The organism is Methylotuvimicrobium sp. (genome assembly GCF_050611805.1).
GTDB lineage: Bacteria > Pseudomonadota > Gammaproteobacteria > Methylococcales > Methylomonadaceae > Methylotuvimicrobium.
In genome coordinates, this window is the sequence record NZ_JBNGHF010000026.1 from 1 (window position 1) to 57,671 (window position 57,671).

At 47.6% G+C, this 57,671-nt stretch carries 38 protein-coding genes (1 of these 38 running past the window's edge); 17 read left to right on the forward strand and 21 right to left on the reverse strand.

What is annotated here, in order from left to right; genetic code table 11:
* Window positions 1-93 precede the first annotated feature (93 nt).
* From ACRJJO_RS13365 to ACRJJO_RS13385, 5 genes are all read right to left on the reverse strand, one after another.
* Window positions 94-2,712: a TonB-dependent receptor domain-containing protein gene (locus ACRJJO_RS13365; RefSeq protein ID WP_431066202.1), complete on the reverse strand. Its 2,619-nt coding sequence runs from the start codon at window positions 2,710-2,712 to the stop codon at window positions 94-96.
* A 453-nt stretch (window positions 2,713-3,165) separates the two neighbouring features.
* Window positions 3,166-4,443 carry an LLM class flavin-dependent oxidoreductase gene (locus tag ACRJJO_RS13370; RefSeq protein ID WP_431066203.1) on the reverse strand — a complete coding sequence of 426 codons (1,278 nt, stop codon included), beginning with the start codon at window positions 4,441-4,443 and terminating at the stop codon, window positions 3,166-3,168.
* Window positions 4,444-5,229: 786 nt separating this feature from the next.
* Window positions 5,230-6,129 carry a divergent polysaccharide deacetylase family protein gene (locus ACRJJO_RS13375; protein WP_431066204.1) on the reverse strand — a complete coding sequence of 300 codons (900 nt, stop codon included), beginning with the start codon at window positions 6,127-6,129 and terminating at the stop codon, window positions 5,230-5,232.
* Window positions 6,130-6,183: 54 nt separating this feature from the next.
* A complete protein-coding gene (locus tag ACRJJO_RS13380; protein WP_431066205.1) occupies window positions 6,184-7,500 on the reverse strand; it encodes a S41 family peptidase in 1,317 nt (438 codons plus the stop codon).
* A 61-nt stretch (window positions 7,501-7,561) separates the two neighbouring features.
* Window positions 7,562-8,740 (reverse strand): murein hydrolase activator EnvC family protein, encoded by a 1,179-nt coding sequence (locus ACRJJO_RS13385; protein WP_431066206.1) that lies wholly within the window; start codon window positions 8,738-8,740, stop codon window positions 7,562-7,564.
* Window positions 8,741-9,499: 759 nt separating this feature from the next.
* Between ACRJJO_RS13385 and ACRJJO_RS13390 the strand changes: the two genes are divergently transcribed.
* The 4 genes from ACRJJO_RS13390 (at window position 9,500) to ACRJJO_RS13405 (ending at window position 11,847) form a co-directional block, all read left to right on the forward strand.
* On the forward strand, window positions 9,500-9,814 hold the full coding sequence (locus ACRJJO_RS13390; protein ID WP_014146945.1) for an ArsR/SmtB family transcription factor: 315 nt from the start codon (window positions 9,500-9,502) through the stop codon (window positions 9,812-9,814).
* A gap of 51 nt (window positions 9,815-9,865) precedes the next feature.
* Window positions 9,866-10,306, forward strand: a complete 441-nt coding sequence (locus ACRJJO_RS13395) for a rhodanese-like domain-containing protein (RefSeq protein WP_431066207.1) — start codon at window positions 9,866-9,868, stop codon at window positions 10,304-10,306.
* Window positions 10,307-10,371: 65 nt separating this feature from the next.
* Window positions 10,372-10,842 (forward strand): protein-export chaperone SecB, encoded by a 471-nt coding sequence (gene secB / locus ACRJJO_RS13400; RefSeq protein WP_431066208.1) that lies wholly within the window; start codon window positions 10,372-10,374, stop codon window positions 10,840-10,842.
* A 6-nt stretch (window positions 10,843-10,848) separates the two neighbouring features.
* A complete protein-coding gene (locus ACRJJO_RS13405; RefSeq protein WP_431066209.1) occupies window positions 10,849-11,847 on the forward strand; it encodes an NAD(P)H-dependent glycerol-3-phosphate dehydrogenase in 999 nt (332 codons plus the stop codon).
* Window positions 11,848-12,153: 306 nt separating this feature from the next.
* Here ACRJJO_RS13405 and trmL read toward each other — a convergent pair whose 3' ends face one another.
* From trmL to gmd, 5 genes are all read right to left on the reverse strand, one after another.
* Window positions 12,154-12,624 (reverse strand): tRNA (uridine(34)/cytosine(34)/5-carboxymethylaminomethyluridine(34)-2'-O)-methyltransferase TrmL, encoded by a 471-nt coding sequence (gene trmL, locus ACRJJO_RS13410; protein ID WP_431066210.1) that lies wholly within the window; start codon window positions 12,622-12,624, stop codon window positions 12,154-12,156.
* Window positions 12,625-13,079: 455 nt separating this feature from the next.
* The gene (locus tag ACRJJO_RS13415; RefSeq protein ID WP_431066237.1) at window positions 13,080-15,584 is read right to left on the reverse strand and encodes a glycogen/starch/alpha-glucan phosphorylase; all 2,505 of its coding nucleotides are present in this window, start codon (window positions 15,582-15,584) and stop codon (window positions 13,080-13,082) included.
* Between the two features lie 420 nt (window positions 15,585-16,004).
* Window positions 16,005-18,725, reverse strand: coding sequence for a preprotein translocase subunit SecA (gene secA / locus ACRJJO_RS13420; RefSeq protein WP_404359688.1), 2,721 nt, complete (start codon window positions 18,723-18,725; stop codon window positions 16,005-16,007).
* Between the two features lie 174 nt (window positions 18,726-18,899).
* Complete coding sequence (gene fcl, locus ACRJJO_RS13425; RefSeq protein ID WP_431066211.1) at window positions 18,900-19,874, reverse strand: GDP-L-fucose synthase; 975 nt, start codon at window positions 19,872-19,874, stop codon at window positions 18,900-18,902.
* A gap of 2 nt (window positions 19,875-19,876) precedes the next feature.
* Window positions 19,877-20,998: a GDP-mannose 4,6-dehydratase gene (gmd, locus tag ACRJJO_RS13430; RefSeq protein WP_431066212.1), complete on the reverse strand. Its 1,122-nt coding sequence runs from the start codon at window positions 20,996-20,998 to the stop codon at window positions 19,877-19,879.
* Between the two features lie 282 nt (window positions 20,999-21,280).
* On the opposite strand from gmd, the gene ACRJJO_RS13435 reads away from it, so the two are divergent.
* From ACRJJO_RS13435 to ACRJJO_RS13485, 11 genes are all read left to right on the forward strand, one after another.
* Entirely contained in the window at window positions 21,281-23,494 is a 2,214-nt protein-coding gene (locus ACRJJO_RS13435; protein WP_431066213.1) for a bifunctional SulP family inorganic anion transporter/carbonic anhydrase, read from the forward strand.
* 251 nt (window positions 23,495-23,745) lie between these two features.
* Window positions 23,746-24,327 carry an electron transport complex subunit RsxA gene (gene rsxA / locus ACRJJO_RS13440; RefSeq protein WP_404359680.1) on the forward strand — a complete coding sequence of 194 codons (582 nt, stop codon included), beginning with the start codon at window positions 23,746-23,748 and terminating at the stop codon, window positions 24,325-24,327.
* Window positions 24,328-24,508: 181 nt separating this feature from the next.
* A complete protein-coding gene (gene rsxB, locus ACRJJO_RS13445; RefSeq protein WP_341327370.1) occupies window positions 24,509-25,042 on the forward strand; it encodes an electron transport complex subunit RsxB in 534 nt (177 codons plus the stop codon).
* Complete coding sequence (gene rsxC / locus ACRJJO_RS13450; RefSeq protein ID WP_431066214.1) at window positions 25,035-26,519, forward strand: electron transport complex subunit RsxC; 1,485 nt, start codon at window positions 25,035-25,037, stop codon at window positions 26,517-26,519. Before rsxB ends, rsxC begins: the two co-directional genes overlap by 8 nt.
* Complete coding sequence (gene rsxD, locus ACRJJO_RS13455; protein WP_431066215.1) at window positions 26,520-27,551, forward strand: electron transport complex subunit RsxD; 1,032 nt, start codon at window positions 26,520-26,522, stop codon at window positions 27,549-27,551.
* A complete protein-coding gene (rsxG, locus tag ACRJJO_RS13460; RefSeq protein WP_431066216.1) occupies window positions 27,548-28,192 on the forward strand; it encodes an electron transport complex subunit RsxG in 645 nt (214 codons plus the stop codon). Before rsxD ends, rsxG begins: the two co-directional genes overlap by 4 nt.
* Window positions 28,192-28,881, forward strand: coding sequence for an electron transport complex subunit E (locus ACRJJO_RS13465; RefSeq protein WP_431066217.1), 690 nt, complete (start codon window positions 28,192-28,194; stop codon window positions 28,879-28,881). The genes rsxG and ACRJJO_RS13465 overlap by 1 nt, the downstream gene beginning before the upstream one ends.
* Window positions 28,878-29,510, forward strand: a complete 633-nt coding sequence (gene nth / locus ACRJJO_RS13470; protein ID WP_431066218.1) for an endonuclease III — start codon at window positions 28,878-28,880, stop codon at window positions 29,508-29,510. Before ACRJJO_RS13465 ends, nth begins: the two co-directional genes overlap by 4 nt.
* Before the next feature lie 632 nt (window positions 29,511-30,142).
* Window positions 30,143-30,475 (forward strand): hypothetical protein, encoded by a 333-nt coding sequence (locus ACRJJO_RS13475; protein WP_431066219.1) that lies wholly within the window; start codon window positions 30,143-30,145, stop codon window positions 30,473-30,475.
* A 113-nt stretch (window positions 30,476-30,588) separates the two neighbouring features.
* A complete protein-coding gene (locus ACRJJO_RS13480; protein WP_431066220.1) occupies window positions 30,589-31,440 on the forward strand; it encodes an HvfB family MNIO-type RiPP peptide maturase in 852 nt (283 codons plus the stop codon).
* Window positions 31,421-32,188, forward strand: a complete 768-nt coding sequence (locus tag ACRJJO_RS13485; RefSeq protein ID WP_431066221.1) for an HvfC family RiPP maturation protein — start codon at window positions 31,421-31,423, stop codon at window positions 32,186-32,188. Before ACRJJO_RS13480 ends, ACRJJO_RS13485 begins: the two co-directional genes overlap by 20 nt.
* Window positions 32,189-32,444: 256 nt before the next feature.
* Here the strand turns inward: ACRJJO_RS13485 and ACRJJO_RS13490 are convergent, their stop codons facing one another.
* The 10 genes from ACRJJO_RS13490 to ACRJJO_RS13535 form a co-directional block, all read right to left on the reverse strand.
* A complete protein-coding gene (locus ACRJJO_RS13490; protein ID WP_431066222.1) occupies window positions 32,445-38,669 on the reverse strand; it encodes a DEAD/DEAH box helicase in 6,225 nt (2,074 codons plus the stop codon).
* Window positions 38,662-42,120 carry an STY4851/ECs_5259 family protein gene (locus ACRJJO_RS13495; RefSeq protein ID WP_431066223.1) on the reverse strand — a complete coding sequence of 1,153 codons (3,459 nt, stop codon included), beginning with the start codon at window positions 42,118-42,120 and terminating at the stop codon, window positions 38,662-38,664. The genes ACRJJO_RS13490 and ACRJJO_RS13495 overlap by 8 nt, the downstream gene beginning before the upstream one ends.
* A 35-nt stretch (window positions 42,121-42,155) precedes the next feature.
* Window positions 42,156-44,231 (reverse strand): 3'-5' exonuclease, encoded by a 2,076-nt coding sequence (locus tag ACRJJO_RS13500; protein WP_431066224.1) that lies wholly within the window; start codon window positions 44,229-44,231, stop codon window positions 42,156-42,158.
* Between the two features lie 27 nt (window positions 44,232-44,258).
* Window positions 44,259-45,212, reverse strand: coding sequence for a hypothetical protein (locus ACRJJO_RS13505; RefSeq protein ID WP_431066225.1), 954 nt, complete (start codon window positions 45,210-45,212; stop codon window positions 44,259-44,261).
* Window position 45,213: 1 nt separating this feature from the next.
* Window positions 45,214-46,386 carry an AAA family ATPase gene (locus tag ACRJJO_RS13510; protein WP_431066226.1) on the reverse strand — a complete coding sequence of 391 codons (1,173 nt, stop codon included), beginning with the start codon at window positions 46,384-46,386 and terminating at the stop codon, window positions 45,214-45,216.
* Entirely contained in the window at window positions 46,334-47,446 is a 1,113-nt protein-coding gene (locus ACRJJO_RS13515; protein WP_431066227.1) for a DUF262 domain-containing protein, read from the reverse strand. The genes ACRJJO_RS13510 and ACRJJO_RS13515 overlap by 53 nt, the downstream gene beginning before the upstream one ends.
* 88 nt (window positions 47,447-47,534) lie before the next feature.
* Window positions 47,535-50,387: a site-specific DNA-methyltransferase gene (locus ACRJJO_RS13520; protein WP_431066228.1), complete on the reverse strand. Its 2,853-nt coding sequence runs from the start codon at window positions 50,385-50,387 to the stop codon at window positions 47,535-47,537.
* A 15-nt stretch (window positions 50,388-50,402) separates the two neighbouring features.
* Window positions 50,403-51,245 (reverse strand): DNA damage-inducible protein D, encoded by an 843-nt coding sequence (gene dinD, locus ACRJJO_RS13525; RefSeq protein WP_431066229.1) that lies wholly within the window; start codon window positions 51,243-51,245, stop codon window positions 50,403-50,405.
* A 111-nt stretch (window positions 51,246-51,356) separates the two neighbouring features.
* Entirely contained in the window at window positions 51,357-54,416 is a 3,060-nt protein-coding gene (locus ACRJJO_RS13530) for a BPTD_3080 family restriction endonuclease (RefSeq protein ID WP_431066230.1), read from the reverse strand.
* Window positions 54,417-54,818: 402 nt separating this feature from the next.
* The gene (locus ACRJJO_RS13535) at window positions 54,819-55,640 is read right to left on the reverse strand and encodes a thermonuclease family protein (RefSeq protein WP_431066231.1); all 822 of its coding nucleotides are present in this window, start codon (window positions 55,638-55,640) and stop codon (window positions 54,819-54,821) included.
* A 495-nt stretch (window positions 55,641-56,135) separates the two neighbouring features.
* Between ACRJJO_RS13535 and dtd the strand changes: the two genes are divergently transcribed.
* Window positions 56,136-56,582 (forward strand): D-aminoacyl-tRNA deacylase, encoded by a 447-nt coding sequence (gene dtd / locus ACRJJO_RS13540; protein ID WP_431066232.1) that lies wholly within the window; start codon window positions 56,136-56,138, stop codon window positions 56,580-56,582.
* A 25-nt stretch (window positions 56,583-56,607) separates the two neighbouring features.
* Here the strand turns inward: dtd and ACRJJO_RS13545 are convergent, their stop codons facing one another.
* A complete protein-coding gene (locus ACRJJO_RS13545) occupies window positions 56,608-56,748 on the reverse strand; it encodes a hypothetical protein (protein WP_431066233.1) in 141 nt (46 codons plus the stop codon).
* Window positions 56,749-57,078: 330 nt separating this feature from the next.
* Here ACRJJO_RS13545 and yegQ point away from each other — a divergent pair, with 330 nt between their 5' ends.
* Window positions 57,079-57,671, forward strand: partial view of a tRNA 5-hydroxyuridine modification protein YegQ gene (yegQ, locus tag ACRJJO_RS13550; RefSeq protein WP_431066234.1) — the 5' end (the start) only. 748 nt of this gene lie beyond the right edge of the window; the window shows 593 of its 1,341 coding nt (coding positions 1-593); its start codon is at window positions 57,079-57,081; its stop codon lies beyond the right edge, outside the window.

A 57,671-nucleotide genomic window follows, 5' to 3' on the forward strand; every position in this document is an offset into this window, starting at 1 on the left:
TCAATTTTTGAAAACTTGGCTTGCAATAAACGAGGAGTCCATATATGAGTATAAGTAGCCAGTTTTCTCTTTGTTAGCGCTTTCGAATCCGAGTCAAAAATTCGCGGTTACGCTCATTCTGAAACTGACCGGTTCGACGGGATGAAAATGAATGTCCTCGACTGGATCGGCTTCACCTCGCAGTTGCGACTCGTAGTAATAGTCGATTGCGCTGTCTTTGCGGTCTAGGATATTAAACACTTCGGCCTGCACGGTCCAGGTCTGGTCGAAACGATAACCGAGCATCGCCGATAACAAAATCGTCGAATCCGAACGGACACTGTTGTCTTCGATCAACGGTCTCGGTCCGAAATAACGCAACCTTGGGCCGCCGAAGAAACCTCCGAAAATATCGTGAACCGTGGCACCGGTTGCCATCACGCTTTCAATCGCACCAGGAATACGATTACCGGCCGGATCGTTACCGCGAAAACGCGCTTTCGAAAAGCTGAAATCGGCATCGAAGGTCAGCCAACCGATCGGCGAATAATAATTTGCCCATTCGACGCCGAAACGACGGCTAGGACGGCTGGCTTCAGTCGTTCCCGCATCGCCGACGAATAACAATTCGGAATCGATACCCAGCCACCAAACCGATAACGTGCTCTGCAGCCCTTTAAGCCAGGTCGTGCGCAAACCAGCTTCGGCCCCGTAAGTACGAACTAACGGCACGGCGCGGTTAACCTGATTACCGTCTCCATCTATCGTATCCCCACTTGCAGGATCGACGCGCTGGTTGACGCCGCGCGCATCGTTACTATGAAAACCGAGACCGCCGTTCAGGTAAAACTCGGTATCGGCCCACGGCCCGAATACGATACCGGCTTTCGGACTAACGATACCGTCGGTACGCGTATCGTTGTTTTCGGCCCGGTTGCTGTCGGAAACGTCGAATTGAAAGCCGTCGAAACGAACGCCCACTTGCGTTCTAAGCCAGGACGTCCAACGGGTCTTATTTTCGAAATACGGGCTGACGTTGGTCACGCGCACATCGTCGCTACGAACGGTATCCCACCTCTGCCGCGCCTCGGTCAACAGCAAACCGTTACGGATTGAGTCGTTCCGCACCTGCAAACCGATGGTGCTGTCGGAGTCGAACGACCCGATTTTATGAAAAAAGGTGTGGCTTGCGTTCAGACCGGATGTCCAACGCCGATCAGGCTGAGCGAATTGATCGCCACGGTCCGGATCTGCAAGAAAATAGGTAAAGTTCGAGTACAGGTCGAGTTCATGATAAATCCCGTAGACCGTCAGTTTGGATGCCGACACGTCGTCTTGACGATGCCATTCGCCGGTTAAACTGTAACGCCGGCTGCTCCCGCCGTCGGTTGAATCGAGTGTGCCGAAGCGCTCGATCGTTCCGGAGTCGACGGCACGCCGGGGAATTTGATCGGTCGCATCCCAGTCGGCTTTATAGGCCATCGCGGTGACGCTCCAGCCCGAGCTTTCGTACTCCTCGCTGTAGCGAAGCACACCGTTGAATTTCAGATAATCGTTGCTGACCGTCCAGGGCCCCCCGTTATGAACGATTTCGCCGCCATAAAGCAAATTGCCGTCACCGAGCCTGTGCGAGCCGGCCGACAGCCCCCGGTAATAATCGAAATTACCGCCGGTAAATCGAGCGATATGTCCGGGCAAGGCATTGGCGTAGCGAATATCGGCGGCGCCGGCACTGGAAAAATCGCCGTTTTCGGCGTAGTAATTGCCTTTTTGATAATGGATCGTGGCTATCAATTCGGGAATCAAAAAATTCGTATCAGTCCAACCTTGGCCATGCGCGTGCGAGACCAAATTCACCGGCACGCCATCGATCTTGGTTAAAAAATCGGTACCGTGATCGAGATTGAAGCCTCTTAAAAAAAATTGATTCGATTTACCCTCGCCGCTATGTTGAGAAGCAATCAGACCGGGGACCGTTTCGAGGATCTCTCCCGGCCGAATGATAGGTCGGTACTGCAATTGTTCCTGGCCAATATTACCTTGCGAAGCACTATCGGCGATGCCGACCAAAGAATCGCTGCGCTCGGTCACAACCATATTGGGAAGCAACTCCAAATGTATCGTTTCGGATTCGATATCCGAAACGCTATCGCCATCATCCTCAACCGCCTGTGCATGAACCGAAGTTCCGAACACTGTGGCGAACGCCAAAACTGCCAAGCGCACCATTATGATGCCGGTACCGTGCAATAACAGTGTCGCGGTTACGAATCCCAAAGCAAACGACAACAAACCGGCAGAAGCAGGCATTTCCTGTCCGTGAGCGTAGCCGTGAAAAAAAGCAAAAAACATCACGACTGAAATACTCGCAAGCGCCGGCACTCGAATTCTGCGCAAGGCCAACACCCCGAACACCCCCACCGACAAAAGAATCATCGGTTCGACGCCCGGTACATTAAAACCAGTCACGCCGAATAATCCGCCAAGACACATCACACCGACAAAGGCCAACGGCAATTGCCATACAGAGTTACCTTTAAGCTGCGCGGCCCAAACGCCAACAGCAAGCATCGTCAATAGATGATCCCAACCTTCAAGCGGATGACTGAAACCGCTAAGCCAGCCGCTGCTGTCGATGTCCTCAGTATGCGCTTGGGCACACAGCGGAAATAATATCAACGACAAACATAACGACCACATGGCCCAAACGGACTTTTTAGAAAAATAATTCATTCTATACCTCGGTCATTAAACCCTTTTCGAAAGGCTATGTTCGCGTTAGCAGTTGAAACGGTTCTCTTTCCTACTAAATAAACCATTTAGTAAATAGTCAATGATTGCTTTCCAAAACACTGAGCGTGAAAGAGGGTACGATTACTCGCCTGACAGGACGACGTAAACCCAGCACCTAAATTCCATAGTCTATTGGCCATGATTGATTACATAGATAATTTAGGTGCTGGGTAAATACGTCCATGTAGGCTTGACGGCGGCTTTCCCTGCCGCCGACACCTGTCAATCGAGCAACCGTACCCTCCTTTCAACCATTGGCGTAATAAAGTATCAACTATTAACGCGAACATAGCCTTTCGAAAGCTATATCCCTTGCTAGTCAAATTTCGGCGCCAGGCGATCGGCGCCCGTTGACTGATAAATACGGCGCCATCAACAAAGCCGAACGATTTTTCAGTATGAAAAGGAGTAAGATAACGAAAATTGAATCATCCGTTTCGCTAAATCATTGACCGGTCGCATCAAACCTAAATGATCGCGTAGCGTCACTCCCTCATATTCAGCACGGAATAAGTTTCTAAATTTCAATTCCGGAACGACTAGATCTAAAAAATCGTCAAATCCCCCGGGTAAATAAGGCGGTATGATAGCGAATCCGTCAGCAGCTTCGCCTATAAACCACTCCTCCAGCTGATCGGCAACTTGCTTTGGTGTACCGATAACGACTCGATGCCCGCTGTCATTAAGCCTTCGCAATGACACAGACGCGACGTCCATCAGCCCGCGTATCGATTCTATCGAGGCATTCCGGAAACTGTTATGATCGAACCATTCCGGTAATGCTTGTTGCAGAATAGACTCTGTAGTACTTTCATTGTCGAGATCGGAATCAAACGACCCTAATCTTTTCGCAGAGTTTAGCGACTCCTTGAGTAAATGATATTTTTCATGAGCCGCCTCGGCTGTCTCGGCAACGACAGGCACCACACACGACACAATTTTTAGCTGCGAAGGACACTTACCGAAACAGATCGCTTTTTCTTTTAGCTCGGAATAAAACAACCTTGCCTGTTGTTCATTCTTCTGTCGAACCAAAACCACTTCAGCACTCCGTGCCGCCAATTCAATATCCTTATCGGATAAAATATTTTGAACCAGTACCGGGTGATCATAATTGGTTCGCTCCAAGACTACCGCATCCAACTTGTTGCTTTTATTGATGGGCCTGGATAAATTATCAAATCCATCTTCAACTTCCCACATTGCCCACAAAGAAGTCACTAAATCAATATAATCGCGAGTTCGCTCCGTAAGAATATTTCGATCATTATTATTTTCCGTCCCGGGATTCCAACCGGCCCGCCCTCGACTGATATGAGCGAGGGCGGAAAACGAACCTGCCTGACCATATGGATCGGAGTAATCGCAACATGCCGGCGCCACCAAACCGATCCGATCGGTAACACGCGCCAACGAAATCAATAGCTTTACCGATTCATCATCCTGAGAATGACAGAACAATGACGCATCGGAACTCATAAAGACTGCATCAAATTTAGCCTGCTCGGCCTTTATCGCAACACGCTGACAATCTGAAAGATCCCAACCGGAGACACCCCGTCCCTGTCGTCGCCTATTCGACAAATGACTATTGCTCGTCGGTAAAAAAACGCCCAGTTTCATTTGCCGCATGAACACCCAAACCTCATCATTATCACTCCCCAAACCCATTCATTAGACTTTAAACCGATTCTCCAAAAATCACAGATAGCAATCGACGACACCGGTTATTATTCAGTAGAGAAGGCAAAGATGATGCCAGTATTTTTTTACCAGTTGATGACATACTCAAGGAAGTTAGGAGTCAGCATGAAATAACGCCGACAAATGCTGGAAGGGGGTTCGCTGGCTCGATTGACAGGTGTCGGCAACAGGGCAGATTTTTTGCTCCTCGGCAATTGCTGAGACACCCTAGCACCGTAAAACACGCCACCCATGGCAATTAGATTCTGCCGTTAAGCATGGTCGGATTCAACCCCCAGCACCTAAATTCCATAGCCCATTGGCTACGGTTAACTATCGCGGATAATTTAAGTGCCGGGTTCACGGCGTTTTATCAAGCGAGTGCCTCAAAGCGTAATTCTTGGTGAAGATATTTTGTGCATATCCCTTAGCAACAACAGAGCATTTTGGCTTTATGCCATCTAATATTGCCGCTTTAGCTCCATGTTATATGCCCCAACTTTGTGCCAAATGCCTTATTTTGATTACCAAAGATAATTTTCACATATCGCATTTCGGCATTGAACTTATAAGGAGAGATGATCTGTGCCTAGGACAAACGAATTAAAATAAGAATTACATCAATATGGTGTCCGATTACTTAGTAAATTCAGTCAGTTTGATTAACACAACCCAGTGGCCTCGTTATGCCGCACCGAGCAATGCCAAACTTGAGGAAAAGCCTCGACAAAGACCATAGCGCCAGGAAATTATTTATTGCAAAACCCTTAACCATCAGAATAAATCAAACTCTCGGATCAGCAATTTGTCACTTGCCGTTTGAAAATTCGGCTTTAAAGATATTGGCCTAATCCGTATCGCTCCATATTTTCTTGTTTTCAAGGGTTCCATCGCTTTTTGCTCGGCTATTTGAACAGGCAATTGGCGTTGTTTAACCGGAAATGTCCGAGGAATGGGGTATTGCGGCAATAATGCCGAAACCGGCACTAATTCGACTCCGATTCGATCCAAGTCCGACAATCTTTCCCGTAAAACCTTTAATGTATTCACTCTCGGATGACCAATCGCCACGGCATAACCGCGTCGTTTAGCGGTCGAAATAAGCAACTCGAATTGTTCGCGGATCTTAACTTCCGAATTCACATGATCCAAAAAAACATCCCGACTCAAAGCAGGGACTCGATGAGCATCCGCCACTTTTTTGGCTACCGAATGATCCGTCGTCACGCTGTCGACAAAATACAAAGCATCGGGTTTCCTCGCTAAGGCCTCCATTAACCAGCCCATTGTTACCGGATCACGCGTCAGAGCGCTGCCCATGTGATTATTGACACCCGAAATACCCGGAACAGCCACCAATTGCGCCGAAAACCGACGCACAACCTCATTGCGATCCAACGATACGGTTAGCCCGCCTGACCCCATGGGCTTGTCGCTTAGTGCCTGCATCGGCGCATGTAACATAATTTCCTTACCGTGACGCGATGCAAGTAATGCCAACCGCCTGGAATGCATAGCAAAAGGCAAAAACGAATATGTGATATTACCGGGCAATCCGATTGCGGCAGTACCGATTTCGAGACTATTGCCCATATCGTCCATAATGATGGCGATGCGCGAACGTTCATTTAACTCTGCCGCGGACGGATGCCAGACAATAAAAAACCCCGACATCCCAAAGATTAATAAACCAATGAAATGCCGGGGTCTCATGCGCCGATAGAAACGTTAATTCCGCAAAATTGCGATCCCTTTCAGCAACATCAAGGCTTCATGAAGCGGATAATCGGTAATTTCCAATTTGCTTTTCTCTTGATCTTGCTCGGCATCCTTTGTTTCCGGCTTCTTAGTAGACCGGTTGCCGTTAGTTAAATGGCGCGACAAATCGGCTTCTTTGACCGGCTTAAAGTCAGGTCCTTCGACCGATTCCAACTTATAGCGGTCTAACTGTATATCCGGTTCGATGCCTTCGGCCTGAATAGAGCGGCCTGAAGGCGTAAAGTAACGTGCGGTAGTCAACTTTACCGCCGCTCCGCCACTAGTTGGCAAAACAGTTTGTACCGAACCTTTACCGAACGATTTCTCGCCCATGATGACCGCTCGCCGATGATCCTGAAGTGCGCCGGCTACAATTTCAGATGCCGAAGCGGATCCGGCATTAATCAACACCACAATAGGCGCGCCATCGAGCACATCATCCGGAGAAGCATTAAAACGCATCTCGGAGTTTTCAATACGTCCTTCGGTGTATACGATCAAGCCTTTATCAAGAAAAGCATCGCTTACATCAACGGCTGCATTTAGGACGCCGCCGGGATTATTGCGTAAATCCAGTACTAATCCTTTTAGCTTTCCATCGTTTTCCTTTTCTAATTCCGCCATAGCCTTACGCAAACCCTCACCGGTTTTAGATTGGAAGCTGCTGATTCTCAAATAACCATAATCTTTTTCGAGAAGCCGATTTCTAACGCTTTTAACCTTGATAATGTCCCGGATAATCTCAATTTTCAACGGCGCTTCCTCGCCTTCGCGCATAATAGTCAACACGATGCCGCTACCTGGTTCACCTCGCATCAGCTTTACCGCATCGCCCAGCGACATCCCTTTAACCGGTTGATCATCCAAGCGGACAACCAAATCGCCGGCTTTCACGCCAGCCCGTTGGGCGGGGGTATCGTCGATTGGCGATACGACTTTCACAAAACCGTGCTCCATCGTGACTTCAATCCCCAAACCGCCAAATTGTCCCGTTGTACCTTCTTGAAGCTCCTTGTACTGATCGCCGGTCAGGTAATCCGAATGCGGATCGAGCCCGATCAACATTCCTCGAATTGCATGTTCGAGCAACTGTTTGTCGGTTACCGGTTCGACATAATCGCGCTTGATACGCCCAAAGATTTCGGTAAAGGTACGAAGGTCCTCAAAAGGCAACACCTCGGTCTCCGATGATCGAGTACCTCGCTCAGCTAGGACATTACCGCCAACGCTGATAAAAATGCCCAGGAACATCCCCAGAACCAAACCCCATAAACTTTTTTTCTGCATAGCCCTAAAAACTCCAAACTTCTGATTTCCGATTTAAATAATACATTTATCCTGTGCGATCCTAATCTGTTTTGCGGCACCACCGAACCGGATCGACGGGCTTGCCATTCTTGCGTATTCCAAAATACAGACCCGCCTTGCTTCTACCGCCGCTTTTACCGACCGAGGCAATCACATCGCCTGGAGCGACTCGGTCGCCGACCGATTTATAAAGGCTTTGATTGAACGCATAGAGCGTCATATAACCATTGCCGTGATCGATGATCGTCAATAAACCATAACCTCTTAGCCAATCGGCGAATACTACCTTGCCCGCAGAAACCGCTCTTATTTCCGTACCTTCGCCCGCACCGATCAAAACGCCGTCCCAACGACTTCCCAACCTAGGGCTACCGAATTTTTTTACTAATTGACCTTTAATAGGCCAAGGCAAGTCTCCTTGCGCGGATGCGAAAGGCTTAACAGGCCAATCGACTGTCTCTTGCTGCTTTATGACCTGTTTTCCCGGTTCCGGTTCAAACGGCTGTTTAATCGCCGCTTGTTGTAAGCCATTAACCAATTTTTGTAATCGAGCCTCGCCTTCCCGCAATTGACTCAATCGAAGCTTGCTGGAGGAATAATCTTTTTCCAGACGGACCAGTAATTCTTTCCTTTGCAACCGGCTTCGGTCCAATGCCTCTTGCTCGGTTTTTTTTAACTGCAAAGTCTGCTCGAGTAATTCACTTTCCTTGAAGTTTTCCCGTTCCAGCTCGGTGAGTTCTATGACCGTTTGGCTAATTTCGGCCAGTTTCTCCAGCCTCGCTTTATTTAGATAGGCATAATAAACCATAATACGGCTGGATAGAGCCGGATCTTCTTGATTAAGCATCAGCTTCAACTTTTCCTTACGGCCCATCGCGTAAGCGGCTTTAACTTGATGACTTAGCCCTTCATTCTGTTCAGCTATTTCAAGTTGCAATAATCGCGTTTTGTTGCGCAAATCCTGAATCTTTCGTTGCTTGCTATCGATTTGCCCTTGCAATTGTTTTAAGGTTGCGACGGTCTTGCCATAATATTTTTCAATTTCAGCCAACTGCGTTAATAATGCGCCTTGCTCTTTTTCAATCCGCTTTATATTCCGATTGACTGCATCGATTTCGGCTTGAATTTTAACCAAGTCCCGATTTTTTTCTTCCGCTGCAACCTGAACAGATAAACCACTCAGCGCCAACCAAGCGAAGCCGACGAAAATTTTATTCATAAAGCCCTTCAAGCCTCTGCAAATGAGGATCTGCTCGTCATTTCAAACGGCTGCTGCATGCCAATACTCGTTAAGGAACGAGCATAAAATACCTTCGACAACTGTTGAAAAGGGTTTTGGTGACTCAATTGACAGATGTCGGCGGCAAGGATAGCCGCCGTCAAGCCTACATGCACGTATTCTCCCAGCACCTAAATTCCATAACCCATTGGCTATGGATAATTTAGGTGCTGGGTTCACGGTGTCCTGTCAAGCGAGCGACCGAACCGCCGCAAAGCCTATTAATTGTATAAAGTTTTTTGTGCATATTCCTTAGCTAATTTTTGAATAGAGGGCATAGATTAGCTTAAAGCCTGTTTGCACGCTCTCAATACGAAACGAATTATAGCGTCGGTTTCGTAACTATACCCATCATCGTAGATCAAAATTCGGCATCGAGGTGCTCGGACCCTCCTAAGGCACTGCCGAAATTTGAATTGCGAAAGGCATCACTTCACGCCCGTTTCTAATGGCGTGTTTGTCGTAATCAGTCAAAATGATTGAAAAGCGCCGCTCATTTTGTTAGATTTACTGGCTATTTGAAATTCACTGTTAATAGTCAGGTCCGGTTTGTCACTATAATTATAGTAATACACGTTAGCAAATGTTGTGTATAAATATACTTCGCGGTCATATTTGCAGTTTTTACGACAACCGATCGAAGTCTAATTCTCAACACCCCTGAGCCCACACTGCTTGGTTTTTAAGAATCGATACTCCATGGATCATGACGAAGATCATCTAATCAATAACGACGCGGAAATTGACCGGGCTGCTCGCTGCTTGAAAGCCATGTCCCACCCCCTTCGATTAAAAATACTCTGCGTACTAGGCAGTGAATCGATTAACGTTCAGGATATCGTCGAGCAAGTCGGAACCAGCCAAAGCAACATCTCTCAGCATTTGTCTATTCTAAGAGAAAAAGGCATTTTAGGCTCTAAAAAAGAAGCCAACCGGGTTTTTTATTACATCGATGACGAACGCATGCTTAAACTCATTAAAATGATGCGTGACGTTTTTTGCACCACTTGCTAAACCAACTGTTTTTCCTTCACCTTAATTTCTAATTACCCTACCAATCACCCAATGGATCGTTTAATAGAGTTCATCTTAAATCATTATTTATTGTCACTGGCACTAGCAGTCGTCACCTTCCTGCTGATTCAAGACTTATTTGAGAGCCTGTTCAATAAATTTAAAGCACTCTCCCCTTTATTGGCAGTCGTAAAAATGAATGCCAGCGACGCGATCATCATTGATGTTCGAGAACCGCATGAATTCATTAAAGGCGCTATCGAAAACGCCGTCAACGTTCCGCTCGCCAAACTGGAAAGCCAACTTGGCGAACTCGCTCAACACAAAGACCACCCGGTCATTGTGGTCTGTCAAACGGGAACGCGCTCCGTACCGGCTTGCAAAACCTTAACCAAGGCGGGATTCTCAGATGTTTACAACATCATCGGCGGCATGCAATCTTGGGAAGAAAACAAGCTTCCTATTAAGGTCGCCAGTAAAAACAAAAACTGATTTCCCCAGCTTTTTACGAAATAAAGTTAAATTTTTTCTATTCATAAAAACAGGACTTAAAACCCATGGCCGAAGAAAACAAGCCCACAGAAAAGCATTTCTCGATTCAAAAAATTTATACCAAGGACATTTCGTTCGAAACACCGAATTCTCCGAAGATTTTTACCGAAAAATGGGAACCGAAAGTCGATTTCAATCTTGGCACTAATGTGCAAACCTTGGAAAACGACATGTATGAAGTTTCCTTGACCGTAACCGTCACGGTCAAATGCGGCGAATCAACCGCCTATTTGGTTGAAGTCTGCCAAGCCGGCATTTATGCCTTGAAGGGATTTAGCGAAGAAGAAATGGGCCCGATGGTCGGCAGCTTCTGCCCCAATATATTATTTCCTTATGCACGCGAAGCTGTTTCGGACCTAGTTGCCAAAGGCGGTTTTCCACAACTGCTGCTGGCCCCGGTCAACTTCGATGCGCTCTACGCTCAGCACTTACAACAAGCCAAACAGCAAGCTCCCGGCTCAAATAAGGTCAACTAAAGACTCATGACCTCAACTATCAGCGTACTCGGTGCCGGGTCATGGGGCACTGCTTTAGCGATACAAGCAGCCCGAAACGGCTATCGTACGCTGCTGTGGGGACACGATCCAACCCATATTCGAACACTACAACAGAATAGAACCAATCAGCGTTACTTACCCGGTTTTGTTTTTCCCAACACCCTTGAAACCAGCTCGGAACTTGCCGAAGCCGCAGCATTCAGCGACTTAATCCTGATTGCCGTTCCTAGTCATGCATTCAAGGACACGCTAATCAAACTACGACGATTTACCGGCCAACAGGTGCAAATCGCTTGGGCTACAAAAGGATTCGCACCAAACGACGGATATTTGTTACATTACTCGGTCGAACGCATATTTTCCAAAGAGACTCCGACTGCGGTTTTATCCGGTCCGACTTTTGCCCGCGAAGTTGCGGCCGATTTACCGACGGCAATTACAATTGCATCTAATCATGCCGGCTTCGCTGAACTATTAACCCGAATTTTGCACAGCGCACGATTCCGCACTTACACCAGCACCGACATGATCGGCGTACAAACCGGCGGCGCGGTTAAAAACGTATTGGCAATCGCCTCGGGCATTGCAGACGGTCTGAGTTTCGGCGCCAACACCCGCGCCGCACTCATTACACGGGGACTCCATGAAATAATCCGGCTCGGCTTAGAACTCGGCGGCCGACAAGAAACGTTCATGGGCCTTGCCGGACTCGGCGATCTGATTTTAACTTGTACCGACAACCAATCAAGAAACCGGCGCTTCGGACTTGCACTCGGACAGAACAAAGATCGCGCAGCAGCCCGTGAAGAAATCAACCAAGAGATCGAAGGCGTATCGGCTGCAAAAGAAACTTATTTGCTCGCACAAACGCACGGCATCGACATGCCGATTACCGAACAAACTTACAAGGTACTCTATGAGAACTTATCGCCGTTGGCAGCCGTGCAAAACCTATTGGACCGCGAATTAAAAGCCGAAAGCTAGCTAAACTTTTACAAGTACACTGTCTAGGCCTATGATTTTGTAATGGTGAATGGTGAATGGTGAATGGTGAATGGTGAATGGTGAATGGTGAATGGTGAAAAGATTGTCGATTCTCTGATCCACATTTACAAGAGTAAATTGCCCGCTTTCCGCTAACCCAACAATTCCGAATTTGAGGAAAAAAGGTGCGGAGTGTGCTTGGCGAGGATGCCTGTGATTTTTCCGTCCGCCGACATCTGTCAATCGAGTAACCGAACCTTCCTACCTTAGTTTAAAAATAGGGAAGTTATTTTTATGACTAAATCCTTATTTGATTAACGCACCGACAAACGACTGTTGCCGCCAGGCTTCATACAATACAATCGAAACGGTATTGGATAAATTTAAGCTGCGGCTATCTGGCTGCATTGGTAAATACAGTAATTTGTCCCGCTCCATTGATGTCAAAACCTTAGCGGGCAGACCACGCGATTCCGGTCCGAACAAAAACGCATCACTCGGCTCAAAGCCCACCTCACTATAGACTTTTTGCCCTTTGGTTGATAATGCAAACAACCTTGGCGGTTTTCGTTGCTCGACAAAATCGGCCAACGAACCGTAAACACAAACGTTTGCCCATTCATGATAATCCAGACCGGCCCGGCGCAGTTTTTTGTCATCCATCTCAAAGCCCAATGGCTGGATTAAATGCAAGCTCGCACCGGTATTGGCGCACAACCTAATAATATTACCGGAATTCGCCGGTATCTCAGGCTCATAGAGTACGATATCAAACATTAACGACACTTCCTTGCAACAAAAACGGCAGTTAATCCGACTTCTCTTTAGCCGGCACCTAAATCCAGCACCTAAATTCCATAGTCCATTAGCAATGCTTAATATTTTGGCTCATTAAGGTGCGGGATAAATTCGATAGGTCATTGGCAATGATTCAACATCATGGTTAATTCAATTTTCGTTCCCATGCCCTGCGCTCATCGTTAAACATAAAGTGCAGGGGTACGCTACGCGGATCGCCCAGCGCTAGGTGAGGGAGAGCCGAGAGATTAAGTGACAATAAATGGCATCGAGGCACCATTGGCTAAGATTGCAAAAGGGTAATTTTTGACTTACGTATAATGATGAGTGTTCTGCGTGGGAGCAATAAATGATAGGGAAGGTGAATAATTACTCCTCGACAAGCAAATCCCACGCCTAAACAAGTTTCAATGGTTATCAGGCCAAAAACAGAATCATAACTCATCTATCCGAACAGGTGTCAGCTTCCAAATATCCCGGTTATAGTCGCCTATGGTCCGATCGGTCGAAAACTTTCCGCTCGAGGCACAATTCAGAATACTCATTTTGGTCCATCGCTCGGTATCGAGGAAGGCCTTCTCGGCACGATTTTGCGCATCGACATAACTGCGAAAATCGGCAACGGTCATCCATGGATCGTAAGGACTTTTAATCGAATTAAGAAGATCATCGAATATACCGGGCTCCATCAAATTGAAATGCCCACATTCAATGAGGTTCACGACCCTTTTTAGATCATTGTCCTGTTCAATAATAGCGTTAGGGTCGTAATGCCCTTTCATTGCCTCGACTTGATCCTCTGTTAAGCCGAATAAAAAGAAATTATCCTCACCGACTTCTTCGAGAATTTCAATATTAGCGCCATCCAAAGTGCCGATCGTAATCGCTCCGTTCATCATGAACTTCATATTGCCTGTACCGGAAGCCTCCTTGCCGGCCGTCGAAATTTGTTCGGATAAATCGGCTCCGGTACAAATGATTTCCATCGCGGAAACCCGATAATTCGGCAAAAAAACCAATTTCAATTTATCGCCGACCTCCGGGTCGAAATTAATGACATCGGAAACATTATTGATGAATTTAATGATATTTTTAGCCATCACATAACCGGGCGCCGCTTTACCTCCGATTAACACGCAACGATTAACCCAATCTTGCGTATCGCCGCGCTTTATCTTGTCGTACAAATGTATGACATGCAAAACATTGAGCAACTGCCGTTTATACTCATGAATCCGCTTGACCTGCACATCGAACAAGGCATCGGCAGACAACTCGAGGCCGAGTTCGCTCTTCTTATAGTCGATTAAGCGTTGCTTATTTTGGCGTTGAATAGCCAGCCACTTTCTACGAAACGCGGCATCCTCGGCATAAGGCTTCAGTTTTTGCAACTCCGACAAATCGGTTATCCAAGCGTCGCCTATGGTTTCCGTGATCAGTTCCGCCAAAGCAGGATTACAACCGGCCAACCAACGGCGTGGAGTCACACCATTCGTCTTGTTATTAAACTTAGACGGCCATAATTCGTAAAAATCCTTGAATAACCCTTCTTGTAATAACTTCGAATGCAATTCGGCGACACCATTAACCGAATAACTGCCGACAATGGCCAAATAAGCCATGCGCACTTGCTTCTCCGCGCCTTCCTCGATGATCGACATGCGCCGCATTCTATCGAGATCGCCCGGCCAATGTGTCGAGACTTCGGCCATGAACTTCGCATTGATGTCGTAAATAATTTCCAACAATCTCGGCAAAAGCTGCTCAAACAAACTCACTGACCAGCGCTCCAACGCTTCCGGCAACAAGGTATGGTTGGTATATGCCATGGTTTTATTCGTAATGCTCCATGCCTCATTCCAAGACAACCCATGAATATCGACCAATAAGCGCATCAATTCAGCCACGGCTATACTAGGATGCGTATCGTTCAATTGAAAGCAGTTTTTCTCGGCAAATTCGGTAAAGTTGTTGCCATGACGCCCAACCCAGTTAGCGATAACATCCTGCAAACTGGCTGAAGCCAACAAATATTGCTGCTTCAAGCGCAATGCTTTACCGTTCTCATTGGCATCGTTCGGATAGAGCACCATGGTGATATTTTCCGCAGTATTCTTAGCGGCTACCGACTCGGCATAATCACCGGCATTGAATTCTTGCAGATTAAATTCCTCGGTCGCGGTCGATTTCCATAACCTCAACGTATTTACGGTACCGTTGTTGTACCCGGGAATAGGGGTATCGTAGGGAACCGCGAGAATATCTTGCGTATCGACCCAACAAACCCTTTTGTTGCCGTTTTCATCGCTATGCGATTCGGTACGCCCTCCGAATTTGATCCGATGCGCATACTCCGGCCTTTCAATTTCCCAAACATTCCCGTTTCTCAACCAATGATCGGGCCTTTCAACTTGCTCGCCGTTCTGCACGACTTGACTAAACATGCCGTATTCGTAGCGCAACCCATAACCGATGACCGGAAGTTGCAAGGTGGCGCAACTATCGATAAAACAGGCCGCCAATCGCCCCAAACCGCCATTGCCAAGCCCTGCATCCGGTTCGCTATCGACCAATTCCTCAATTTCCAATCCGAGATCATACATCGCGCGAGTGGCTTCGTCAGTCACGCCTAGATTGAGCATCGCATTGCTCAAGGTTCGCCCCATCAAAAATTCCATCGACAGGTAATAAGCTTTTCTGCAATCGGTATCCCTATAGGCGTTGTAAGTATTTTTCCAACGTTCGATGAGCCTGTCGCTGATGACTAAAGACAAGGCTTCGTATGCATAATACGGAGACCGACAGTTTTCGTCGCGCCCTAAGCGATAAGCGTAATAACGCTTGAAATCGGTAATCAAATGATCCTTATCCAACGACAAACTTGGAAGTTTGGTTATCGTTGGGTCCGGCTTACTTTTTTTGAAAATAGTGCTAGGCATTTTTGATGGCTCTTCGGATTGTTCGTACATATCAATCATATTGGTTTATTTTCATTAAACAAGTGCTTTAAGGCGATTAAATTAAACCTTAATCCGCTTGAAAAGCGGGCGCTCAGTAATACTTTATTTAATATTCAGACAAGCGAATATTCATGCCATGGATCACTGCCATTAAGTTAAGGACTTTTTTCGTTCGCCCTGAGCCCTTGAGCGGCTCTCAGGGCAGCCTTGTCGAAGGATGAACGGAAAAATTAAGTTAAGCCGTCCATGGTTCGACAAGCTCACCACGAACGGATTAACTTAATGGTAGTGTGCCATGCCATTGACGACAAGCCGAAGACATCTAGGTAGCACCAGCCCCCAATGCACGACTATGCATTGACTCGCCGTTCACCAACTAGAAACACTCGGAGTGAGCATCTAACTAATACGCCCATGGCATTGCTTATATTTTTTTCCTGACCCACATGGGCAAGGGTCGTTACGACCTACTTTACGCTCATTTCTAACAAACGGCTGATCGACAGGTTTTTCCGGCTCCATCAGCAGCGGCGCATCCTCGACTGGTGCCGCTATCGGCTCCGCCTCGGCATGCTCGTAATGCATTTCCTTGGGCGCTTGTCTCATTTCATCTATCGCCTGAACATCCTCTTCCTGAGTCACTTGAACCTTAGCAAGGATACCAATCACCTCGTACTTGATATGATCCAGCAAACTGGTGAACATTTCGAAGGCTTCACGCTTATATTCTTGCTTCGGATCTTTTTGCGCATAACCTCTAAAATGAATGCCCTGACGCAAATGATCCATCGCCGCCAAATGTTCCTTCCAACTATTGTCCAAGACTTGCAACATCACCGATTTCTCGAAATGCCGCAATACTTTAGGTTCAATCTTGAGTTCTTTTTCCTTATAGTTTTGCTCGACCAACTCGACAATCCGCTCACGCAACGAGGCTTCATTAAGTCTTTTGTCATCCTCTAGCATTTGCCTGACCGGTATATCGGCATTAAATTCTTGCAAAAGATGATCTTCCAGACCTTTAGTATCCCACTGCTCTTCCATTGTTTTTGGAGGAATGTATTGCGTGATGACATTATTGACCACATCCTTGCGGATTTCGCTCATGATATCGGAAATATCTTCCGCGGCCATAAGCTCGTTGCGTTGCGCATAGATCACTTTGCGCTGATCGTTAGCGACATCATCGTAAGCCAAGATTTGTTTACGTATGTCGAAATTCCGGCTTTCGACTTTTCGTTGAGCGTTTTCAATCGAACGAGTGACCCAAGGGTGCTCGATCGCCTCGCCGTCACCCATACCCAATTTTTGCATCAAGCCTGCAACGCGGTCGGAGGCGAAAATACGCATTAACGGATCTTCGAGCGATAAGTAGAATCTTGTAGAACCCGGGTCGCCTTGTCGCCCCGAGCGCCCCCGTAGCTGATTGTCGATACGCCGCGATTCGTGACGCTCGGAACCGATTACATGCAAGCCGCCGCTGGCAATGACTTGTTGATGACGATCGAGCCATGCTCCGCGAACTTTTTCCCGATCTTCTTCTGAGGCTTCCTCGCCTAGCGCCGCCAGTTCAGCATCAAGATTACCGCCCAACACGATATCGGTACCTCGCCCGGCCATATTGGTTGCAATCGTTACCGCGCCCGGCATACCGGCCTGTTCGATAATATGCGCTTCGCGTTCATGCTGTTTGGCATTCAATACTTCGTGCTTAATATTTTCCTTGGTAAGTAATGCGGAAATGATCTCGGAATTTTCGATCGATGTCGTTCCGACTAAAACCGGCTGACCACGCTCAACGCAACTTTTGATGTCTTGAGCAATGGCCTGGTATTTTTCCCGAGCCGTCAAATAAACCAAATCGCCCATGTCTTTACGAATCATCGGCCGATGGGTCGGAATGACGACCACTTCAAGACCGTAAATCTTGTTCAATTCGAACGCTTCGGTATCGGCCGTACCGGTCATCCCGGACAGCTTTTCATAGAGGCGGAAATAATTTTGGAATGTAATCGAGGCCAGCGTTTGATTTTCATTTTGTATCGTCACGCGTTCTTTGGCTTCAATGGCCTGATGCAGGCCTTCAGACCAACGCCGTCCCTGCATAATGCGCCCGGTAAATTCATCGACGATCATGACTTCATTGTTCGCAACAATATAATCGACGTCTTTTTGAAATAAATGATGGGCGCGCAACGATGCATTCAGATAATGCATTAGCCGAATGTTCGACGCATCGTAAAGACTACCTCCATCGACCATCAAGCCATGTTCGGTCATCAATTGTTCGACGTGCTCATGGCCTTCCTCGGTCAAATAAATCTGCCGGGTTTTCTCGTCAACAAAAAAATCGCCCGGACTATCTTCTTTTTCTTGTTTGGTCAAAAAAGGCACGATCTCGTTGGCTTTGATATAAATATCAGTGCTTTCCTCGGTCGGTCCGGAAATAATTAATGGCGTGCGCGCCTCGTCGATTAAAATCGAATCCACCTCGTCGACGATCGCAAATGCTAAATCTCTCTGTACTTTTTGCGCCAAGCTGAAAGCCATGTTGTCGCGCAAATAGTCGAAGCCGAACTCGTTGTTGGTACCGTAGGTGATATCGGCAGTATAAGCGGTTCGCCTCTCCGCGCTATCCATGCGACTAACGATAACGCCGGTCGTCAAACCTAAAAACTCGTATACGCGTCCCATCCATTGCGCGTCGCGAGCCGCGAGATAATCGTTGACCGTGACGACATGCACTCCGCGTCCCGGCAAGGCATTAAGATAAGCCGCCAAGGTCGCCATCAAGGTTTTCCCCTCGCCGGTCTTCATTTCGGCAATTTTGCCGTCATTAAGAACCATACCGCCGATTAATTGCACATCGTAATGACGCATGCCGAATACCCGAGCAGAGGCTTCCCTTACCGTTGCAAAGGCTTCCGGGATTAAATTATCCAACTTTTCGCCCTGCTCGAGACGATCACGAAACTCTTGTGTTTTGCCCTTTAACTCGCTATCGGATAACTTTTCATAATCGGAAGCGAGCGCGTTAATTTTTTTGACCAGCTTCCTTTTCTTTTTGACCAGTCGGTCATTGCGACTACCTACAATAAATTTAACCAGCTTACCAACCATGCTTTTTTCCGGTGAGAATTGAGTAATAACTATTTAAAAGTTTCGGATTATATACCTTCTACCCCATTAGTTACAGTTAAAAGCTCTAATAGCTTCTACGCATCGACTTCAGATATTGTCGTATATCATACGCCGGATTGTTAAACCTTAACGATCATGAATAAGCATTCATCGCTATATCCTCGCCCTCCCGATATGGTCGACAAACCATCGGTAAGTATCTGTTAAACCTTCCTCTAAACCGATACGATATTCCCAACCCAGCGCTTTAAGACGTGACACATCCATCAGCTTACGGGGTGCCCCGTCCGGTTTGGTCGCATCGAAGCTCAACTTGCCTTTGAACCCGGTCACCTTCGCGAGCGTTTCGGCCAACTCCCGAATTGTACAATCCACCCCGGTTCCGACATTGATATGGGAAAGCATCGGCTGAGTATTCGCTTGGTAAATTCCGGCATCCAGCTCCATCACATGCACGCTGGCGGCGGCCATGTCGTCGACATGCAAAAATTCACGCATCGGCGTCCCGCTGCCCCAAATCACGACTTCGTCATCACCGGCTTGAACCGCTTCATGAAAGCGCCGAATCAAGGCCGGTATCACATGGCTGTTTTCGGGATGAAAGTTATCGTTCGGCCCGTAGAGATTGGTCGGCATCACGCTACGATAATCGCGCCCATATTGGCGGTTATAACTCTCGCATAACTTAATGCCGGCAATTTTGGCGATCGCATACGGTTCATTGGTCGGCTCGAGCAGGCCCGTCAACAACGCCTGCTCGTGCATCGGTTGCTTGGCAAGCTTAGGGTAGATGCAAGAAGAGCCCAAAAACAACAATCGCTGAACGCCGCCAAGATGGGCCGCATGGATAATATTCGCCTCGATCATCAGGTTTTGGTATATAAATTCAGCCGGCAAGGTGTTATTGGCATGAATGCCGCCGACCTTGGCCGCCGCCAAATAAACCTGATCGATCCGGTGCGCCGAAAAGTAAGCCATTACGGCCGCCTGATCCAATAGATCAAGCTCGTCGCGGCCTGCCGTCAAAATAGACCGATAACCTAAACTTTGTATCCGTCGAACGATGGCGGAACCGACCATGCCTCGATGGCCGGCCACGAAAACAGTCTGATTGAGATCGCGGCTCATTATTAACTCTCCACCGAGACCGGCAAATCCAAGCCATGCGACTTCAACAAGGCATGACGTTTGGCGGCTTTAAGGTCTTCGCGCACCATTTCGGAGCACATCTCGCGCACCGTAATTTCCGGCACCCAACCGAGCTTTTCCTTGGCCTTGGTGGGATCGCCCAATAGCGTTTCGACCTCTGCCGGACGGAAATAACGCGGATCGACGCGAACGATGATATCGCCCGCCGACAATGCCGGCGCCGAATCTCCGTCAATCGATGCGACCACGCCGACCTCGTCAACCCCGCTGCCTTCGAAGCGGAGCGTTATTCCCAGCTCGGACGCCGACCATTCGATAAACTCGCGAACGCTGAATTGAACGCCAGTGGCGATAACGAAGTCGTCGGGCTCATCCTGCTGCAGCATCATCCACTGCATGCGTACATAATCCTTGGCATGCCCCCAATCGCGAAGCGCATTCATGTTACCCATAAAAAGGCACTGTTCGACGCCTTGCGCAATATTAGCCAAGCCTCGGGTAATTTTTCGAGTCACGAAGGTTTCGCCCCGGCGCGGCGATTCGTGATTGAACAAAATGCCGTTGCAGGCATACATGCCGTAGGCTTCTCGGTAATTCACGGTAATCCAATAGGCATAAAGCTTGGCCGCCGCATAAGGTGAGCGAGGATAAAACGGCGTAGTCTCTTTCTGCGGAGTTTCTTGTACCAAGCCGTATAATTCCGAAGTGGATGCCTGATAAAAGCGGGTTTTTTGCTCTAAGCCCAACAAACGAATCGCTTCCAATAAACGAAGCGTCCCCATCGCATCGACATCGGCCGTGTACTCCGGCGATTCGAAACTTACCGCGACATGAGACTGCGCCCCTAGGTTATAAACCTCATCCGGCTGTACTTCTTGCAAAATGCGGGTCAGATTGGAAGAATCGGTCAAATCGCCGTAATGCAATACGAACTTTTGATTTTCGACATGCGGGTCTTGGTAAATATGATCGACCCGTTGTGTATTGAATAGTGAGGCGCGGCGTTTGATACCGTGAACTTCATATCCCTTCTCGAGTAAAAACTCGGCCAAATAAGATCCGTCCTGCCCGGTGATGCCGGTAATTAATGCTTTTTTTGTCATAAAATGCTCATTTTAGTTACTCATTCGCAAATCATATTAATGTTGTCAAATAAATTTTGGAATACCAAGACAAACCCTTTGCCGGTCAAATTTCGGCACAGGTTTATCGAAACACCTAAGTATTCAAAAGATTGCTCAAGAAAGAATCTTAGGTATGCTGCCGGCATCCTCGTCAAGCGGGAATTGCTGTAGAAAACCCGTTGTGTGCGTTATATTTTTCTAGGCGGAGTATAATAATTCAGCGCCTTAATTTAAGAAACACAGCGTTAACCGGATAAAATCATGTTAGAAGATCAGCCTTTGATGAGCGAACGCAAGCACCTTTTCGGCTTTAATGCCAGTCTTAGGTACGATTTTCCCGCCGGCGTCGTGGTTTTTTTGGTCGCCGTGCCGTTATCGCTAGGTATCGCACTGGCATCCGGCGCACCGCTGTTTTCAGGACTGATTGCCGGAATCATCGGCGGACTGGTCGTTTCCGGTTTAAGCGGATCATCTCTTGGCATAAGCGGGCCCGCTGCCGGCATTGCGATTATCGCCCATGCCGCGATACAAAGTCTTGGCTTTGAAGCCTTCCTGCTAAGCGTCGTTATAGCAGGTTTTATTCAGGTGACCATGGGACGACTCGGCGCAGGCATCGTCGGCTATTATTTTCCATCCGCGGTCATATCCGGCATGCTGACCGGAATCGGCATTATCATTTTTCTGAAACAGATACCGCATGCATTCGGCTACGACGCTGATTATGAAGGCGATATCTCCTTCACTCAAAGCGACCAATTCACAACGGCATCCGAATTGGTCCATATGCTCGATTTTATTTCTCCCGGCGCGGTTATTATTTCGCTGGCATCATTGACTATTCTACTGCTTTGGGAGTCGCCATTCATTAAACAATATCGTTTTACGCAATGGATTCACGGTGCATTGGCGGCCATATTAACCGGCGTAGCATTTAATCAATTACTCCTCGGATGGTTTCCCGAGTTGGCTTTGAGCGGCAATCATTTGGTTTCATTACCCGAGGTCGATCGAGCCGTCGAACTGATTGCTTACCTAACGCTGCCGGATTTTTCGCAAATCACCAACCCATCAGTTTACACGACCGGGTTCACCCTAGCCATGGTTGCCAGTCTCGAAACTCTATTGTGCGTCAAAGCCGTCGATAAGCTAGACCCGTATAAAAGAGTGACACCAAATAATAGGGAACTGAAAGCACAAGGCATAGGCAACATTTGCTCCGGTTTGTTAGGCGGCATCCCGATCGCCCAAGTCATCGTGCGCAGCTCTGCCAATATCTTATCGGGCGGCAGAACCAAGGCCTCGGCTTTCATTCATGGTGCATTATTACTAACAGCGGTAATATCGATTCCCGGCCTTTTGAATACCATTCCGCTGGCGAGTCTTGCGGCGGTTTTGTTAGTCATTGGTTGCCAGATGGCAGACTTGCGTCGCTTCATAACAATGTACCGAACGGGGATATATCAATTCATCCCCTTTGCCGCGACTGTGCTTGGGCTTATTTTTACCGACATGCTAACCGGCATTGCGATCGGCATGAGCATCGCACTGTTTTTTATTTTGCTGGAAAATTTGAAAGTCGGCTTTTATCTACATCAGGAACAAAAAGCCAATAAACACTTTATTACATTATCTGAAAATGTCTCTTTTCTTAATAAAGCCAATATCCTGCAGCTACTTGACCAACTTCCCGAAAATTCTGAAGTCGTTATCGATGCAACCAGCTCCAAATACATCGACTTCGACGTCTATGAAATCATACAAAACTTTAAAATCGAAGCCGAACGTAAGAATATTCATTTAGTTATCGAAAATCTGAGGGGGTACGGCGTTCTCGAGCCGGTACAAAGAGTTCATCCGCTCGACAAAGAATCGCAACAGTCGCTGACGCCGGCAGACGTTTTAGAAATCTTAAAAGCAGGCAACCAACGCTTCGTCTACAATCTTAAAGCCAACCGTAACCAGTTGGAACAAATCAATGAAACCGTCGAAGGCCAGTTTCCGTTTGCGATTATTCTTAGCTGCATCGATTCGCGCACCTCGGCCGAATTAATTTTCGACCAAGGCTTAGGCGACATATTCAGCGTTCGCATTGCCGGCAATGTTATTAATAACGATATATTAGGCAGCATGGAATTTGCCTGTAAATTGGCAGGATCCAAGCTGATTGTCGTACTCGGCCATAGCCACTGCGGCGCAATCAAGGGCGCCTGCGCCGACGCAAAACTCGATCACCTAACCGGCTTGCTCGATAAGATTCGACCTGCGGTCGACTCTGTTAAAAACGGCCGGCTAGCTCGAATCAGCAACCCTGACGACTCTCTCGTTGAACAAGTTGCCGAACGCAACGTCGAAATCATGGTCAAACAAATTAGACAGCAGAGCCCTCTTCTGAATGCGATGGCAAATAGCGGCGAAATCGGAATAATCGGCGCCATGTATAATATTGAAAACGGTAAAGTCAGTTTTTTTGAATAGCCAACTTCTACATTGTCGCAGCCGAACAACAACCCTAGCTTATTAAATCAACCGCAACAACTCCGCTTAGTTTTTGTTTTTTGGCTAATATCGCTATAATGCATGCCCTTGTTCGTTATATATCGGCAGGCATTGATTTGCAGAATAATTCTTTAGTGTTATAGTTGGTTATTATCACTTGACATGCGTTGTCTTGAAAAAACAACATTTCTAATAACCCTTTTCCGGCATATCCGGACTTAGTTCAGTCGATGAAAGAATATCTAATCATTCTGGTAAGTACGATACTGGTCAATAATTTTGTATTGGTAAGATTTTTAGGATTATGCCCTTTTATGGGCGTCTCCCGAAAACTGGAAACGGCCTTGGGAATGGGGTTCGCGACGACTTTTGTACTGACCTTATCCGCCGTTTGCAGTTATTTGGCGAATCGTTATCTATTAATCCCATTAGAACTGGAATATTTACGCACGATCACCTTCATCGTCGTGATTGCCTTTGTTGTGCAATTTACCGAAATGGTCGTTCACAAAACCAGCCCGCTCCTTTACCAGGTACTGGGCATATTTTTGCCCCTGATTACCACTAATTGCGCGGTTCTAGGCGTTGCCCTGCTGAACGTACAAACCCAACACGGCTTCTTGGAATCGGCTTTATACGGTTTCGGTGCCGCGGTCGGTTTTTCGCTGGTATTGACCCTTTTCTCGACGTTGCGCGAAAGAATCGACGTTGCCGACGTCCCCCTGCCGTTCAAAGGCAACTCGATAGCGCTAGTAACGGCCGGATTAATGTCCATGGCCTTCATGGGATTCAGTGGCTTAGTTAAAGGCTAAACAGCCAATTAATTTCAAGTAATCGCTCACGCAAACCCGTTCTAATTTTACATTTACCCTCGACACACTTAGGGCGAATGAAAAATGTAATAAACCTCATGCCATCAATGCAAAGCGATGGAACGATGAGTGAGGATTGTTACTCAAATGTTAATTATTCTAATTCGACCAGATAAATCCGATGATACTAATCATTTGCATCACATTTGCCGTATTTGGCGTAATACTCGGATTTTCGGCCATCTATTTTAGGGTCGAAGGCGATCCGATTGTCGATAAAATCGAAGCGATTCTTCCGCAAACGCAATGCGGGCAATGCAGCTTTCCCGGCTGCCGCCCTTATGCCGAAGCGATCGCTGCCGGCGATGCCGATATTAACCAATGCCCGCCGGGAGGACAAGACGGCGTCGAAGCGCTGGCCGACTTACTAGGCGTCGAAGCGAAACCGCTCAACGCCGAATTCGGAGAAGAAAAACCCAAGAGTGTCGCGGTCATCATCGAAGACCTGTGCATCGGCTGCACCAAATGCATTCAAGCTTGCCCGGTAGATGCGATACTTGGCTCCGCGAAGATGATGCATACCGTGATAGCCGACGAATGCACCGGCTGCGAGCTTTGCGTCGACCCTTGCCCGGTCGATTGCATCGTTATGGAACCGATACCCGAAGACCTTAACAACTGGCAATGGCCGGAACCGGTAAAGAAATATGCTTAAAACTTGGCGCTTTCACGGCGGCTTGCGCCTGCCCGCTCATAAACACCTGTCGGCACACCGACCGATTGTTAATGCTGAGCTGCCGAAACAACTGATCTATCCTTTGCAACAAAGGCCCGGCGTACAACTCAAAGCGACCGTCGCTCCTGGCGATACCGTGCTGCGCGGCCAAATCATCGCAGACTCCGATCACTTCCTGGCAACCCCGCTTCATGCAGCAAGCTCGGGTACCGTTAAGTCAATTGAAGATCGCATCATACCTCACCCCTCCGGGTTATCGGATCCGTGCATCATCATCGACACCGACGGACGCGATGAAGCATTGCCGCCGGAACCCGTTGAAGATTACCGCTTAGAGCCCGCTGCTACGTTGCGCGCCAAAATCCGCCAAGCCGGCATTGTCGGTCTCGGCGGCGCGGCGTTCCCTACCTCGATCAAACTAAACCCGGGACCGCAACGCCATATCGACACACTGATATTGAACGGCGCCGAATGCGAACCCTATATCACCTGCGACAATGTCCTGATGCAAGCCGAACCGGATGCTATCGTTCAAGGCGCGCTGATTTTGATGCATGCGCTACAAGTCGGCGATGGTATTATCGCCGTCGAAGATCATATGACCGAAGCGTTTCAGGCATTATCGGCCGCCATCGAACAATCGAGGGATCGTCGACTGACCGTAGTGAAAATCCCGGCTCTTTATCCGACCGGCGGCGAAAAACAATTAATCCGCGTCGTTACCGGCAAAGAAACGCCGTCAGGCGGCATTCCGGCCGATGTGGGCGTAATTTGTCAAAACGTCGGCACGGCCGCGGCCGTGTATAACGCCATTTGCCGCGGCCTACCATTAACCAAGCGAGTCGTGACCGTCACCGGCCAAGGCGTAAAACAACAACAAAACATGCGTGCGCGCATCGGCACGCCGATTAGCGATTTGATCAATCAATGCGGCGGCTATCAAGACTCTGTAGAGCGTTTGATCATGGGCGGCCCCATGATGGGTTTCGCGTTACCCGAGGACGACATACCAATCGTCAAGGCCACCAACTGCATTCTGGCCGCTGCCGGATCCGAAGTCGCCACAAGTAAAGAGATCCGACCTTGTATTCGCTGCGGCGATTGCGCGAAAGCCTGCCCGGTAGACTTGCTGCCGCAACAGCTTTACTGGCATAGCCGTGCCGGCAATTTGGAGAAATGCAAAGAATTTAGCCTATTCGATTGTATCGAATGCGGCTGTTGCGAGGTTGTTTGTCCGAGCCAGATCCCATTGGTGCAATATTACCGAGCCGCGAAAAGTAAGACCATCGCCAAGGCCAAAGAGGCTGAAAAAGCGGCAATCGCGAAACGCCGGCACGACTTCCTTCTTGAACGCAAGGCTCGTGAACAGGCCGAGAGAGCCGAACGCTCTCGCCGCAAAAAAGAAGCCCTGGCCAAATTAAAAGCCGCTGAAACCGCCATCGAAGGAGCGGAATAAATGAAATTCTCAACCGTCATGTCGCCGCACCTTCAACCTGTCAACAGTGTTGATCGGGTAATGCTGCAAGTCTTGTTGGCCTTGATTCCTGGCATTGCCGCGATGACTTGGTTTTTCGGCATCGGCGTTTTAATCAACATTGCCCTAGCAGTTGTCGTTGCACTGCTTGCCGAAGCATCGATTCTGGGCTTACGCGGCAGACCGATCGGCTCGACACTCAAAGACTTGAGTGCCGTCGTAACCGCGGTGCTACTGGCAATTTCGCTGCCGGTTATTGCGCCATGGTGGATTACCGTCGTAGGTATCTTGTTCGCGATCGTAATCGCCAAACATTTATACGGCGGCTTGGGTTACAACCCGTTTAATCCGGCGATGACCGGCTATGTCTTACTATTGGTCTCGTTTCCAATGCAGATGACCGCTTGGCTCGCGCCGATCGAACTCGGCTCGGTCGCATTGAACGAAGTCGACTGGCTTAAATTGATTTTTCTCGAGCAACTACCGGCAAACATCGAATTCGATGCAATCACGATGGCCACACCGCTGGATAGCGTCAGGACTCAATTGGGGCTAGGCAGATCGGTACCGGAAATAAAAACCGATTCCGTTTTCGGACTTTTAGCAGGAAAGGGTTGGGAATGGGTGGCCGGAGGCTATTTGCTTGGCGGGCTCTGGCTCCTATGGCGTAAAATCATCGGCTGGCAAATTCCGGTCGGATTGCTGCTTGGACTTGGTCTATTCGCAAGTATCTGTTATGCGATCGACAACAATCAGTTTGCCGCGCCAAGTTTTCACTTAGTTGCCGGCGCGACGATGCTGGGCGCATTTTTCATCGCAACCGATCCGGTGACCGCAGCCACATCGGTTAATGGCCGACTTATTTACGGACTACTGATCGGTTCATTAGTTTATATTATTCGTGTTTGGGGCGGCTACCCGGATGCAATGGCTTTCGCGGTTTTATTGGCTAACTTAACGGCACCGGCAATCGATTATTTCACGCGGCCTCGCGTCTTTGGTCAAAAAGCATGAACGCTATTATTAAAAAAACTTTATCGGCAGCCGCGATATTAGGCGGATTTTCGTTGCTGGGCCTGGGCTTAACCTCACTCACTTTTCATAAAACCGAAGTCAAAATACAGGAAAATGAACGGCAAGCCTTACTGGCTAACTTGAAAGCCGTAATTCCCGAGTCGCTTTACGACAACGACATCGTCAACGATACGCTCGAAGTGACCGACCTCAACCAGGGCTCCACAAAACCGACAGTCATTTATCGCGCCCGAAAAAAAGGCGAGCCGGTCGCAGCGGTCATGACGGTAATAACACCTAACGGTTATAGCGGCAATATCAGCCTGTTGGTAGCCGTAAAAACCGATGGCACTATTAGCGGCGTCCGGACCCTTTCGCATCGCGAAACACCAGGCCTTGGCGACCGCATTGAAATCGAGCGTAGCGACTGGATTTCATCATTCGATGGTAAATCGCTCGATGAGCCTCACCAATCGCAATGGGATGTTAAGCGCGATGGCGGCCACTTCGACCAATTAACAGGCGCAACGATCACGCCGCGCGCGGTGGTAGGGGCTGTTAAAAACGCACTGCTTTATTTCAAACACAACCAGGCCCGGATTTTTTCAACGACAGAATCGACTCCCGAAGGAGGAAATTAATGTTCTCCGAATACAGTAAAATCGTCAAAGACGGCTTATGGCTCAATAACCAAGCCTTCGTCGCATTACTCGGACTGTGCCCGCTACTTGCCGTAAGCAACACGGTCATTAACGGCCTCGGACTTGGCCTTGCCACGACGATGACCTTAGTCGTTTCGAACACGGTCGTCTCACTGATCCGTAACTTCGTTCCCGACGAAATCCGTTTACCGGTTTTCGTACTAGTCATCGCCAGCGTGGTCACGATGATCGAACTCGCGATGAACGCGTGGTTCTTCGGACTTTATAAAATCCTCGGCATTTTCATTCCGTTGATCGTCACCAACTGCTCTATCATCGGCCGGGCCGAAGCGTATGCTTCAAAGCAACGTGCCGACAAGGCTTTATTAGACGGCCTATCGATGGGCCTTGGCTTTACCTTTGCCCTGGTAACGCTTGGCAGTTTGCGTGAAATCATCGGCTCTGGAACTTTATTCGCGAAGGCCGAATTGATGTTCGGCGAAGCAGCTAAAACCTGGCAAATCGATGTGATAACCGATTATTCCGGTATGTTGCTGGCAATTTTACCGCCAGGTGCGTTTATCGGCCTCGGCTTGTTGATCGCATTAAAAAATATTATCGATACCAAGGTCGAACAGCGTAAACCGGCCCATATTCAGATCCCGATTCAAGCCGCCCAGGAACAGTGAACCAAACCAAACGTCAGGCAATTTTCGACAGACTGGCGACAGCTACCCCGGAACCGACTACCGAACTAACTTACTCGTCGCCCTTCGAACTGCTTATCGCTGTCGTATTGTCGGCCCAAGCCACCGACAAGGGCGTCAACAAAGCCACGGCACAATTATTCCCCATCGCCAATACGCCCGAATCGATTTTGAACCTAGGCGAGGCCGGATTAAAGGAACATATCAAGACTATCGGACTGTTCAACAGCAAGGCTGCAAACATCATTCAACTGTGTCGGCAAGTGCTGGAAAAGCACAACGGAGAGGTTCCGCAAACCCGCGACGAGCTCGAAGCGTTACCCGGCGTCGGCCGTAAAACGGCAAACGTCATTTTGAACACCGCGTTCGGCCACCCGACGATTGCAGTCGACACCCATATCTTCCGAGTCGCGAACAGAACACGTATCGCCCCAGGAAAAAACGTGCTCGAAGTCGAACGAAAACTGGACAAATACGTCCCGAAAGCCCACAAAAAAGATGCACATCATCTGCTGATCCTTCACGGCCGATATACTTGCACGGCAAGAAAGCCGAAATGCCCGGATTGCATCATCGCCGACCTCTGCGAATTCAAGGAGAAGAGTATTTGAATCTATTTCACCATGAAGATAATTAAGAATAAGAAGTTACTTCAATGGTTTATTCGGCCTATGAAAATCCTTTTTGCACTTAAAAGGTTGTTCAAAATCTTAGGACAAGCCATTAAAAAACTAAATGAACTTCATGTATTTCATGGTTATACCCATCGCAGATCAAAATTCGGCGCCAGGGTGTCCGTCAAAGGACGCCGTGAATACATCCCTGTAGGCTCTATGCCAGCTCCATGCTGGCAAAGCCTTTGCCGCACACCCTGGCGCCTCCTCAGGCGCTGCCGAAATTTGAAGTGCGAAAGGTATAAACTGCTGAATTTAGGTTAAAGACTAAGGAGCAATTAAGTTACAAATACGTCAAACTGCTAACTGCTAACTGCTAACTGCTAACTGCTAACTGCTAACTATTGACCCTGCAAAAAGCCATTGTATCCTTAGAATAAAAATTTACGCTGTTTGCATGCCTCGCCAAAACATTGTAAAAGGAGGAACTGATCTAGTTGCTGTGCTGTCGCAACAATGTTGCAATACTGTACTTAACGCAATTCATAAACGATTCAGATTTTTTTGCTAGCCTTACAAGGTGTTAATCAATCTGTTTTTTCCACAACCAAAACACACTGGGATTTATTATGAAAAAAATGAACAAATCGCCATTCGCTGCTGCAATGGGCACCGCTATGGTTTCTACTCTCGCTTTATCTACTGCACACGCCGAGGCTAATCCATTCGGCATGACCGAACTCTCTTCCGGTTACATGCAAGTCGCCGAGGCTGAAATGACCTGCGGCGAAGGCAAATGCGGCGGCATGACCAGCACGCCGAAAATGGAAGAAGGCAAATGCGCCGGCAAAAAAGACGAAAAACCGGCGGCCGACAAGTCAAGCAAGGAAATGACCTGCGGCGAAGGCAAATGCGGCGGCATGACAAAACCGGAAGGCGATGATGCCGATAAAACTAAATAAAATGAAGCAAAACGGCTTTCATTAAAATATTGCTTTACTCCAAACAAAGCAATTGCGTCCTAATAGAGGGTGATCCAATCACCCTCTATCCAGCAAAAACAACAGGTGTTCCGATGAACACGACTCAACATCTAGTCCGTGGCGTAGGTCTTGGTTTACGCCGAACTTTTCTGAATAGCATCGTCGACACGCCCCCCGCATCAGTCGATTTTTACGAAATCGCTCCCGAAAATTGGATAACGATCGGCGGCAGATTCGGCCGGCAACTGCGCAATATGACCGAGCGTTTCGACTTCGTTTGTCACGGACTTTCCTTATCGATCGGCAGCACCGACCCGTTGGATGAAACCTTTATCAAGGCCGTCAAATCCTTCATGGCCGAACACGGCATCAAACTGTATAGCGAACACCTTAGCTATTGCAGTAAAGACGGCCACCTGTACGATCTAATGCCGATTCCCTTTACCGAAGAAGCGATTACCCATACCGCTGCGCGTATCCGCCGCGTTCAGGACATTCTCGAACAAAAAATCGCGATCGAAAATGTTTCCTATTATGCTGCGCCTGGCCGTGAAATGGATGAAATCGATTTTTTCAACGCTGTGGTCAACGAAGCCGATTGCGACATCTTGCTCGATCTCAACAATATCTATGTCAACAGCGTCAATCATGGCTACGATGCCGAAACGTTTTTAAAGGCGATACCTGCGCAGCGAATCGCCTATGCACATATTGCCGGCCATTATGTCGAAGCCGAAGACTTTTTAGTCGACACGCACGGCACCCCGGTCATCGACCCGGTCTGGAAACTGCTTGGCAAGGCATACGAACTCTACGGCATATTCCCAACCTTGCTGGAGCGGGACTTCAACATTCCGCCACTGCCGGAGTTAATCAAGGAAACAGAAACGATCGCCGCCATTCAACAGGCTTGGAAAAAGCAACATGAGCGTAGAACAGCATAAAGCCAAAATCGACTTCAAAGCCAAACAACAAGAATTTGCCGCATTCATTCGAAATCCCGACCGAAACCCGGCTCCGGACGATGTGGCCCCGGAACGCATGTCGATGTACCGCGAGTTGTTTTTTAATAATGTCGAAAGCTTTTTATCGAGCAACTTTCCGGTATTGAAATCGCTGCTCTCACAGGAAAACTGGCTTACGCTCGCGCGGGACTTTTACTCGGAACACCGCAGCAACACGCCCTATTTTTCTGAAATCCCCGAAGAATTTTTGGATTATTTGCAAAACGAACGCCAGGGTTCGGACGATTTGCCGTTCATGCTCGAACTCGCACATTACGAATGGGTGGAAATGGCGCTGGCAATCGCAAAGGAAGAAGCGCCGGCAACCATTGCGTCTGAGATGAATTTGGGTCCTTTGCCGTTATTTCTATCGCCACTGGCATGGCTTTTAGCCTATCGTTTTCCGGTTCATCAAATCTCAACGGACTTCATTCCTTATGAACCGCCCGAGGCCCCCAGTTTTTTGATCGTTTACCGGACTCCGGACGATAACGTGAAGTTCATGCAAATAACGCCATCGACCTATCGTCTTTTGGAAATCGTACAAAATACCCCGGGAATCAATGCCGAATCTTGCTTAACGCAACTCGCCGGCGAACTCCAGGCAAGCGATACGCAGCTGGTTATCGACCAAGGCTTAAAAACCTTACGCGAATTAGCGGACAAATCGATTATTTACAGCGATTGAGCGCCTTAATATTTTTCCAAGTGCAGCAGCAACCATTTATTGTGACGAACTAGAGCATAGAAAGGCTTTAGACTAACTGATAATTTTCCTGCAGCAACCGATCATATATTGGCGAATTCAACTCATAACTGTGAAAATAATATTAATCTCTTACGATGCTCCGCTTAACACAAAAAACAAAGAGGATTCCTACCGGTACTTATGGATCATTAGTGCCAGTAGAGTAAGATTAAATTAACCAAGCAGTGCTAAACGCCTATGTATTCCCGTAATACCAGCGTGTCGAATGGTGTTTACTCAACGACTCAACAATTACATTCGCTTTTTCTAAATAACAGACTTGTTTTTCTATGTTACTTTCAAATGGAAAATCCGCTCTAATGCCTCGAATTAATCGCCAATATCCGACACCTTGATCAAGAACGATCTTTGATTGGCTTCCATCAGCCCATTTAAGTTGTAATTTTCTTTCGTGCGGTAATTGAATGTTTGAATTACTATCGCCCCATGAAAAATTAGAGAACTTCTGGCTGAACCATAAGTTTACAATATCCGTTCTATCTTTAGCATTACACCAGTCATGGAATAGAAACCTCGGCGAGTCATTATTTAGGCGATCTAACCTGGAAGTAGTAATAGATATTTTAGTTTTCGCATTCATACCATTTCGATAATTGCATAAAGCAGTGAGAAAACTATTAAGCAAAATGATTACTAGTGGTGATCGCAGATATCTATCCGTATAAGCGACTTCTATCAAATCAACGTTACCATTCAACATCTCACTGAGCTTCGGAACATACATTGTAATGAGCTCCCAGGCTCTTTCACCGAATGAGTTTGAAGGGCCATTCAGTTCTTGGCATATTTCCAACTCTATCAAACCGGGCTGAGGATTTCGCAAGCTTTTAATGTCGATCAACTTAGCATTGATGGGCTCAGAAGCAATAGCATGCGTTGAGCGAGCAAATACATATTGAACACCTGAATCACCATTTCCCCACCGAGGAACCAGCGCTAAGGCTATTTCGGAACTTGCAACCCAACGAATTTCAATTTGGTCGGAGCCGGCTTCAAGAATCAAAGGCAATGCCGGGCTACCTTCAGTCAAAATAGTTTCTGATTTATAAATGTCGGCATTGACATAAGTCGCCAAAGCTTCTAATTCGGCCTGCTGACAAAAACTTAATTGTTCCAACGATTCAGACGTTAAAACGAACTGCAGTTTTATTTTTGCGCAATTTAGTCGATTAAGCTCACTTCTTAAGCACCAAGCCAATGGCTCCCATAAAGAAGCATCACCACCGAGATAAACTCTAACCAATGAAATGGGATGCTTTTGCCATTCCCTATTTAATGCCAAAATCAGCGGCTCCATTTCCAATTTGCTTTCCTTACCAAATGCCTTGATATTTTCAGGTATATCGAAAGAACTTAAATATGACGCCGACAATATCTCCAAGGCTGCTTGGCGACTGAGGTCATTGCTATGATGTTGCGTATCGTAAGTCAGCAAACATGCTTGGCATGCCGAGTCACAATTTTTCGGGCAATGCAAGATCGACTCAGCTAGTCTGATTAATTCTGGTAACCGAGATACTGCTTGACTGACGTAGCCAGCACCTCCTGTTGCTGTATCAAATAAAAAGATACTGTAAGCAGGATGACCTTGTTGATTTCGACTTGGCGCCGCATGTGATCCAATTTCATTTTCTTCTATCCCTAACAAAAGCGACCAGGCTTGACGTACTGCAACCGCCAACGTGTAAGCAGTCGTCTTATCTAATGGTTTGCCGTCACAATCACGCAACTGCAATTCAAGAACATTGGTTCTTGTCGCCAGCCCCATAAAAATGGGGTCAAGAATGGCCCAATCTTCATTGTTGCCAGGGCATTCCTTTTCCCGATCATCCATTTTTCCGCCACGTAATCGCTTATGGCCCTTAATAGTTTCAGGACGCTCAGAACTTTCTGACATCGAATCCGCAAAGCCACAACGCAAACAAAGTGCAAAACCATTGCCATGCAAGCCTTCGCTACGATAGAAAATTTCACCTTGAATGCTGGAGCGGAAGCGTCCATAGGACGGGTTCGGTAATGGCATCCAGTCCGCTCCATCAAGAGAAATCAAAGGGTCACGAACCGGAATATATTGCGGTATCGAAATATCATTATGCGGTTTACAACGAATATTGACCGCAAACCCGGCGGGCTGAAGGTAACGGTTTCGAGTTAATTTAGAAGCATCCGACTCGCCACAATGCGGACACATTTCTGGCATTATCAACCGCGTGCCATTCCCGCCACAAGTATCGCAGCGCCAAACCCAACGTAAGTTTTGAATTTCCGGCGCACTCTCTATTTCTGCCGGCATGTGCCAATTTAACGTTACGCCGCTGCTACGGTATACGCGCCCATCGAGCACAGTGTCAGTTCCGGGGGCATAATCACGAATTGCAATCGCTAAATTACGACTTGGAAAGCCCGCTCGTTTCGAGCGATTATCTTCGCGGGTCGCTTCATTTTTTGTTTTACGCGATAAATCATCCAGCGTTGTGGTCACTAGCTGGACAACATCAGTCGGAAATCCATAACCAGGCAAAAATCCCATACTCGCCAATACTCCTAGCAGATACTCACCTCTCAATCTGGCAAGTTGAATTTGAACGGCTTGTTCTGGCTTACTATTGCCCTCTTGAGTTTTTAAAACTTCATATTGCGACAATAACCCATCCAATTCATGACGCCATTTGTCAACAACTCTTGCCAATGATTCGACACAAGCACCTAGGAGAAATTTCGGTGATTTTCCAGCAAAGATACTGCGCTTGGTTAGGGCAATTAACCCATTGAGCAAACACTCTATTGTCAAAGCTTGCTCTTCGCACCAACGAGCAAAAACATCGCAAGGCGCCGACTCATCTTCTTGAGTGGATTCAAAAAACCATCCAGTTGTAACTTTATGCGTTTTATCCGGTATACGATCCGACAAAAAATAGGCCAAAGCCATTGAATTGACATGACGCTGAATTATGGTTTCACTTTGCAATGCAACCTGAGGCATTGCCAGCCGAGTCACGAATGGCCACAGCGGATTATTGAAAACCGCTTCACCATGAGGCGTGGATTTGCATAAGGTAAAACTCAAAGCAGTTGTTTCGCCCCGTCGCCCGGCTCGACCCGCTCGTTGCAGAAAGTTGGCAGGATGAGGCGGCACATTATTCATTGCAACCGACGTTAAGCCTCCAATATCAACCCCCATTTCCATTGTTGTGGAGCAGCTGAGTAGATTGATTTGCCCGTTCTTGAATGCCGTTTCACGCTTGGTCAGTTCGGGGCCTGCAACTTGCGCAGAATGCTCCATTGCACGAAGATAACGCGTATGCGAGGCAATACGATCACTGATATCAGACCAAGCGCCTAACTCACGTAATTTCGCGATTTCTGGATTCGTTTCCAACCAGCTATCCGCCTCATGAATGTCACAACCAAACCAAAAAGGCTTTAATAGTTCAGGCATCGTAACCTTAGTACATAAAACCATGTCATCGGCCACATCAGGTTCGGGTAAATAGGGGCTTATTCCGCGAAAGGTAACTGGCAGTAAACGCCGAGTAACAGGACAAAACCAAGCTTCACGAACGATTTGTAGTAGAGCTTGCTTTTCCAATTCTATTTGAAAGCCCTTTTCCCCTTGCGACAAATTTGTCCGAATCCCTTGCCAAACAGCGACTAATAATTCATTTAATTGGCCTCGATGATTTTCATTCTTTGCATCCAATTTAAATGCAAAAGCCAAAATGCGTATCAATCGACTAGCATACGGATTGTTTGAATCGGTAGCCGGCCAAAGCCTAAGTATGCGTTTCTCTTTTTTACTTGCTGTGCCGGGTTTAGCCATGCCTGGAGGCAGCTGGATGGTTGGAATACCTGGATAACCCAACCAACGCCCAATGTCCGGTGCAATAGTTACACTCTTCCCTCCTCTTATATGGAAATCTAACGCCACTTGTAATAATGCATGCCATTCATCACTCTTAATGCCATGCTGCTTGATGACGGCCGGCAATTCTGATTTAACCAAGGCGGGATAACTTAGCTGGACAAGACCTAAACCTTCCAATGAAAATTGTCGCTTGGGCCTGATAAAAAACTCGCGAAATAAACACAAGCGAGCCAATTGGCGATCGTTCAATTGACCAAAGCTTAACTCCTTCAAGTTAGGCAGCATCCAGCGAATGAAATCCTCTGAATTCAGTAATTTATTCTCTGCTTCTTCCCAAGTTAATTGCGCCTGCTCTGGCGATTCCAAGCTTGCGAGTTTTGCTTTTCTTTCCTCGAGCACCCCTTGAATAACCGGATTAGTCTGCGCGATTGGTTCCAAGCTTTTTATTTCTACTAGCAACTTCTCAATTTGTTGTTCATCCCGCGATGTTTGTTGGGCCGCTAGAGAATGGTAGAGCAAACTTTTAACGTAATTTCGCTCACTTTCTTGTTGCAACTTTGCCGCGAATCGAGCAGTTCCTTGCCTGCTATCGGTAAAACTAATCAGCCTTTTTCCATCCAACGGCCTCGCGTCTTCACCGCCCACCATTGAAGGCAAAGGCTCTAGTATTGTCGGTATCGCGGTTGATAAAAGAAACGGGGCTCCCAACCGTATTGGACGAAATAAAATATTGCCACCATGTTCTTTTTTATTACATACCGAACAGCTAATGGTTTCTTCATAGGGGATGACAAGATGAATAGGAATCCCTTCTTTCCCGGACCAATCCAGTTTTCCTTCATTGCTCAAACCAACACCTTGCGCATGTGCAGAAACCTTTTTGGTGAGTAAGCGATGGAGAACTGAGATTGATCCTTTCTTATGTTCTGGAGCCACGGAATCTTCATCTTCACCCTCCAACGGCTCCAACTCTTGCTGGTACTCATCTTCATCCTGAGCGTACTCATGTTGGATCAGCCATTCCTGGCCATCCCTAAAAGCTTCATTCGCAGACAGATATTCGGCGCCACATTCACCGCATTGAACCAAGTCGAACACAGGCATCTGGCAATGCGAACAATGCACACGCCGCTCCAGAAACACCGCACCAAATGGCCAGCGTTCATCGTCTAATGCCGTATTCTCTCGCCCCTGGCATTGATTATTTACACACGCCCAAATACCGTTGATCGTTCGATGGAACAAGTGACCACGTAGCGGTAAAAACGGCTCCTGGTTATCGCTCTTGGCTTGAGCACATAAATCCAAAAATTTTAGAGTGTTCCGACGAGCTGCACTGGCTTCCGATTTAAACACAATCTGACTTAAATCTGTCAGTCGGACCGCTTGTTGAGTCAATCGGGATCGTATGTGGCGTGCTGCGTCATGACTCGACAAAAAATTGAACTTTTCAGTATTTGATGAGCCCTGCAATCTGTCGAGATCGAGCTTTGTTCGCACTGCATTTGAACCTACAACAGGTAAGTCAGGAACTTGTCGCTTGCCCTCAACGACTGAAATACGATCGACGGAAACGCCGGCGATGTCAGCCAAAAACTCCGCTAATCGATTCCGCGATTCTTCACTACTATCACCAAGCGTTGCCGAAGTGGCTACAAAATGAACATCCTCTGCTCGACAACCGAAGGCGTTTAATACCCGCCGCAACAATAATGTCAATTCCGCAGCTTGTGACCCCAAGTAAGTATGCGCCTCATCAATCACAATCCAACGCAATTGACCTTGTGATTGAGCAAGGATAGGACGATCTTCATTCCGAACCAGCATATATTCGAGCATCGTGGCGTTCGTTACTAGAATGGGTGGCGGATTAGAACGAAGCGTTTTGCGGTCTGCGACTTCACTTTTCCATTCGCTTTTACCTTGATCGGGCGTATCGCCGTTGTATAAACAAAAACGAACCTTTCCTTTAAAAGGCTCAGACCAAGCGACTAACCGGTCCTTCTGGCTCTTAATCAAAGCATTCAGAGGATACAAAAACAAAGCGCGAACACCAGTTAACGGATCACCTTGCCGCTGCTCCAATTCTGTAGCCAAATCATTCAGGATCGGTATTAAAAAACATTCGGTTTTGCCCGACCCCGTTCCACTACTGACTAATGCCGATCGAGTAGGACTACCTTCGATTAATGCACGCCAAGCTTCCAGCTGGTGGCGATATGGATACTGGTTAGTATCGAATGTATAGTCTTCTGAATCACTTAAATTTTGGGGCATGGATAATGCGTTGACCATATCTTTATGTAACAAATTTCCGCTGAGTTCGCCTAAAGAAAACTCAGAAGCTTGCCAACTGAAAGTGGCCTCGAAAACCGGATCGGCAAGAAATGAGCCCGGCAAACCCGCCTCCTTACCGAAATAGCTGCTTAGATATGCACGTAATGCGTCATTGCGAAAACCCAACAAACCTAAAGCCGCTCGGGTTGCGCGCCGATTTAGTTGCTCGATCAAGTCCGTATAAAAAAGATTAGTCATGAATAGCGGATTCCGGTGGAAGTTTAGATAATTCAATGGTTAAAGCCAGAGCGTAAACCGTATCGAACCAATCGGGATCAAAAGCCCTGAGCAAACGGAGTTCGTATATCAGGTTCTCGGTTATCAAATAGGAATGCAGACTTTGCAAATAACTCATTTGGGTGTTCAAATTTGTCCAGTCATGTGCTGATAATTTTGAGGTTTCTTTACCCTGTTTTATTAGCGCGCCTTTAACGCTAAGCCGACTAGCCAAGAACGGCGCACATCGAACAGATCGATATATGGGGTCAAGATGCTGATATTGATTCTGTTCATTCAGCAACTCCAACCTGCTCAATACTTCTTCGCTTTGAGGCCAATGTTCGTCGGCATCGTGACGGCTCTGCAGTTCCAGTTCCGCGTTATCGATTTGTTCATTAAAAAAAGACGGCAAGGTACGCGCAATTAGCATTGGACTATTAGTTAATGGCCTGTCTTTAAAGATCGTTCCATGTAACCAATCACAAAGCACTGCCCAATATTGCCTTCTGGAACAAGCTCTTTCCCTAAACTGTTGAAAAACCCCAAAAATAATATCGCCAGTGGCATCCATTTCACCTAAGGCCCGTTGAAGGCCTTGAAAGTGCATGGCGGCTGCATTACGCCAACATTGAGGCGAGAGTAAACTCCAAGAAAAGGGCGATTGTTCCGCTAAACGCCAAACACAATCAAATAAATCGTCATCTGATTTTAGAAGCGCTAAAGCAAGAGCTTCAGGATAGGATACTAAGCGCGTCAACACATCCAATGAACTCGTTGGAAACTCACGGGATAGTCGAATCAAATCAAATAATAATGGCCAATCAACATCATCCGGATTTTCGCCTAAATGCTGTAAAACCGCGGCTAGCGATTCTTCACGTAACGTAGTGTTTGGTTCGCGAATAGATTTTTGCAGTTTTGAGTCAAGCGCAAAATCATTATCACCACGAATTGACCAAAGAATGGGCCTAAAACGAGCCCAATCGCCATCCCTGCCGATTATCCACCAAGGACCGGGTGTTAATTGGCCAGGGAGGTTCCAAGAGTCAGACCGCTCTGCATTGGGCTCTAGTGGGATGGGTTGTTCTTTTGGATTCCACAAAGGAAACGTCTCAACTCGGATATTTTGCAGTCCGGTTTGCCCAATTTTTTCGAATGTAGGCGTAGATAAGCGTACCTGGTCGGCTGCAAAATCGGGCGACAAGAAGCAATCGAAACGGGCAATATTTAACTGTGCCAAGATTTCACCTTGCGACGTAGAGACCTGCAACCTCACCAGAGCATCTAAACTTCGGCTACAACTCAATAGCGATGCAATGCGATCTTGCCAACTCATCAAACCGGTTTCCAAGCGCCCTAAATTTAAGAATGGCAAACGATCCCGAAATCGCAATCGGGGCAAGTCGCTATCCGATAAATCGGTTGTAATCAGTTCCGCGTCAAACCAATATCGACACCCGCCAGCATGGTCTTGTAAAAACAACCGTAAGCCGCCTAATCGATCAAGTGAAACTATGTCATCGCGGGCCAGCATGTGCCCGGCCAATTGAAATACAGCGCCACGCTGCGGATACGGTAAATAAAGGCTAACTTCTGCCCCGTTGCCCCAATTTAGATTGAGAGTAACCTGAGGTAAATTGACTGATTCAAATAAGGGATAGCTGATTTCAACGCCATTATCGATTCGGTTAATCTGTGCGTCGTTATCTGTGAAAACTGAAGCACCTAACAGACCTTCAAGAAAATACCGACCACAAGTCGAGCCTTGGCCAATGTTTCCCTCAATACGAAAAGACTTTGGCAGTACCACCACTTGGCGCCGAAACATTTCAATCCTATTCTCCGTATCAAATAACCGTACCCATACCCGTCCAAAGCATTCAGCAAAATGATCATTCCAGTTGGCGCCGGAAAGCACCTGTTTCCACTGCGTCTTTAGGTGAGTCTGCTTTGCAGCCCCTTCATTCCATGTAATGCGGGGCAACCCCAGATACAGCGGATAAGAATTCAAAACGCCGGGTAAAGAACTTCCACTAATGCTGTAATTTTCCTCGACGTCTTTTTCCGCCCGGCAGGTAATCCGGTAATGATCGCCTTCTTTGGTGACAAAATCGATGGAGCCGCAGACTCGGTAAAGAATTCTTTTTAGATTGGAATCCGCTGCTACTTTGTCGCATTCGCTTTGCTCGGATTCGACCGTGAATTCTTCCGGCGTAAATACCCAGGCATTATCGGCGCTTGTTTGTCTTGAGCCTTCACCGAGGTAGTGCAGATCTCCGTTACTACCCTTGGCAACAAAAAGCCAAGGTAAATCCCCCCATGCCTCTTCATTTTCAACTGTTAGGGAATGCGCAGTGTCACCAACTTGCAATAACAACCGGAGCTCATACATAACTGATGCGCCGTTCAAGGTAACGCCATCACGGCGCGTCCATTCACGACGATACACAGCCGACTTTCCAGAGCCCTGAGTCAATGTCAAGAGGGCTACGGTTTCCGTCGACAAGGGGGTTTTTAGCAACAATCGTAATCGGGGTGGCAATTCACCGTCCAGAGCAATCCAATGGATGATTTGTTCGCCAGTAAAAGAATCTGGACATTCCAGACTTTTTTGAACTCTCCATCCAGTGGGATATTCTTTGAGCTTTCCAACCCAACGAAGACGAGATTGGGCGAGACGAGATAATTCTCGTGAGTGGTCTACCAGACCCTTGAGCAACGCTTCGGTTGCATGATCCTCCAGTCTCAGTGGTAAGCGCCTGCGCCAATCTGGAATAAGTTTATCCAAGTTCTCGATAGTATTTGGCGCATTGCCTAGTTCTCGCTGCAAGTCGACAATGGTTGCAATTAATTCGCCGCCAAGATGAAAAACAACATCCTGACGCAAACTGATGGGCAATTTAACTGCTTGTAAACGGCCAATCATTTCCGCCGCATCAACGCCACAGCACCCTTGTTTATAATAGCCTTCTAAAATCGCACGAAAAAACTGGTTGATTGCCGCATTGTTTTTTTGCAATAACCTTAACGGTAAGCCGCCTTCGCAGGCAATTGTGTTTAAAAAAAATCGTCGTTGACCATTGTGTTTAATTAATGGTCTTTTCCACCAATCCAGCCCCCGTTCGACCCACTCTCGAATATAGATATCATCTGGCCTTTTTATGCCTAATGGCCGGAAAACAGTATCCCAAGACCATACTCCGCTTTCATGTTCGCGGCAAAACGTTTCGGCAGCATAAAGACAAAAGTAAAAAGGTATGGTGGTTACTTTAGCTTTGGAATAATCCACCGTCTTCAGTTGTTCGACCAGAACATCCCTTAAAACACCATAGCTTTTTTCATTACATTTATAAGCATATAGAGGTCGCCCATCGGGCTTGGTTTGGCGAATATGCGTAAAGATGAATTGTGTGAGCCAATTGTTTGCCATTGCGGATTCCTTGATTTGGGCCTTTTCTTTTATTTCTAACGTTCTTGCAAATCATCGACAAACTCGGACGGCATGTCGCCACACGAGACTAACAAATAATCCCGGGCGCGCGTGCATGCCACGTAAAGCAAATGCCGTTCGGTCTCGTAGACTTCTACCAGATCGGCTTGATCGCTTACCGATTCAATCCTGGCTTGTAATGGAACGATCTCGTCATCACATGCCATCACAGCAACCGCTCGAAACTCCAAACCCTTGGCTGCGTGCATCGTACAAATCGAAACATGGCCGGTTGTCGTTTCGACACGTTCATCGAGCACCAGAAACGGTAAATTGGCCACCTTGACCGCCTCACCGGCGCGCGACAATTCATTTTCCGAACGAACAAACACCCCGATTTCATCCGGCTTCACACCGTTGCCGGTAAGATTGACCAACCAATCGGCTACAGCGTTAGCTTCTTGTTCAATCGATTCCAACTTCATTATCGAAGGGTTCGGACCGTTGAATACCGAGATCGTGCCATCTCGCTCTTCGACATTGCCATCGACGTCCGCAACTTCAGGCCCCAACAACAAATCCGCTTTCGCCCGAATTTGGTGGGAAGTGCGATAGTTGATATGCAGCGTTCTCGACCGCCCCCGCACATCGACGCCCAACGATTTCCAGGAAAAAGCCTGTTGAAAAATCCGCTGGCCCAAATCTCCGGCAAAAAACAGCGCATTTTCTCGATTACCGCCCAGGGCGGCCAAAAAGCGTAACTGTGTCACGCTAATGTCCTGAGCCTCGTCGATGACGGCAAAATCGAACGGCAACCGCTTTTGATCGGTGAAATGCTGAGCCAGACGCGTAAAAACGGTAGCCAGAGTTATCAACTGGCGAGCATCTAAAGCAACTTTCACCTGTTCGAAAATCGCCCACAGCACTTTCCTTTGGGTTTCCGGCAATCGCGTTTTTCTGCCCAGCCGTTTGACGTCTCGATAAGCCTCCCAGCAATCCAACTGCCAGGCATCCACTACTTGCTGCCATTCGGAAAACAGAAAGGTGTGGCTGAACTTATAGCCTTCTACACGTTTGGATGCGGTGCTCAACAAATCCCGGATCAAATGAGAATCCGCCAACCGGCATTTGCCGAAATTAGACCCGTAAAGGCGTTGGCCGATTCCGTCCAACGCATGTACTTCCAACCGTTCGGCCAACCGGGGCTCTTGGCTAATCAGCCGCTTCAATTTATTACGTAGCGCATGGGCCAATGTCGGCGAGAACGTAGCCAACAAAACCCGCACATCCGGATTTTGCCGGGTCAAATACACCGCGCGATGCAGTGCGACGATAGTTTTCCCTGTTCCGGCGGAACCGGAGACCCGTGCAGGCCCTTTGAACTCGCGCTCCACCCATTGACGTTGAGCGGGATGTAAAAATACCGTCCATTTATCCCACGGGTAATCCAACGCCAAGGCCAATTCTTCCGCGTTCGCCATGATGCGAAAGCGGCGCAAGGCATCCGGGTGCTGAAAAGGATCGGTGTCGGGCCCAATGAGCAGCGGACTCGACGGCGTTTTACCGACAGCCAAATCCAATAAGGCTTCGGCCGCTTCTGCCGGTAAATGATCGGCTAAATCCAGAATCGAATCTTCATCCGCCGCCCGAGCATCGGCCAACCAATCGTGCGGCACGCCAAAGCCGAGCAATTCATCATCGGAAAATTTCTCGAACAACAACGGTTTATTGGGCTTGCTGACCGGAGTCTCGATGTATTTGGGAACGACGATTTCCTCGACGCGTTCGCGAATCTCGACAATCTGCGCCGCGCCGGTTTTCGGATGCGTCTCCAACTTACGGCGCTCTGCCCAGTGATAGGCTTTATCATGGTGGTCGACGTAGCACAACAGCAAACTGCTCTGCGTTTTGTGGACGATAATGCGAATATCGGTATTGACCCGGACCGACCAGAAATTCTTGTCCTTAGCTCGATCCAGTTTATGAAAACTGAAGCCGGGATTTTCCGGATTCAGTTGCAGATCAAATGCGGTAGTTTTAACAGCTTTTTGTTCCACGCCGATGAGTTTGGCTAGGCTGTCGGTGAATGTATCGGCGATCCGAAAGTTCATTTGTCCTTCTCTTGAAGATCAGATTCTTTAGCGTTTAGTGATCTTCGGTCCTATATAAACTACATATAATGGCTCATTTGCACTTACAGGCCAAGAAAAATGAATTCGAAGTTGAGGCGTTTTTATTTTGCCGTGCCAAGTACAAAATAAAGAACAACCATCCTTTGCTGGATGGCTAAATGTAAGAGATTCTTTAAATTCATTCTTTTCGGTATCTGATGAATCAGTAAACCAAGCTTTGTCTCCGGTGAAATGATTTTGATATATTTGATGCCCTTCTGATGTTCTTTCTCCTCGTTCGTCAAAGCAGTTTTTGAAACGGTTTAAAGTTTCCAAAAGTATTAATATTTGCCGTGAGGCTCCATGCACAAAAGGATGCCCATCAAGGTAACTAAAACTGTCCAAAGAAAAAACAAGATTGGTACATCGTGATTTTGCAGCGTTAGCTAACTGTTCCCACGACAAGATAGGAAAAGGAGCTGCCTGTAGGCTTGACTCTAGTTCTCTTTCTTCCCAATGATTAATAATAGTGAAACGTCGACTAATATCGTCGTTGGCAATCCAATCTACAGAAATGGGCGAATATTCCCAAGACGAGGGAGTAAGACTGATAAGGTCACGCTGAATACCTCTAAAGCAATTGAATGCAGCCTCGCCAATTGCAGTGTCAGTAACAACTTCGCCATTACATTCAAGATAGTCATCTGGACTATGTAACCGCGAATCGTCCCAAAAAGGTCCATACCTCGTTAGCCATTGCATAATGGCTTGTCTTTTATTCCTATCAAATGATTGAATTGCCTCCGGCATTGATAAATCGTGCATAACCGATGCATTAGCGAGGTTTCTATGACAATATATTTCTTTTCCAAATTGCTTTGCCAATCCTCGCATCCTTAGAATTTTTTCCATGGCAATCTTAAAAGTTGCAATATCTGGAAACTGTCCATTTAAGGACATATCATTTACCAGAAGCTCCACATTATTCTCCCCATCCTGCGAAGTAATTTACATCTTTATCAAACTGATCAAAGAAACCATCTGGCCAACTATCAATGTTACCCGAACTATCTAACAATGGGCTTGTGACCTGAGCGATTTCCTCCGATCGCTGTCTGAAGAAATGTATTGCAACTTGTTCAGGTTTTATTCGGTTACTTTTCACAGCACGCCGGATTCCATTAAGAACATGATCACTATGAGTTTCTAAGATAACCTGGACACCAGCCGTTGCTACATCAGCTAAAAATTGCCCCATTAGGGCTTGCCCAGCTGGATGTAAATGAACCTCTGGGTTTTCAATTAGTAAGATGTCACCTTCAGATGCAGATAAAGCGGCAATAACAATGGGTAATACTTGAGTTAGACCAAAGCCAACATGTATGGGGCGATGAAAATCAGTATCGCTTGAAGTCCGCAACCCAAGCGTAACTGCGTTTGCTTGTGGAATTTGCTGAACTACCAACCCACATCCGGGAAAAAACATACGCATTCGTGCTTCTACCTGACGTAGTAGTGTATTTGGCTCGTTTTGGACTACAAGCTGATCAAGGATAGGATTATCCCTTCCCCAATGAAGAACGCTAACTGCATGCTCGCCTGCGGGGCCAACAACGGAGGCAATTTGACGATCTTCAAGTGCATATACCTCGCGCGGTCCTATTCGTTCTGCTGTGATATAGGTAAGACCAGTAAGGCGACGAGGTAGTGAGGGTTTATCACATACGTTGAGCGGCAACAAGAAGCGTAAAAAACCTGGTTGATTATATTTTTTATCATTGATCTCTACACATTCTATTTCCATGGACATTTCAGTTCGTTCCCCAACGAAAGTCCATTCATAGGTCTGGTCGTCGTCTATCAGGCAAATTTCAAAAGATTTTCGACCATGAATCTTATCTACAACATCCGATACAGATCCTAATTTAATAGATTCACCATTTAACATCAGGCGTGTCGACCATTCGTGTTCACGCATGGTTTGGTGAAGTAAAACCAAAGCTTGTAGCACCGATGATTTACCGGAAGCATTCGAACCGGATAATAGAGTAAGAGGCTCTAAAGGTAATCGAAGTAATTCGAAGCACTTAAAATTTTTTAGGTCAAGACGAGTAAGCATTAAATACTCCTTCAAGCATTTTTTGAGTTTCTTCAAAACGATGCCTTACTCGATCGGGACTGTTAGGTCCATAGGTAATTGACCACACAAACTTTTCGTCATTAATAAGTTTGTAATATTGATTTTTTAATTGTTCTGCATGACTTTGAACCTGGTCATGAGAATATTTCGCTAACCCAGTAATCATGACATCCCATAGTGAAGCATTCAGAACGCTTCGCCTGTTTTGACCAGGTGTATGCTTTCTAAAAGCATGATCTCTAAAAAGACAATAATTATTCTGAAGGGAATTCTGAAACTGAAGAGATAAGGAATGAAGATCTTCTTCATTCAATTTATTCATTTTTTTTAATGCTAATGCAAGCCAATCATCCATGTCATCTTTGTAATCCTCAATAGGCAAAAGATGAAAAGCACAAAATCGATTTACAAATTCCCTGTCCCTCATAGATTGATTTTTTAGACTTCTTCCTGTTGCTTTTTTAAAAAGTTCTCTTTCAGCCTCAGATTTAAGAAATCGAGTAGCTTTTCCATTATATAAGCAATTGCGCATTTGCTGTCGCGTCAAAGGAACGCCACCATTAACTCGCTCAAAAATGTCTAACCTTGCACGTTCAGGCACTTTAGAGTCAATGATATATAGAATTAAATTGCAGTCCTCGATACGGTTCTGAAGTTTAGGAGAAAGGTCTTGAAAGAATTTCTTATCAAGATCTATTTGATTAGAAAGCTTTAATCTGAGTTTGTTTTTAACAAATCGATCAAAGGTTGATAATCTTTGTAAACCATCTACAACAATCATTCTGCCTTGATCGTCCTCCCCTAGATAAAATACAGGTAATGGAATTCGCATAAGTACAGATTCAATGAGTTTGCTCTGTTTGTCATCAGACCATATGAAATCTCGTTGAAAATCTGGGTCCATGACAAAAGCACCTTTGTCGATACGACGAAGCACATCATGAACCGTGCGTGTTTCATTTCTAATTAACAGCGTATCGATTGGGTATTCACCTAAAGAATCATCCTCATCTTTCCCAAGCCCTTCAATTTCCTCAACGTCCTCGTTAACCTTATCTATGTTTTCAGTGCTCATTAAATTCTCTTAAGTCGAGATTTTTAATCTCAATGTTTTTATTCAAACAATATTATCTTGAAAATTAATAGGTAATTTAAACATAACTTTAAATTACTCTAAATACTTTCATCACCTCATCCCCCAGGTGGTTGATGACCTTCACCGCAATCCGACCGGATTTGGGTTTTTCGAACGGCCTTGAGGTATCGCTGTTTAATGTTGCCCACGCTTCTGGGTTGATTTCGGCTTTCAGCGTGGTTTTCAGGGCCTTGTAGGGATCGTTCGCGCCTAGGAAATAAGCGTGGCGGACGAAGAAGCTTTCTTCGTTGTAGTCGTTGTCGATGAACCAGCAGGCGATGCCTTCGGCACCGTCGCTGCGGACTTCGCCGGTGTTGGGGTGGAATACGTCGACGCCGTTGACTTTGACTTGAATCTTGCCGTCTTCGGCGTCGAGGATGTCGATGTCGGGTTCGCCGAAGATCACGAACAAGTTGCCTTTGCCGGTGTTTTTCAGGTCGTCGGCCATGTGCAGATCGGCGTTCATGCGGGCTTTTAACACCGGGATGCGGCCGAGTTTGTCGAATTCCGAGGAATGGGCGTCATAGTTAAAGGCACAAGCGATCAGTACGTCGAAATCGGCGTCGCCGGCTTCGCGGGCGGCGGCAACCAGATCCGGGCGGGAAACGGTGCCGAATTCCGGGCCGATGAAGATGGCCGCGCGCTTCTCGGTACCGGAATCTTCTTCGCCTTCCCTATAGCGGCCTTCGGCGCAAATCAGTTCGCCGGGCCAAGGGATAAGCGATGTGAAGTCGATTTTGTCGGTTTTATGCGCTTGCTGCACGCCGGCTGTTTTCAGGTTTTCCAGAACCATTTGCACGAAATCGCGTTCTTCGCGGTACTCGGAATCCGCTTCGGTCACGCCATCGACCAGGTCATCGTTTTCATCGACAGTCAGTACCCGATGCGGCGACAAACTTTCGACGGTGAACGGCCCTGCGACGCGGACTTTTTTCTTGTCTTCGTAGGGTTTGTCGTACAGGTATTCGGAATCGGCTTTCGCTGCGATCGAGGCGTCGATTTCTTGTTGGCGGGCGATGCAGTGTTGCCACCATTCCGCATGTAATTGTTTTGCGGCATCCGGCCAGTTGGCGTCGGCTTCGCGGGGAATTTCCCATTCTTCAAAAGGTTTGAATGGCGTAGGTTGGGCTGAGCGGGAGCGATGCCCAACGTTCGAGGCGCCCGATTGTTGGGCATCACGTTGTTCGGCCCAACCTACGAGAATCGAGTTCAGTTGCTCGCGCAGCGGTTCCAGCTTTTCCCGAAATTTATCCCAGATGACGTCGATTTCGGCATTGTTGGCGATGGCCTTTAGCGTGATATGCGGTATACGCTGATAAACAAAGCCGTGCCGGATATTGCCGCTGGTACGTTGGCTGGACGGTGCGGTGCGAGTTAGTTCGGCTTCCTTGCGTTGGCCTTCGTAGCTATCGGCCAGCAAGTAATACGGATAACGTGCGCCCATGATGCGGGCACGGGCCAGAGCCAATGCGACGCGAGACGTGTCCATCGTAATCCAGCGGCGGCCCCATTGTTCGGCGACATAGGCAGTGGTACCGGAGCCACAGGTAGGATCGAGGATGAGGTCACCGGTGTCTGTGGTCATCAACACACAACGCTGCACTGCTTCTGTTGCTGTCTGAACCACATATATTTTGGGATCGGTTCGGCTTTGAACGCCTCCGATATCGAGCCAAATGTTAGTTCTGGGGTTGGCCGCGAAATCATCAAGGCAGCGTACATAACGCACTGATGCGCCTTCTTGCATTATCCGCCCTGCTTTTGCAGCACGAACCAAGCCTTCTACTGTGGTTTTCCAATGGAGACCCTTTGGCGGAGTCCATTCACGACCGGCGAAAAAAAATCGCTGCTCAGAACCGGACTCGCCTTGCGACGTCAGATCAGCTGACGTCGCAAGGCGAGTCCGTTCATGGGCAGAGTTTCTAAGAGCCTGAATAGTGGATATCTCCCGATATTTTGAAGCACCGGCCTCACCAGCTTGCTTAGCCGTGTAGAGATCGCGGTACTTGAGCTGGCCTATTTTCTTGGCATACCAAACCATATAGTCAGCTACATTTGAAAGTGTATCGCCTGAGAATCCTGTGGTTTTCGCGTACGCAATCGTTGAGATGAAATTATCTTCACCAAAAACCTCATCCATCACCGCCCGAACCCGATGCACATTTTCATCACCAATCTGTACAAAAATCGACCCCGAATCTGTCAACAAATCCCGCGCCACGGTCAACCGGTCGCGCAGATACGTTAAATAGGAATGAATGCCGTCGCGCCAGGTATCTCGAAAGGCTTTGACCTGTTCCGGCTCGCGGGTAATGTGGTCGGTGTTGCCGTCTTTGACGTCGCGACTGGTGGTGGACCACTGGAAGTTGGAGTTGAATTTGATGCCGTACGGCGGATCGAAATAAATGCATTGCACCTTGCCGCGCAAACCTTCGCGTTCGGCCAAGCTGGCCATGACAGCTAAGCTGTCGCCCAAAATCATGCGGTTGGACCAATGGCCGTCGTGGCGATAAAACTCGGTTTTGGCGTTGTCGTTGGGCAGGCCGTTGAAGTCGGAAAACAGATCAATTTGATCGGGTTCCGCCGGTTGCCGGCTTTCGGTGCGACGCAGCAAGTCGTCGATCAAGACCTTGGGATGGACTTTTTCCTGGATATACAGTGGAGGTGCATGCACGACCAAGTCCGACCAATCCTGCTCGTCCTTGCCGCGCCAAACCAATTGCGGATCGAGATCACGATTGCGGCGCTCATAGGCCAATCGAATCGGGCTTTGTTCGTCCTTGTCCATCACCGATTGGTATTCGGCGGTGGGAATGTTAAGGCGGGTGGCTTCGTCGTGGGTAATAGTTTCGACGCTGAGTTTATCGGATTTTTTTGCCATGATTGTCCGTTAAGTTTATGAGTCCAATGCGTCGGGATTTTTGATGGATTTCTTTTCTTCGCTTGCCAATCGACGTTCCACTTTCTTCACGTCTTCTGCGGATGGCAGGCTTTCCGGGCGAATGCCGCGTTCCAGTAAGGTGTTGCGAACCGCTGTGTTGTTGGTGATGTGTTCTTTGGCAATCGAGGGCTCGGTGTTCATTTGATGCTGGCGCGCATTGAAAATGGTGATTTCGGTGGCGAAATCCTTCGCCTTGAGAATAATGGTGGGGGCAAAGTCGGCTAATGGCCGGCCATCAGGTACTTTCCATTGAGATTTCATGGCTTGGGTAGATTTGCCAAACAAGGCTTGATCGCCTTTACTGCGAATGGTAGCGAAGTTTTGATTGCCGCCCGTTTGTTCGTAAATGATCTGAGATAGTTCTTTTTCGGTTTCGCTGAGTTTCTTTCTGGCGGAGACGCGTTCGGCTTCCAGTAGCCGCTGTTCGATCAGTTCCGCCCGCCGGGTTTGCAAGGCGAAATAGGTTTGGGCAAAGGCGATTTCCTGTTTTTTAGGGTCGCCATTTTGGGCAATCAGATAACAGGCATAGCGGGTGAGCATGATGTCATCGATTTCCCGTTGGCTGCCTGAGCCGAGGTCGACCATTTTCCCGACGTCGGCAAAATGGTCGCAGACGTTGTGCTCCGAGACCTCACAGGCCGTTTTAGCTTTGGAAATTACGTTCAGGAAGTTATCCCATTTGCTATATCCCAGAAGAATTTGCAAATCTCGGGCTAGCCAAAATTCAACACCGTTGTCGGCTTGTTGCGCGTGGGCTTCAAAATTCTCGGTGAGGTTGTGAATTAAATCGCTTTTCATGATCTTTGCTTGAAATTTGAGTTGAGTACCAATCCTGAACACTTAAAAAAGTGCTGTTTTCTATGTATATCGACAGGAACATGTATAGCAAAGCGGCAAAATCTATACATATCAATTTTGGCCTTGGCTAACTGCGTCCAGCAACTTGGCAAATTCGGCTTCGACCTTGGCTTCGAAGTCCGTTTCGATTTGATATACCTCGGTAAACTCTGCAAAGGCCCATCGGCCATAGGTAAGGAGGTTGTTGACACCGGGTATCCAATAGGTATCCATGGTGGCTTTTTTGTCTTTGGCGTCTTCGCGTCGATAGCCTTTAATCTCGACGATCAGATTTAGCAAGTCATCCTCGCCGTGGCCATCGTCCACGCGAACAATGAAATCGGGCAGGTATTTACGGGTTTCCGAGCCATAGCGATAAGGCACTTCCAAGCCCAGACTATGGTTTTTGACATAAGCTTTTACTTTGGGATGTTTTTCCGCAACGCGGCAGAATTCCGCTTCCCAATCGCTATCGAGTACCACCCAATTGATGTGACAACGGTTTGCAGCGGTTTCCCAGCGATTGGTTTTAGAGGTGTTGAAACTGACGTGATTCGTTGAACCAGTGGGATTGTAAGGATCTAGCACGGCTTTGATTGGACGCGTACCGACCAATGTTCGGGTGATGGCGGCGGTAATGCGTTCGCAAGCCATGTCTGCCAGTTCTTGATACATCAATTGGGCCGGATAAGTGCCGCCTTTGCATTCCAGGCAGGTATCCAGCCACTGTTTCGTGATGCGTTTGAGTTGGCCAAAAAGATGTAGTTTGGCTTCGTCGCCCGGATCGCGCCACTTGGTGTAGAGCAAACGTTGAGTCAGATGGAACAATAAGCTCGACATGCGCATGTCGCCGGTGTGGACCAAGTTAAGGTCCACGGATTCGCCGATGATGCCGGCATTTTGGGTAACGGAAGGCCCCACCAAATCAGGTGTTAATTGCAGGATGGAATCGGTATTGAATTCTGCTGTGAGACGTTCTTCCGGTAGTTCGACCCGGTAGCCCTGCACTCTGGGGAATTGAATGACCAATTGATCGCGATCAGGTCTGACCGCTTTGACTTGAATGGTTTGTCTGGGCGGTTGCGGAGGTGCTACGACGGGTTTGGCGGTGAAGTCGAACGGTATCCCCAGAACGTCGGCATATTCGACATTGAACCGGTTTTCCTCGTTGAGTTCGTAAGATTGGCGGCGTAAGGAACGACCAATCACTTGTTCGCAAAGTAATTGGGTGCCGAAAGCGCGAACACCCAAAACGTGAGTTACCGTGTTGGCATCCCAACCCTCGGTTAGCATGGAAACTGAAACCACACAGCGAATGGATTCGCCTAATCGGCCTTCCTTGCCGACGGTGTTCATCACTTCACGTAATAGCTCTTGATCGGATAGATTCTCGGCTTGTTTGCGGTCGCCGGTACGCTCGATGATTTCGCGTCGGAAGCGTTCGATTTCGTCGCTGGCCATATTGCGAAAATTATTGTCGAGCGCTTCGCCGGATTCGAGCTGCTCACTGTCGATGAGCAACGTATTGGGCCGGGCTAACTGATTGCCATGTTCGTCGAAGTTACGAAACAGTGGCAATCGGCCATTCACAAAACCGGATGAGCCATCCTGGTTTTCCGGACGAAAACCGGAAATGTAGTCGTAAACCAGTTTAGATGTGCTGGTGTTGTTACAAACCACGATAAAACACGGCGGCACTTTGATGCCGCTAGCCTGCCAGAGCTGGTAGGTCTCTTCGTAATGGCCGTAGAGCGCTTCCAGTGCGGTTTGTAATTCGACCGGAATACTTAAAGGATCAAGCGTTTTACCCTGGCCTCGTCCTTTTTTAGGCATTTTTTTGCCTATATGGTCCCATAGATTGCGAAATTTGGGCATTTCCGCTCCAGGAATATTGTCCGCAACCGGAACGCGCGGCAATTTGACGATGCCGCATTCGATGGCATCCATCAAGGAAAAATCGCTCATTGCCCAGGGAAATAGCGTGCCTTCGACATAACCCGACCCGCTGAGAAAGAACGGCGTTGCGGATAAATCCATTACGCGCTGAACGCCTAATTTACGATTGACGGTTTCTAGACCGGTAATCCAGAGTCGAGCGGCTTCGCGGTTTTTTTCGGCTTCTTTCTTTTCGTCACCTTTAAGACCCTCGTCATTTTGATTAGGCTTTTCACGATAGCAGTGATGGGCTTCGTCGTTGAGTACCATAATGTTTTTCATGCCCATCAATTCCGGCATGACGCGCTGCAGCATTTGGCCTTCCGTTTCGAGCGTACTTAACGCGTCGCTTCCACGACCTTGCAATAACCGTCGATTACCTTTGGATATTTCCAAGCGCTCGCGCAATTTGAAAACATGGTAATTGGTAATGACGATTTTGGCACGCTCTATATCGCTCAGCATGTCGCCGGGCACAATTTCACGGCTTTGGTAGTAGCTATCGGGATCGTTGGGCTGCAGCACCCTTAAACGATCACGAATGGTTAATCCCGGTGTAACGATCAAAAAACCACGCGAGAAATTTTTGCTATTGGGACGGCGTACGGCGTTGACGGTTTGCCAAGCGATGATCATAGCCATCACTGTGGTCTTGCCTGCGCCTGTAGCAAGCTTTAATGCCAAACGCAGCAAGCCGGGGTTAGCGTTTTGATTGGCTATCTCCAAGTGCTGGATGAAGCGTTTGCCTTGTTTGCCGAGCTTGGGAGCGACTTCCGTCAACCAGATAGCCGTTTCTACGGCTTCTATCTGACAGAAAAACGGCTTCACGCCATTAAATGAGTGATGACGCCAGTGCTGAAGCAAACGTGCGGTTTCAGGCGTAACTAACCAACTCGTCGGATCCGGTAGCTTGCGCCAGTCATCTATGCTTTTACGCAATTCATTGATGATTGGGGTTGGGTCATAACGCTGATCGCTTGAAGAAATTTCATCGGATTCCTCAAATTCGAATAGCTGAGCCTGTTCGCCGGCACCTTTCCGTTTCTTCGGTTTTGGGATGGGGGTAATAAATTCTGCCCGTCGGCGCTGCTCTACAATGTGCTGCGTGGGTTGTCCTTTATCATCGAGTTCCCAATGCCTTGCCGGATATTCGTAAGGCGAATTGAGGATGGGCTTGCTGAAAAATTCGTTTTCCATCTGGTTCTATTTTTCCAGTGACCGATTTGGAAGAGTCGGATAGGGTCTTGAAAGGGCTTGGTTATCAAGTGTCGGCCGAAGCTTCGAGGCAAACGCTAAACGTTTAAGACGCCGACTCATGGCTGAACTATAAAGTGCGGTACATAGTATGTCAAAAAAAACAACACACTCCGTCGATAAAAGCTTAGGCCATAAGCTCTACATATTTAAGAAAAAATTATCATTTGGTTGCGATTATAGTCATCGCGCTTCAAATTTCATTTTTTCCCCTCTCTCCCTGATGCACTGCTATTAACCTAAAAAATCAGTTGCGCATTCTCAATCCCGTTCGCCCTGAGTAAAGTAAGCTCACTTAAACGATTTTTCAATCAAAAGGAAGTAGCCTATAAGATTTACTGCCTCTCAGAGTATCTTGACCGAACTAGGATGCCGAATCAGCATCGAAAAACGCTCCTTGGACCGATTGAGCCAACCGCGAATTTCGACTTCTTTGCCGACATATCCTTGAAGGTTTGGAAACAAGGCTAGATTGGCGCGTTCGATACGAAAATCGACGCGTTCGCCAAGCGTCAAATAAACATATTTACGCGTCGTTCTGATTTTTTTGACGCGCCCGGAAATTCGCTGCCAACCTCTATGATTACCCAATCGAATACTCGATGCCGGCTTGATTCGGTATTCAGGCCGTCTCCAGATGCCGCGAAAGTTTTTTTCGGCTTCAGTTTGGGCGAGGAGCAGTTCGTCGCTATAACGTAAATTCGGCGGAAAAACACTGAGTGCAGCCAAGCCTAATCTAACCAGCTCTAAATTGAGGTGCAGGCCGTCCTCGGTAAATAAATGTGCGAGCGCCCGCCCGTATTTGTCCTTTTGTTCGGTATCGAGAACCAAACGCACGCGCTTGCCTTTCAATGCGTGAGTTAACCAACGTTTAGCTTCTTCGCCTCCAGCCTCCGCGTTTTTATTGCGTCCTTCGACCTCCGGCGCGTTGATACCGAGTAAGCGAATTTTTCTACCGTCTGCCAGCTTCACCGTGTCTCCGTCATAAACATATTGAATACGGTGATAAGAATAGCCAGGGTTTATCGTAAGACGCTCGGCGCCTTCTCGTCGCTTGTCCGAAAAATATAATTTGCCGTTTTCATCTTGCCAGCGATAAATTTCATCGGCGCAGGCGGCAGAGATACCCAGCAATAGAACAATTGATTTAAGCAAGACCTGGAGCATGGATTTAGGATTTCGTGAAAAATAACTTCCTGGAACTATGAGTTTTGTAGCGGGTTCGGTAACTCGCTTGACAGGACGCCGTGAACCCAGCACCTAAATTATCCAAGTTAATTAACCATAGCCAATGGGTTATGGAATTTAGGTGCTGGATGAATACGTCCGTGTAGGCTTGACGGCGGCTTTCCCTGCCGCCGACACCTGCCAATCGAATTACCGAACCTGCTTGCCTTGCATTAAAAATAGGGAGGTTATTTATGACCAAATCCTTAATAAGGTTTAACCTAGAAAAAGCATTTCACCATGAAGATAATGAAGAATAATGAGTTAATGCAATAACTTGTTGCTCGTTCGTATAAAACTTTAAGCTCTTGAGCTACTTAATGAACTTCATGTGCTTCATGGTTAAACTGCCGATTTTTGATTTAACGATTAGCCGATATCGAGCCGGAACGCTATAATTCCGTGCCAAAAAACGCTATTGTACAGAAACATCCCATGATATCCGTTATTCAACGCGTGGCCTGCGCAAAAGTAACTGTTCAGCAACAAGACATCGGCCTGATCGAACGCGGCATACTCGCTCTGGTCGCGGTCGAAAAAAACGACACCGAAAAGGAAGCGGACCGCTTGCTGGAGCGAATCCTTAACTACCGCATTTTCGCCGACGCCGAGGGCAAGATGAATCTCAGTTTGCGTAACATTGACGGCGGCTTGTTATTGGTGCCTCAATTTACGCTCGCGGCAGACACCGACAGCGGCAATCGGCCTAGTTTCAGCCGAGGCGCTTCCCCCGAACACGGTTTGACGCTCTTCAATTATTTGCAAAAAAAAGCTGTCGACTTGCATACACAGGTTCAATTCGGTCAATTCGGCGCCGACATGCAAGTCTCGCTGGTTAATGACGGGCCGGTGACCTTTAGTTTAAGAGTCTTCCCGCGCTGAATATTTGCGCACCTAGGCGCAATGTCTAACCGCCGCCTTCATCTTGCCGCTCAGCACGATCTTTCGCGTGTTCGGGCAATCTTGGAATCTTGGCGGTTCGCAACAAAATCAAAGCACTGCCGATAATCAGAATTCCCGCCAAAAATACAAAAAACCAAGCCGCCATTCAATTTCTCGCCGCGTCAATAGAATCGAAAAAAGCTCCACGCCCGGAATTTATACCGTAGATGAATTCGGCACCGGGGTGCCCGTCAAAGGACGCAGTGAATAAATCCATGCTGGCAAAGCCTTAGCCGAGCACCCCGGCGCCTCCTAAGACACTGCCGAAATTTGAAGCGCGAAAGGTATAACGAGTAAATTACAACGATTTGCGGACGGATAGAACTTAAGTGATAAAATATCGTCAATTATGAATCATGATTCGACGGCGCCGTTCCTCAAATTCGCTCCGCACCGAATCTTTTCCAATCGCTGATTATACGACTCTAACCTAATAATGAAATCCGTTGAATTACTTTCTCCTGCCGGAACCCTTAAAAACATGCGTTACGCTTTCGCTTACGGCGCGGACGCAGTTTATGCCGGCCAACCGCGATATAGTCTGCGCGTGCGCAATAACGACTTTCTGGCCGACAACTTAGCCAAAGGCATCGACGAAGCGCACCGGCTCGGAAAAAAGTTTTTTCTGGCGACCAATGTCATTCCGCATAATAGCAAAATCAAGACTTTCCTAACCGACATCGCTCCGATCATCGCGATGAAACCGGATGCATTGATCATGGCGGACCCCGGTTTGATCATGATGGTTCGGGAAAATTGGCCGGAAATGCCGGTGCATTTGTCCGTACAAGCCAACACAGTCAACTATGCCACGGTTAAGTTCTGGCAAACAATCGGGGTGCAACGCATTATTCTGTCCCGAGAATTGTCGCTCGATGAAATTGCCGAAATCCGCCAGCAATGTCCGGACATGGAATTAGAAGTCTTCGTGCATGGCGCGCTGTGCATTGCCTATTCGGGCCGCTGCTTGCTGTCCGGTTATTTTAACCACCGCGACCCGAACCAAGGCACTTGCACCAATTCCTGCCG

Excerpts from the sequence above, each read along its gene's own strand:
- ACRJJO_RS13365 (WP_431066202.1), bottom strand. The coding sequence starts at position 2,712 with ATGAATTATTTTTCTAAAAAGTCCGTTTGGGCCATGTGGTCGTTATGT.
- ACRJJO_RS13370 (WP_431066203.1), bottom strand. The coding sequence starts at position 4,443 with ATGGGTTTGGGGAGTGATAATGATGAGGTTTGGGTGTTCATGCGGCAA.
- ACRJJO_RS13375 (WP_431066204.1), bottom strand. The coding sequence starts at position 6,129 with ATGTCGGGGTTTTTTATTGTCTGGCATCCGTCCGCGGCAGAGTTAAAT.
- ACRJJO_RS13380 (WP_431066205.1), bottom strand. The coding sequence starts at position 7,500 with ATGCAGAAAAAAAGTTTATGGGGTTTGGTTCTGGGGATGTTCCTGGGC.
- ACRJJO_RS13385 (WP_431066206.1), bottom strand. The coding sequence starts at position 8,740 with ATGAATAAAATTTTCGTCGGCTTCGCTTGGTTGGCGCTGAGTGGTTTA.
- ACRJJO_RS13390 (WP_014146945.1), top strand. The coding sequence starts at position 9,500 with ATGGATCATGACGAAGATCATCTAATCAATAACGACGCGGAAATTGAC.
- ACRJJO_RS13395 (WP_431066207.1), top strand. The coding sequence starts at position 9,866 with ATGGATCGTTTAATAGAGTTCATCTTAAATCATTATTTATTGTCACTG.
- secB (WP_431066208.1), top strand. The coding sequence starts at position 10,372 with ATGGCCGAAGAAAACAAGCCCACAGAAAAGCATTTCTCGATTCAAAAA.
- ACRJJO_RS13405 (WP_431066209.1), top strand. The coding sequence starts at position 10,849 with ATGACCTCAACTATCAGCGTACTCGGTGCCGGGTCATGGGGCACTGCT.
- trmL (WP_431066210.1), bottom strand. The coding sequence starts at position 12,624 with ATGTTTGATATCGTACTCTATGAGCCTGAGATACCGGCGAATTCCGGT.
- ACRJJO_RS13415 (WP_431066237.1), bottom strand. The coding sequence starts at position 15,584 with ATGCCTAGCACTATTTTCAAAAAAAGTAAGCCGGACCCAACGATAACC.
- secA (WP_404359688.1), bottom strand. The coding sequence starts at position 18,725 with ATGGTTGGTAAGCTGGTTAAATTTATTGTAGGTAGTCGCAATGACCGA.
- fcl (WP_431066211.1), bottom strand. The coding sequence starts at position 19,874 with ATGAGCCGCGATCTCAATCAGACTGTTTTCGTGGCCGGCCATCGAGGC.
- gmd (WP_431066212.1), bottom strand. The coding sequence starts at position 20,998 with ATGACAAAAAAAGCATTAATTACCGGCATCACCGGGCAGGACGGATCT.
- ACRJJO_RS13435 (WP_431066213.1), top strand. The coding sequence starts at position 21,281 with ATGTTAGAAGATCAGCCTTTGATGAGCGAACGCAAGCACCTTTTCGGC.
- rsxA (WP_404359680.1), top strand. The coding sequence starts at position 23,746 with ATGAAAGAATATCTAATCATTCTGGTAAGTACGATACTGGTCAATAAT.
- rsxB (WP_341327370.1), top strand. The coding sequence starts at position 24,509 with ATGATACTAATCATTTGCATCACATTTGCCGTATTTGGCGTAATACTC.
- rsxC (WP_431066214.1), top strand. The coding sequence starts at position 25,035 with ATGCTTAAAACTTGGCGCTTTCACGGCGGCTTGCGCCTGCCCGCTCAT.
- rsxD (WP_431066215.1), top strand. The coding sequence starts at position 26,520 with ATGAAATTCTCAACCGTCATGTCGCCGCACCTTCAACCTGTCAACAGT.
- rsxG (WP_431066216.1), top strand. The coding sequence starts at position 27,548 with ATGAACGCTATTATTAAAAAAACTTTATCGGCAGCCGCGATATTAGGC.
- ACRJJO_RS13465 (WP_431066217.1), top strand. The coding sequence starts at position 28,192 with ATGTTCTCCGAATACAGTAAAATCGTCAAAGACGGCTTATGGCTCAAT.
- ACRJJO_RS13475 (WP_431066219.1), top strand. The coding sequence starts at position 30,143 with ATGAAAAAAATGAACAAATCGCCATTCGCTGCTGCAATGGGCACCGCT.
- ACRJJO_RS13480 (WP_431066220.1), top strand. The coding sequence starts at position 30,589 with ATGAACACGACTCAACATCTAGTCCGTGGCGTAGGTCTTGGTTTACGC.
- ACRJJO_RS13485 (WP_431066221.1), top strand. The coding sequence starts at position 31,421 with ATGAGCGTAGAACAGCATAAAGCCAAAATCGACTTCAAAGCCAAACAA.
- ACRJJO_RS13490 (WP_431066222.1), bottom strand. The coding sequence starts at position 38,669 with ATGACTAATCTTTTTTATACGGACTTGATCGAGCAACTAAATCGGCGC.
- ACRJJO_RS13495 (WP_431066223.1), bottom strand. The coding sequence starts at position 42,120 with ATGGCAAACAATTGGCTCACACAATTCATCTTTACGCATATTCGCCAA.
- ACRJJO_RS13500 (WP_431066224.1), bottom strand. The coding sequence starts at position 44,231 with ATGAACTTTCGGATCGCCGATACATTCACCGACAGCCTAGCCAAACTC.
- ACRJJO_RS13515 (WP_431066227.1), bottom strand. The coding sequence starts at position 47,446 with ATGAGCACTGAAAACATAGATAAGGTTAACGAGGACGTTGAGGAAATT.
- ACRJJO_RS13520 (WP_431066228.1), bottom strand. The coding sequence starts at position 50,387 with ATGGCAAAAAAATCCGATAAACTCAGCGTCGAAACTATTACCCACGAC.
- dinD (WP_431066229.1), bottom strand. The coding sequence starts at position 51,245 with ATGAAAAGCGATTTAATTCACAACCTCACCGAGAATTTTGAAGCCCAC.
- ACRJJO_RS13530 (WP_431066230.1), bottom strand. The coding sequence starts at position 54,416 with ATGGAAAACGAATTTTTCAGCAAGCCCATCCTCAATTCGCCTTACGAA.
- ACRJJO_RS13535 (WP_431066231.1), bottom strand. The coding sequence starts at position 55,640 with ATGCTCCAGGTCTTGCTTAAATCAATTGTTCTATTGCTGGGTATCTCT.
- dtd (WP_431066232.1), top strand. The coding sequence starts at position 56,136 with ATGATATCCGTTATTCAACGCGTGGCCTGCGCAAAAGTAACTGTTCAG.
- ACRJJO_RS13545 (WP_431066233.1), bottom strand. The coding sequence starts at position 56,748 with ATGGCGGCTTGGTTTTTTGTATTTTTGGCGGGAATTCTGATTATCGGC.